The organism is Corynebacterium sp. HMSC08A12 (assembly GCF_001807485.1).
GTDB lineage: Bacteria > Actinomycetota > Actinomycetes > Mycobacteriales > Mycobacteriaceae > Corynebacterium > Corynebacterium evansiae.
Window position 1 is genome coordinate 1 of the sequence record NZ_KV789168.1, and the last position, 56,062, is coordinate 56,062.

Below are 56,062 nucleotides of genomic sequence, written 5' to 3' on the forward strand. Positions count from 1 at the left end.
GAGTAAGTCACCGCCGGCACTAAAACTAAAGATGAAGTGGGGTGTGGGTCGTTGTAACCTTTCAAAGGTTGCAGCAACCCACACCTCATTTTTTTATGCCTTAACGCACTGCGGCGGAAAAGTAGGCGTCAATAGCAAAAGACAACAACATTGCGCCTCCGCAGCAAGCGAAACTAAGATTGATAAGGTTCACGGGACGGGCCCTACAACCCGAAAAGACGAAGACGACGGAAGGTAAACCCCCAAGAATGGCTGAAAACTCAAGCAACAATCGCGGACGCGGTGGCCGGCCCCAGGGGGAGGGCAAATTCCGCAACAAGGGCGGCTTCAAGCCCAACCGCGGCGGCCGCCCCAACCGCAACTCAAACAAGAAGCGTGGTTCCAACTGGGAAACCCAGCGCGGCCCACACAGCGGCCCCCAGCGAGCCGGCTACCGCGAAGAACGCCTCAACAAGCGTCTCAACGAGCCGGAAGTTCCCAAGGACCTCGACCCGAAGGAGCTCGACCCTTCCGTACGCCAGGAACTCCGCAGCCTCTCCAAGGACAACGCAGACATGGTGGCAAAGCACCTGATCATGGCTGCCACGCTACTGGACGACGAACCGGAGAAGGCACTCGCCCACGCCCGCGCCGCCAAGGATCGCGCCGGTCGAGTCTCCGTCGCCCGTGAAACCTGCGGCATCGTTGCCTACCACGCAGGCGAGTGGAAGGAAGCTATCTCCGAGCTGCGCGCTGCCCGCCGCATGGCCGGTGGCCCCGGGTTGCTGCCTGTTCTCGCCGACGCGGAACGCGGCCTCGGCAAGCCGGAGAAGGCTCTGGAAGTAGCCAACGACCCGCAGGCCGACAAGCTAGACGCAGAATCCAAGGCGGAGCTGGCCATTGTCGTCGCCGGCGCCCACCAGGATCTCGGCCAGTCCGACGAAGCCTTGCTGGCCCTGGAAGCTCAGCTGGACAACGCTGAAGCCCCAGACGTAACCCGCATGCGCCTGTACTACGCCTACGCCGACGCTCTGGCCACCGCTAAGCGCAACGACGAGGCCATCGACTGGTTCACCCGTGCAGGCGAAATGGATACCGAAGAAGTCCTGGACGTCCCGGACCGCCTGGCCGAGCTAGGCGCGGACCCCAACGGTGCAGATCAGAACAAGGATAAGTAGCCCATGGCCCACCCGCTGCTGGATAACTACGACGCACTACTAGCCGACCTCGACGGCACCGTGTTCTCTGGCCACACCCCAATCCCGGGCGCGGCAGAAGGCCTGGCAGGCCGCAAGGTCATGTACGTCACCAACAACGCCTCGCGCGCCCCGCAGCAGGTCGCCGAGCACCTGAACTCCATGGGCTTCCCCGCGAAGGCGGAAGACGTGGTTACCTCCGCCATGGCCGCCTGCGACCTGGGCAAGCGATACATCGCCGAAGCCGGTATCGAGCAGCCGATTGCCTACGTAATCGGCCACGACTCCTTCAAGCAGCTGGTGGCTGACGCTGGCTTTCAGGTCACGGAGACCGCCGACGACCAACCGCACGTGGTCTTCCACGGCCACAGCCCGGACAACAACTGGGCACGCCTCTCCGAGGGCGCCCTGGCTATCCGTCGCGGAGCTCGCTACTTCGCCTCCAACCTGGATACGACCCTGCCCTCCGAGCGCGGGTTCCTGGTCGGCAACGGTTCGATGGTTGCGGCAGTGACCTCCGCCACGGGAGTCACCCCCGAATCCGCCGGCAAGCCCGGCCCCGCCATGTTCGAGGTCGCCGCTCGCCGCATTGGGTCCACGAAGCCCTTGGCCGTCGGCGATCGCCTGGATACCGACATCGCCGGTGGCAACGCCGCGGGGATGGACACGCTCTGCACCGTCACTGGGGTGTCTACCCACACCGATATTATTGACGCCCCTTCGTCCCACCGACCCACGTTCATTGCAGGTAACCTACGCGACCACCTGCCCGGCTGGTCCGCGAGCGTGGATGAGGGGACGACCCGCATCCGTGTGACCGCCGGCGAGCTGGGCGACGTGGAAGTCATGGCCGCCGAAGCACTGGCCGTGGCTGCGCCGCTGGCGTGGAAGCTGATCGATGACCCGGAGATTCCGCAGGTCACTAGCGCCGCGGACATCGACTTTGTAGGCGCAGACGCACAGGCCGTGGAGGCTCTGGGAGGTTGGAAGTAAGTGGGCGAGGGGCAACCGAAACCTTCGATGTTGTCGGGGGACAGTAGGCGTCAACAAGAAGAGCTGGCACAGGCCGTCGACGAGCTACTCGCGCGCGACGTCCACGGCGCCGAAGAAGCAGCGGTGTTGGAAGAAGCTCACCGGGTGGTAAACGAGGCACTCGGGGGCGAGCGCTGATGGCCAAGAGAGGGCCGAAGCTGCAGCGGCTGGACGCGGAACTGGTGGCGCGGAAGATCGCTCGCAGCCGCGAGCATGCTCAAGAGATGATCAAGGCCGGGCGCGTGACCGTCAACGGCATTCTGGCCAAGAAGCCGGCCAGCGGCGTGGACGGGAACGTATCCATAAAGGTCGCAGAGTCCGAAGACGACCGCTGGGCCAGCCGCGGCGCGCACAAGCTACTGGGGGCACTGGAGGCCTTCGAGCCGCAGGGCCTCAGCGTGGAAGGCAAGACCGTCCTGGATGCCGGCGCCTCCACCGGCGGGTTTACGGATGTGTGCCTGGACCGCGGCGCTGCGAAGGTGAAGGCAGTGGACGTGGGCTATGGCCAGCTGATCTGGCGGCTGCAGAACGACGACCGGGTGGACGTCATGGATCGCACGAACGTGCGCACCCTCACCCCCGAAGACCTCGGTGGCCAGGTGGATCTGATGGTCGGGGACTTAAGCTTCATTTCTATTCGCCTGGTGCTGCCTGCACTGGCCGCGTGCGTGAAGGAAGGCGGCGATCTGCTGCCGATGGTGAAGCCGCAGTTCGAGGTCGGCAAGGATCGTCTGGGCCACGGCGGGGTGGTCCGCAGCCCCGAATTGCGTGCGGAAGTGACCCGCGAAGTGGCCGTCGAGGCGATGAAGTATGGTTTGAATACGAAGGCCGTTGTCGCCTCCCCGCTGCCGGGGCCGAGCGGCAATGTTGAGTATTTTCTCTGGTTGGTCAAGGACAGTGCCGCGGTTTCACCTAGCATGGTTGAAGAGGCTGACCACACCGGCCTGGACGAGATGATTGCAACCGCCATTAAGGAGGGCCCGCAGTGACCACACCGGGGACGGACCACGCCGCGGATCAGGGCGCGGAATCTGGTGACAAGGGCACCAAGGCCGCTTCGGGGGCCGCTTCGGCTACTTCGGGCGCGAAGACCGAGCGTGAGGTTCTACTGGTTGCGCACACCGGTGTGCACGAGAACCTGGGCCTGGCGGCGGAGGCAGCGTCGCGCCTGCAGAAGGGCGGCATTAACGTTCGAGTGATGGCCACCGCCGATCCGGCTCCGGTTGCTCGCCACGAGATTCTGGGGCGCTTCAAGCGCTTCGGCCACACCAAGGAAGCCGCGACTGGCGTGGAGATGGTGATTGTCCTGGGCGGCGATGGCACCTTCCTGCGCGCAGCTGACATTGCGCACTCCGCGGACGTGCCGGTGCTGGGCATCAACATGGGCCACATCGGTTTCCTCGCGGAGTGGGAGCAGGAATCCCTGCAGGAGGCTGTGGATCGCGTGATTAACCGCGATTACCGCATCGAAGACCGCATGACCCTGTCGATCACCGCCCGCGACATGGACGGTCGTGTGCTGGGAACCGGCTGGGCACTGAACGAATGCTCTGTGGAGAACCTGAACCGCCAGGGTGTGCTGGATACGATCCTGGAGGTCGACGAGCGCCCTGTTTCTTCGTTCGGTTGTGACGGTGTTTTGGTATCGACGCCCACAGGCTCCACTGCCTATGCCTTCAGCGCAGGTGGCCCGGTTCTATGGCCGGAGTTGGATGCGATTCTGGTGGTAACCAGCAACGCGCACACGCTGTTTAGCCGCCCGCTGGTGGTCTCCCCGAACTCGATGGTGGCGGTGGAGACGAACCCGTCGACCTCGCCCGCGACGGTGGTGATGGACGGTTTCCGCCAGATCCACATGCCCCCGGGAGCGCGCGTGGAGATCCGCCGCGGCCCGCAGCCGGTGCGCTGGGTGCGCCTGGATTCCGCGCCGTTTACCGACCGCCTGGTACACAAGTTCCGCCTGCCCGTGACGGGCTGGAGGGGTCCGCGCCACTAGTAATGCTGCACGAACTACACATTCGCAACCTCGGTGTGATCGAGGAGGCGACGGCGGAGTTTTCCACGGGCTTGAGCGTTGTCACCGGCGAGACCGGTGCGGGTAAGACGATGGTCGTCAGCTCCCTGCGTTTGCTTTCCGGGCACCGCGCGGATGCCTCCCGCGTGCGCAATGGCGCAGACAGGGCCAGCGTGGAGGGGATTTTTTCTGCGGATTCCGCAGCAGTGGATGAGCTGGTTGAGCAGGTTGGCGGGTATGTCGACGACGGGGAGGTCATTGCTTCCCGCACGGTGAACGCCACGGGCCGTTCGCGTGCGCATCTGGCAGGTAAGACGGTGGCTGCTGGCGTGCTGGGGGAGTTCGCTGGGCACGTCATCACGATCCACGGTCAGAACGACCAGTTGCGGCTTTTGGATCCGGTGCGTCAGCTCGGTGCTTTGGATGACTACGCAGGGCTGGGGGAGAAGGTCGCCACCTACCAGGCACGTCGCGCAGAGTGGCTGCGTTTGGATAAGGATCTGCGCCGTCGCATGGAGGCGCGCCGCGACCTGGCCCTGGAGAGTGAAACCCTGCAACGCGCGGTGGAGGCGATCGACGAGATCGATCCGCAGCCGGGCGAGGACGTAGAGGTTAAGACGCAGATCAAGCGCCTGCAGGCCGCCGATGACATCCGCGCTGGTCTGCAGCGTGCACAGGCGGCCCTGGACGGCATGGATGGCCTGTCCGGGGACGACTTCGGGGATTCTGAGGGCGCTAGTGCCCTGGTCGGCCAGGCGACCAACGAGCTGACCAACCTGACCGATACCGAGGCGGAGGGCGGCAACCTTTCCGACTTGGCGGACCGGCTGGGCGAGGTGAGCGTGCTGCTGGCCGACATTTCCTCCGAGATCGGGCAGGCGCTGCTGGACGTTCCCGACCCCGACGAGCTGGATGGCCTGCTGCAGCGCCAGACCCAGTTGCGGGAGCTGCGGAAGTATGCCGTGGATGTGGATGGGGCGCTGGCGTGGCGCGACCAGGCGCACGAGCGTCTGGAATCGATGGACGTTTCCGATGAGGCGTTGCAGAAGCTGCAGGACGATGTCGCAGCTGCGCGGGATGCGGCGCGCGCGGTGGCTGAGGAGTTATCTTCGGCGCGCGTGAGGGCGTCCAAAAAATTTTCGAAGGCCGTTACTGAAGAGATCCGGGGCCTGCACATGTCGGCCGAGATCCGCGTCGACGTGCGGCAGCCTGGCGAGAAGGCGGGCGAGAAGGCCGACGAGCTGGGGCTGCACGGCATCGACGAGGTGGAGTTCCAGCTGGTGCAGGGCGGCAACGTGAATCCGCTGGCGGGCTCGGCTTCCGGCGGTGAGCTTTCGCGCGTGATGCTGGCGCTCGAGGTGGTGCTGGCCGCGGGCACCGAGGGCGGTCGGACGATGGTCTTCGACGAGGTCGACGCGGGTGTCGGCGGTAAAGCAGCCGTGGAGATCGGGCGCCGTCTGGCGAAGTTGGCGGTCGATAATCAGGTCATCGTCGTTACTCACCTGCCCCAGGTTGCCGCGTTTGGTGACGCCCACGTCTACGTGGCTAAGGCGACTTCCGCGGACTCGGTGACTTCCTCGGTGCGCACGCTCAGCGAGGATGAGCGGGTGGAGGAGCTGTCGCGCATGCTGGCAGGCTTGGAATCCGAGACGGGGCGGGCTCACGCCGAAGAGCTGATGGCGATGGCTACGGAAGCGAAAGCGGAGCTGTAGAAAATTTTTTGGCCAGTGGGCGCGGGAGTGTGATCGGCGCTACAGTAGTGCTGTGTTAAAAGGGGGAGCGCGCACCCGCGGCGATCTGCGTGCAGTGTGAGGGGGGCTAAAGCGGTGAAGCGTGTAGCGGCAAGTGTGTTTTTAATTTTTTTTGGATTCGCTTTGACTGCGTGCGGCAGCGAAGGTGACGAACCTACTCTGACCGGTGCTTTTGCTGAAACTGAGGAGTTATCGGCAGGCGACAGGCCTGTGGATAACTCGGGTTCGGGTGAGGCCGAAGGCGACGGCCGTATGCTAAAACCTGAGGGGCACAAGGGGATGTGGTTCGAGACCGAGCCGACGGATCCGTGGGAACACTACGTGTGGGCATCGCAGAAGTTCGTGGGGGATCCCATCGAACTTCCGAAGCTAGAGGGGAAGGGGAATAAACAAGGTTTTCATGGGCTTCCAGATATTTGTGATTCACGAGTTTCAGTGCGACTGAAGGAGATAGGCTTTGAACAAGAAATGTCTATTGATTCACCGCTGAATTACACATGTAACTTTTTTGAATTAGAGCCCGTTAATGGATCTTTCTCTGAAGCGTTATTCCAGGTTTCGCTTGATAGTGATCGACAAAGTAACGATTATCGGAAAGATGTGCACTATGACCCGCAACGTGAGGATGTAGTTCCTGTCGGTGACGGAGGGGGCAATTCTAGTGAGTGTGCTATTTCCAAAAATGTGGATGGCAGTAGGTTGGCGATCGAGAGCCTGTCTGGAGCGTCAGGTAGCAGTATTCAAGAAACGTGTTTGTACTCAGAGTATTTCTTTCAGATTTACGACAACATAGCTAGTATTTGATTATTTTTAGGGGTGGGGAATGTTAAGGTTCGATGTTTCTGGGCTAAGGGCCGTTCAGCAAAGCTTGCGGTCTTCATTGATTGCATTAAAAGGACTGAAGTCTGCTGGTCGAAGTTTGGGGAGTTACACCGGTGCACCGTCAGTTACTGGTGCTTTCTCGCAGCATCATTCGTTCTGGGTGGGGCAATCAGGATCCGCTGAGAATGTGCTCGATATTTTAAAATCGAATATTGAATGGCTTCAAGAAGTATTCACCAATCAAATGGAAGGCTTCGACCTGCAAGAGTATTTCAGCAAGCAGTCTTTCGATCAGATGAACTCCCAGGTTTCAGTCGCGGACAACAGGATGCGGAAATTTTTTATCCCAACCCGCGATTCCCGGTCGATCGACAACCTGATGTACAACACGCCAGTTACGGTCGCGGAGGCCACCATGCCGCTGGCTTCCCTCATATCGGCATTTCAGGGGGACGATTCCGCACCTCTCGCGGTCGCGGGTTCTTGGGAGAACGCAGCCAAGGCGCTCAAAGATTCCATGGATAACCTCAAGAGCGCATCCACTGGCCTGGCCAGCTCCTCCGAGGGCTACTCCTTCGACACGGCGCGCGAAGCGATCGACGATGTGCACAAAACCGGCCTTGTCGTCGCCTCCAACACCACCGCAATGGCCGGCTCCGTCCGCCAATTCCCGCTCGTCCGCAGCACCAACCTGCAAGCACTCGAAACCATCCAAGCTACAACCTCGCTGATCGCCGACCCTGCGGAACGCCTACTCGCCGAACAAGCTGCCGTCGCCAACTTCGTTTCCTCGCAACTGCAGCCATCCCTAGAGATGGTCCGCCCACCCGTCTCCAACCTCGGAGTTCCGATCGTTGGGCACTCTGGTGGAGGAACTCTGGACGCCACCACCGTCTCCACCGCCTCCGCTCAACCGACGGTCACGCACATCAACGGCCACACGAATGCTGTTGCGCCCGCAAGCGCCGCGGCGCACGGCGAGCAAGCTGCCAACGCAGCAACCAACGCCCCGAAACCCGCTGCAGCTCCCGCAGCCACTCACGCGGCTCCGGCACCAGGTGGCCTGCACGCTCCGGCTAACACACCTGCACCCGTCCAACCCGCAGCGGCCACAGCAGCACCACAAGCTCCCGGATTCGCGCCCGGAGGCATCACGTCACCGGCACAGGCACCGACGATCACGCCGCACCAAGCAGCCACAGCCGCTGCCACTCCGACCGTTCCCGGCCAGGGCGGTACTTCCATGCCCGGTACGGAGAACCTCATCAACGCACAGAATCGCTTCGGCGCCGGAAATGGCGCAGCCAGGCGCTCCGGCACGGTGAGCGAACTGGGCACCAGGGGGAATGACCCACAGCTTCGCAGCATCAGCGGAGGCGCCGGCGCCGGAACCGGCGCAAACTCCGTCACCGGCACCCCAAAGGCGGACTTGCGTAACGTCTCCACCACGGCACCCCGACCGAACCTCCCAGGCAGCCTGAAAGCAATCTCCACCCCTCTCAGCGCCCCTTACGGCGAGAACGCGCACGCGAACACTCCCAACTCCGGCAAGGGTGCAACCTCCGCAGTCCACGGCGCCACTGGCGCTAAGGGCGGGGTTGGAATGAAGAGCGGCGGGAACGTGGCGTCCACAGCAATGGGTAGAGGAACAAGCATCGGCCGGGCAGGCAAGGGGACGAAGAGTGGCCTGCGCGGGTCGGCGGTGACATTCGGCAAGCAGGATCGCTCGTACTTCCGCCGCATTTTCCTTAGCGGGGAGGATCCGCTGATCTCCGGGAAGAAGGCGCGCGACCGGAAGAGCCGGGGCAAGGACCGAGCCACTGCGCAACAAACGGTGAAGAAGGTGATTCGCTAGAGTAAAACAGCCGTTCACCGGCGCGCCTAACGCAACACTGGCCACATGAACACCACAATGGTGGGCATGATTTTCTCCCGCAGCGACCAGCCCGGAATCAACGGCGCCACCCGTGACCTCACCGGACCCAAGGGATTTACGAAGGCCAAGATCTCCGAGGGCGACATTGCCATTGTCGACGAACCCGACATCAGCCGTGCTAACTGCCAGAAGCTCATCGACGCGCGCGTAGCCGCCGTGGTGAACGCGCAACAGTTCACCACTGGACAGGTGCCGAACTTCGGCCCGCAGATGATGCTCGACGCAGACATCCTGCTGATCGAAAACGCCGGCGACGAGCTGCTCTCCAAGGTCAAGAACGGCAAGAAGGGCCGCGTTGACGAGGGCAAGGTCTACTACGGCGACCGCTCCATCGGCGGTGGCGAGATCCTGGACATGGATACCGCCGCAACCCGCTTCGAGGACGCCCGCGAGGCGCTCGGCGATCACATGGAAGCCCTGTCCGGCAACATGTCCGAGTTCGTCCGCTCCGAGGCCCCGCTGCTGGTCGATGGCCTCGGCATCCCGGATGTCGACGTGGACATGGACGACCGCAAGGTGCTGGTGGCCAGCCCCGATACGCACATCGAGCAGAAGCTGAAGGATCTGCGCTACTTCATGCGCGAGTACTCGCCGATCATCGTCGCCGTGGAGAACGCAGCAGACAGCCTGATGCAGGAGGGCTACCGCCCGAACGTGATCATCGGCGACCCGGAGAAGATCTCCAACGAGGCGCTGCGCTGCGGCGCCACCGTCGTGCTTCCCGCAGACCCGGACGGCCACGCTGTCGGCCTGGAGCGCATCCAGGACCTCGGCGTGGGCGCTATGACCTTCCCCGCCGCCACCCAGGATCCGACGGACCTGGCGCTGCTGCTGGCCAACTACCACGGAGCATCCATGGTGGTGAGCCTCGGCGAGGTGGAGGACCTGGACCGCGTGTTCCAGCGTGCCCAGTCGCCGGAAACCCCGTCGGCCCTGATGTCCCGCCTGCGCGTCGGCCCCCGCCTGGTCGACTCCACCGCCGTGGCGGAGCTCTACCGCGTCTCCCGCTCCGGCGGCGGCTGGATCTGGGCGCTGCTGGGCATCCTGGTCGCCCTGGCCGTCATCGTTGTGATCATCGGCTTCTCCGGCGATGGATCCTTCGTGGACAACCTCGTGGACACCTGGAACAACTTCGCGCTGAGCGTGCAGGATCTGTTCAAGAATTAACGCAGGAATAGCAGGGAGACAAGAGGCATAAGCATGAGCAAGAACTCGAAGGGCTCCGCCGGCAGAGTGATCGCCGGCCTGGGCTTCGGCGTGGCCGTCGGCACTGCACTGGGCTTTTTCGCCCTCGCCCCGAACGTGCCGGGCGGGCCTGTGGCAAAGGATTCTTCCGCCGAGCAGGAGCTAAAGAGCGAGCAAACCGCGCGCGAGAAGGCCGAGGGGCAGTCCACCGCCAGCGACAAGGTCTTGGGGTCGGTCGCGGGCCCGGCGGTGCGCAACCTGTTGCGTGGTTCGTCGGTAGACCTTTTTGTGCTTCCGGACGCCGACCAGGCCAACGTCGATAGCCTCCAGCGCCTGGTCAAAATGGCCGGTGGGGAAGTCCACGGTGTGGTCGAGGTGACGGAGAAGGCGCTGGACGCCAACAACGGAGACACCCTGAAATCCATCGCGGCGAACTCCCTGCCGGCCGGCGCGAAGCTCTCGGAGGACAAGCTGGACCCGGGTATGCACACCGGCCAGCTCCTGGGTGCAGCCCTCGGCGCAGGCGACAAGGAAGCCAGCGAATCGGACCGGGGCGTGGCCCTGGGCGCACTGGCGAACGAGGACTTCATCGCTTACCAGGGCGAGGCGCCGAAGACTGCCGACCTGGCTCTGGTCGTGGGTGGGGATACCGCCGACGACAAGGACCGCGGCAACTACGGCACGAAGTTCGTCGCCGACTTCGCCGCAGGCCTGGATTCTCGCATGAAGGGCGCCGTTCTGGCCGCCCAGGCGGGCAGCGCGGAAGACGACGGCGCTGTTGGCCAGGTTCGTGCCGACCGGGCAGCCAAGGAGGCCGTATCCACGGTGGATAACGTGGACACCGTCGCAGGCCGCATCGCCGCGATCCGCGCGCTGGGCCAGCAGAAGGACGGCAAGGCGGGGCACTACGGCGCTGCCGCGAACGCCTCGGATGCTACGCCGGAATAGGCTTGTGTTAGGCTGAAACCCCGTAGATAGCGAAGTTTAAGCGTCGTTGATTCGGGAGTTACCTTGGCCACTAATCGTGCAAAGAACAGCACTAAATTCATCTTCGTCACCGGCGGTGTGGCGTCCTCGCTGGGCAAGGGGCTCACAGCAGCAAGCCTAGGGCAGCTGCTGTCCTCCCGTGGCCTGCGCGTAACGATGCAGAAGCTGGATCCGTACCTCAACGTTGATCCGGGCACCATGAACCCCTTCGAGCACGGCGAAGTGTTCGTCACCGAGGATGGCGCGGAGACCGACCTGGACCTCGGCCACTACGAGCGTTTCCTGGATCGCAACCTCTCCGCCGCTGGCAACGTGACCACCGGCAAGGTGTACTCCAACGTCATCGCCAAGGAGCGCCGCGGCGAGTTCCTGGGCAAGACCGTCCAGGTGATTCCGCACATCACCGACGAGATCAAGGCCGCAGTGCTGGCCATGGGGCAGCCGGATAAGAACGGCCAGGCTCCGGACGTCGTCATCAGCGAGATCGGCGGCACCGTCGGTGACATCGAGTCCCAGCCCTTCCTGGAGGCCATCCGCCAGGTCCGCCACGAGGCAGGTCGCGAGAACATTGCCTTCATTCACGTTTCCCTGGTGCCTTACCTGGCACCGTCGGGCGAATTGAAGACGAAGCCGACCCAGCACTCCGTCGCGGAGTTGCGCAGCATCGGTATCGTCCCGGACGCGATCGTCCTGCGCGCCGACCGCGAGGTTCCGCAGGCCATGAAGTCCAAGATCGCCCTGATGTGCGACGTGGACGAGGACGGCGTGGTTTCTTGCCCGGACGCCCCCTCCATCTACGACATCCCGAAGGTGCTGCACTCTCAGCACCTGGATAACTACATCATCCGCCGCCTGAACCTGCCGTTCCGCGACGTGGACTGGACGACCTGGGGCAACCTGCTGGAGAGCGTCCACAATCCGCAGGGTGAGGTCACCATCGGCATCGTCGGCAAGTACATCGACCTGCCGGACGCGTACCTCTCCGTCGCGGAAGCCATCCGCGCCGGCGGTTTCGGCGCCAACGTGCGTGCCAACGTGAAGTGGATCGCCTCCGACGAATGCGAGACCGAGAAGGGCGCTGTAGAGGCTCTGAAGGACGTCGACGGTGTGGTCATCCCCGGTGGCTTCGGCAACCGCGGCATCGAGGGCAAGATCGGCGCCATCACCTACGCCCGCAAGAACAAGCTGCCGCTGCTGGGCATCTGCCTGGGCCTGCAGTGCATCGTGATCGAGGCCGCGCGCACCGCGGGCCTCACCGATGCTTCTTCTACCGAGTTTGACGCCAACGCCTCCACCCCTGTGATCTCCACCATGGAGGAGCAGAAGGCAGCTGTGTCGGGCGAGGCGGATCTGGGCGGAACCATGCGTCTGGGTGCCTACCCGGCGCGTCTGCCCGAAGGCTCTCTGGTCGCTGAGATGTATGGCGCCACCGACGTCTCGGAGCGCCACCGTCACCGCTACGAGGTGAACAACGCATACCGCGAGCAGATCACCGAGGGCTCTGGCCTGCAGTTCTCCGGTACCTCCCCGGACGGCACCCTGGTGGAGTTCGTGGAGTACCCGAAGGACGTGCACCCGTACTTCGTGGCCACCCAGGCTCACCCGGAGTACAAGTCCCGCCCGACCCGCTCCCACCCGCTGTTCCAGGGGCTGGTGGATGCTGCGCTGCAGCACCAGGCTGAGCGCTCCTAAACTTGGGAGTCATGAGCAACGACAGCACCCCGTACCGCGTTGTAGATAGCGAACTGCTGCTGGACGCGCCGATCATCGGCGTGCGGCGCGATACCATCACCACCGCCACCGGCGAGGCGAAACGCGAGATCGTGGAGCACTTCTCCGCAGTCGCGGTCGCCGCCGTGCGCGATAACCACGTGATGATGATCCGCCAGTATCGCCACGGCGTGGGCCGCCACCTGTGGGAGATCCCCGCCGGCCTACTGGATCTGGTGGGGGAGGATCCCTTGGAAGCCGCCCGCCGTGAGCTGGCCGAGGAAGCTGGTCTGCGCGCCCACAACTGGCACCTGCTGGGGGATGTCGTGACCTCCCCGGGCTTCAGCGAAGAAATGTGCCGCATCTACCTGGCCGAAGACTTGGACGATGACCTCAGCGGCTTCGACCTGCCGGAGGCCGAGTTCGAGGAGGCGGAGATTGAAACCCGCTGGGTGCCTATCCCCGAAGCCATTGAGTGGGTGCAGACGGGCAAGGTGGAAAACTCCATCGCCACTATCGCCCTGCTGCACCTGGCCGCCGGTACCCGCCGGGACGTTTCAGAGCCTTTCAACTATCACTCCGGCCTCGCCGATCGCCGCTCCGCCAGTGCGGAAGCCAAGCCCGGCACGGACATGAAGTTCATCCGTTGAGTGCAGAAGCCAACCGCAAGCTCGTCACCGCCTATATCCGGCACCTAAAGACCGAGCGCGATGTCTCCGTCCACACGCTGTCGAACTACCAGCGCGACCTCGACCGCTACCTGGAGTGGCTAGGCTCCAAGGCGCTGCAGGAAGTCACCGCCACAGACATCGAGGATCACCTGGTCTACCTCCGCAAGGATTTGAACCTCGCGGCGTCCTCCGCCGCCCGCGGGCTGGCGGCCATCCGCGGCTTGCACTCCTTCGCCCACGCCGACGGCCGCCTGCCCTTCGACGTTGCGGCGGATGTACCCACGCCCTCGCTGGGCGGTTCCATCCCGAAGGCCCTAAGCCTGGCACAGGTCGAGGCTTTGCTGAACGCGGTGCCGGCGGGCGACGGGGCGTCACTAATAAACATCCGCGACCGTGCGCTGCTCGAGATGCTCTACTCGACCGGCGCGCGCATCACCGAGCTACTAGACCTCGACGTCGACGACCTCGACCGGGAGCAGCGCGTGCTGCTGGTGCGTGGCAAGGGTGGCAAGGAGCGCATCGTGCCCCTCGGGCGCCCTGCGCTGGAGGCGGTGGAGCGCTACCTGGTGCGGGCGCGGCCGAGCCTGAACAAGAAGGGAAGCCCGGCGCTGTTCCTCAACAACCGCGGGGCGCGCCTGGGCCGCCAATCGGGCTTCAAGATCGTCTCGCAGGCCGCGGAGGCAGCGGGGCTGGAGCATGTCTCGCCGCACAGCCTGCGCCACAGTTTCGCCACGCACCTGTTGGAGGGCGGCGCGGATATTCGTGTGGTGCAAGAACTTCTCGGGCACGCTAGCGTGGCTACCACGCAGATTTACACCAAGGTCAGCCCTGAGCACTTGAGGGAAATTTGGGCCTCATCTCACCCCCGTACCTAGTGCGCCTGATAATCTCTAGGGTGTAATTAAAGGCTATTTATCACAATCAAGGGAAAGGGCTTGACGGGATCGCCGATGTCACGTTCACAGTCACACGCGGATGCGTTGTTTGATAAGCCCGATCAGCGCATCGGCCTGACCGGACGACCGATCAAGGAGCTGCCGGACCCCGAGCCGTTGGATCGCCACGGCCCGGCCTCCATCATCGCGATGTGCAACCAGAAGGGCGGGGTGGGTAAGACCACCTCGACTATCAACATCGGTGCCTCGCTGGCCGCGTTCGGCCGCAAGGTGCTCCTGGTGGACTTGGACCCGCAGGGTGCTCTGTCCGCCGGTCTGGGCATTAGCCACGACGAGTTGGACGTTACGGTCTACAACCTGTTGGTCGATTCTTCGGCCTCTATTCTGGACGCCATCCACTCCAGCCCCGTCGACGGTCTGGACGTCGTTCCGGCAAATATCGACCTGTCGGCTGCGGAGATCCAGCTGGTGAACGAGGTCGGCCGCGAGCAAGCCCTTGCCCGTGCGCTGCGGCCTGTGATGCGTGACTACGACTTCATCATCGTCGACTGCCAACCTTCGCTGGGGCTGCTGACGGTCAACGCGCTGAGCTGTGCGGATTCGGTGATCATTCCGGTGGAGTCCGAGTACTTCTCCTTGCGCGGCCTGGCACTGCTGATGGACACGGTGGACAAGGTCCGCGACCGCCTGAACTTCAAGCTCGAAGTGCTGGGCATCCTGGTGACGATGTTCGACCGCCGCACCCTGCACGCTCGCGAGGTGATGGAGCGGCTGGTGGAGGCGTTCGGGGACAAGGTCTTCGACTCCGTCATCACGCGCACCGTGCGCTTCCCGGAGACCTCCGTGGCCGGCGAGCCGATCAACACCTGGGCGCCGAGCTCGTCCGGCGCGGTGCAGTATTCGAACCTGGCGAAGGAAGTCATTGAGCGCGTCGCTCAGCAAATCTAGCCAGCCCGTGCAGGAGGCAGCGCAGCCAGAGCAGGCCGAGCAGCCGGAGATCACCGGCTTCCGGGTGGCGCTGGCTAACTTCGACGGCCCGTTCGACCTGCTGCTGCAGCTGATTCATTCCCACAAGCTGGACATCACCGAGGTCGCCCTGGCGCAGGTCACCGACGAGTTCATCGCCTACACCAAGAACTTAAGCTCCAGCGCCGAGGACCTGGACGAGGTCACGGAGTTCCTGGTGGTGGCCTCCACGCTGCTGGACCTCAAGGCAGCCCGGCTGGTGCCACGCGGTGAGGTGGATAGCGAGGAGGACCTCGCGCTACTGGAAACCCGCGACCTGCTGTTCGCCCGCCTGCTGCAGTACCGCGCCTTCAAGCAAGTGGCCGACCTGTTCGCCGACTGGCAGCGCGACGCCGCCCGTGCCTACCCGGCAACCCTGTCCCTGGAGGAGCACCACGCAAACCTGCTGCCGGAGGTGAAGATCGGCAAGACCGCCGACGAGTTCGCCGAGCTGGCTGCGGCCGTGTTCAGACCCAAGCCTGACCATGTGGAGACCGGACACATCCACCAGGTCGCGGTGTCTGTGCCTGAGCAGGCCGGGCGGATCCTCAACACCCTCAAGGTCGCCGGCGAGAACACCTGGGTGACCTTCGGCGCGCTCATCGCCGACGCGGAGCTGAACATGATCGTCGTCGGGCGCTTCCTGGCACTGTTGGAGCTGTACAAGGCCCGCGCCATCGGCATCGAACAGCCCGAGCCGCTGCAGGACATGTCGGTGGCCTGGACCGGGCTGGATGTCGACCCGGCGGTGGTGGCGGCCAGCAACTGGGAGTAGGCGTCACAAAGAAAGAACAGAAAGGCACACACCATGAGCGATCCAAACCCCAACCCCGCGCCGCTGCCGCAGGTGTCGGTGCTGCGCAGCCGCGTGGAATCGCTGCTGCTGGTAAGCGACGAGGCAGTGACGCCCACAGAGCTCGCCCGCGTGCTTTCCAACGAGGAGAACGCGGTGCCAGAGGCCGAGGTGGCGCGCACCCTCCACGAGATCGCGGCGGAGTACGAAGCCCGCGGAAACGGCTTTGAGCTGCGTGAACATGAGGGGGCCTTCCGGCTGTACACACGGCGCGCGAACTCGGACGTAGTGGAGGCGAAGCTGCTGGACGGCACGCAACAGCGCCTGAGCCGCGCGGCCCTGGAGACCCTGGCTGTGGTGGCCTATCGGCAGCCCGTCACCCGCAGCCAGGTGGCGGCAGTGCGCGGCGTGAACTGCGACGGTGTGATGCGCACGCTTTCCCTGCGCGGGCTAATCGCCGAGACGGGGGAGCAGGGTGGCGCGCACCTGTACTCCACTACCGAGCTTTTCCTGGAGCAGATCGGCATTGAATCGCTGGAGGAATTGCCGGATCTGGCGCCGTTGCTGCCGGAAGTGGACAGCATCGACAGCCTGGACAATATCGACAATTAAGCAGGTTGAGGGGTATAGTTCGGGCTGATAATTCAAGATTTTAGTTCGAAGGGCTAGAAACACCGTGGACACACCCGCTCGCCGAGACGGCACACCGGAGACCGCTCCGAAAGACATCTACCTATCCCAGGCCAAGCCCGCCAAGCGCCAGCACGTGACGGCGCAGGAGGCAGAGGCCGCCCTCAACAAACCAGATTCGGAGAAGGCCCAGGTGCGCCTGCAGAAGGTGCTGGCCTCTGCGGGTGTGGCAAGCCGCCGCATGAGCGAGAAGCTCATCGCCGCCGGTCGCGTGGAAGTAAACGGCGAAGTCGTGGTGAAGATGGGCACCCGCATCGACCCGAGCGTGGACATCGTCCGCGTGGACGGCGAGCGCGTGCAGGTCAACGAAGAGATGGTCTACTTTGCATTGAACAAGCCCCGCGGTGTGCACTCCACGATGAGCGACGACCTGGGCCGTCCGTGCGTTGGCGACCTGGTCGGTACGCGCCTGAAGGAAGGCCAGGGGCTGTTCCACGTCGGCCGCCTGGATGCCCAGACCGAAGGCCTGCTGCTGCTCACCAACGACGGCGAGCTGGCCAACCGCCTGATGCACCCCAAGTACGAGGTGAAGAAGACCTACATGGCCACCGTGCTGGGCGAGGCGAGCCGCAAGCTGATCCGCGAGCTGAAGGACGGCGTGGAGCTGGACGATGGCATTGCCCGCGCCGACAGCGTGCAGATCGTAGACGTGTGGCAGGGCAAGTCGCTGATCAAGGTGGAGCTGCACGAGGGCCGCAAGCACATCGTGCGCCGCATGCTGAAGGAGGCCGGCTTCCCGGTCCAGGCGCTGGTGCGCACCAAGATCCACACCGTGCAGCTGGGCGAGCAGAAGCCGGGCACGATCCGCGCGCTGAACCAGGCGGAATTGCAGAGCATGTACAAGAAGGTCGGGCTGTAGTTAGCCAGCAGCTAGAACAGCCGACATAAACACACAATTATTTAGGGGAACGACCTTTCTATGACGAACGCACCTTTCTACGAGCCCGGCTCCGCGCTGGATCAGCTCGCCAGCGCAAAGAACATTGAGGACGGCGGCCTGATCGTCGCCGTCGACGGCCCGAGCGGCACCGGCAAGTCCACCGTCTGCCGCCGCCTGGCTACCGCCGCGGACGCGAAATATCTGGATACCGGCGCCATGTACCGCGTCGCCACGTTGCATGTGCTGCGCCAGGGCATCGACCCTTCCGAGGAGTCCGCACGCGAGGCGATCATCGCCGCCACCGCTGACCTGCCGCTGGAGATCAACGAGGATCCCACCTCCACCGAGGTGCTGCTGGACGGCACCGACGTTTCCGGTGAGATCCGCGGCCCCGAGGTCACCGCGCACGTTTCCGCCGTCGCCGCCATCCCGGAGGTGCGCGAGAACCTGGTGGCCCTGCAGCGCTCTTTGGCCTTCGCCGCCGGTCGCTGCGTGGTCGAGGGCCGCGACATCGGAACTGTGGTTCTTGAGGACGCCCCAGTGAAGATCTTCATGACGGCCTCCGCCGAGGTGCGGGCTCAGCGCCGATACGATCAGGACCTGGAAGCTGGCCGAGACGCGGACTACGAGGCTGTACTCGCGGATGTGCAGCGCCGTGATGAGGCCGACTCCTCCCGTAAGACCTCTCCGCTCCGCCCGGCAGAGGATGCCGTGATTGTAGACACCGGCGAGATGGACATCGACGAGGTGCTGGAGAAGTTGGCGCAGCTGACCCTGGCAAGCGCTAAGCCGGACAGCCTGGATTCCCCGGCGGAGCTGATCTTCCGCACTGCCGATGGCGAGGTGCTGGGGGAGTCCGACTTCTCCGCCGTCGAGTTCTCCGAGTACGACGATGACGAGTTCGACGAGGGCAACGAGTCCGGCCCCGACGAATTCTTTATCACCGGCCCAGACGACTTCACCCTCGAGGGCGGCGGCGACATGCCGGAATCCGACAAGGACTGGGAAGCCCTGGAGGAAGCCTTCGGTGTGCTCGGCGACGAGGAGGCCGAGCAGGAGGCCTTGTGCACCGTTGCCATCGTCGGCCGCCCGAACGTGGGCAAGTCCACCCTGGTGAACCGCTTCATCGGCCGCCGCGAGGCTGTGGTGGAGGACTTCCCGGGCGTCACCCGCGACCGTATTTCCTACCTGGGCGAGTGGTCCGGCCGCCGCTTCTGGGTGCAGGATACGGGCGGCTGGGATCCGGATGCGAAGGGCATCCACGCGGCCATCGCCCGCCAGGCGGAGACTGCCATGGAGACCGCCGATGTGATCGTCTTCGTGGTCGACTCGAAGGTCGGCATCACCTCCACCGACGAGGTCATCGCCCGCAAGCTGCAGCGTAGTAAGGTGCCCGTGATCGTGGTGGCCAACAAGTGCGATGCCGACGCGCAGCTGGGCGACGTCGCCGAGTTCTGGGCGCTGGGTCTGGATAACCCGTACCCGGTGTCCGCCCAGCACGGCAAGGGCGCGGCGGACGTCATGGACGAGGTCCTGCGCGTATTCCCGGAGCACCCACGCGAGCTCTCCGTCGTTTCCGGCCCGCGCCGCGTGGCCCTGGTCGGTCGCCCGAACGTGGGCAAGTCCTCCCTGCTGAACAAGATCACGGGCGAGGAGCGCTCCGTGGTCAACAACGTTGCGGGCACCACCGTCGACCCGGTCGATTCTATCGTGGAGCTGGAGGAAAAGACCTGGAAGTTCGTGGATACTGCCGGCATCCGCAAGAAGACGAAGCACGCGCGCGGCCACGAGTTCTACGCCTCGCTGCGCACCCGCTCCGCGATCGACGCGGCGGAGGTCGTTGTTTTTCTTGTTGACGCCAGCGAGCCCATCGCCGAACAGGATCAACGAGTACTTCGCATGATCCTCGACTCGGGGCGTGCCCTGGTGGTGGCCTACAACAAGTGGGACCTGGTGGATGAGGACCGTCGCGACCTGCTGGAGCGGGAGATCGAGCTGCAGCTTTCCCACGTCCCATGGGCCCGCCGCGTGAACATTTCCGCAAAGACGGGCCGCGCGCTGCAGAAGCTGGAGCCCGCGATGATCGAGGCCTTGGAGAGCTGGGATCAGCGCATCTCCACCGGTCAGCTGAATACCTGGCTACGTGCGGTGATTGCGGAGACCCCGCCGCCGATGCGCGGCGGCCGCCTGCCACGCGTGCTGTTTGCCACCCAGGCCTCCACCAAGCCGCCGGTGATTGTGCTGTTCACCACCGGCTTCCTGGAGCACGGCTACCGCCGCTTCTTGGAGCGCAAGCTGCGTGAATCCTTCGGGTTCGAGGGCTCGCCGGTGCGCATCGCGGTGCGCGTGCGCGAGAAGAAGCGCAAGAAGTAGGCGCGAAAAGCAGGTTCTAGCGCAGCACCAGGATCCAAATGGCGATGTGGTGCAGCAGCGCCGCCAGGATCGTGGCGGCGTGGAAAACCTCGTGGAATCCGAACCAGCGCGGGGAGGGGTTCGGCCACTGCTTGGCGTAGATCACTGCGCCGAGGGAGTAGATGATCCCGCCCAGCAGCATCAGCAGGCTCACGGCCAGACCCAGCTGCTGGTAGTAGCCCACGGCGCCGATGGCGGCCAGCCAGCCGAGGGTGAGGTACGTGGTGGCATCCAGCCACCGCGGGTGATCAATCCACACTAGGTTCAGTACCACTGCCGCGGTGGCGGCCAGCCAGCTCACGGCCAAGATCCACAGCCCGCCGGTGTTAAACCAGCCCCAGCCGGTGAACCACTGCGCGCCGAAAGCGCCAACCGTTACCGGCCCGTAGGTGCCGGCGATGAAGACCGCGATCATGGCGTGGTCGGCGCGCCGCCAGCTATTCACCGCGCCCTCGGAGCGCCACGGCACGCGGTGGTACAGCGCGCTGACGGTGAGCATCCCGGCCAGGCACAGTGCGTACAGCGCCGTGGCCATGGTCATCCAGGACAGGTGAAACTTGGAGGCCGCAACGATGGTCAGTGCCGTGCCCATGCCGCCGAAATACCATGCGGCGGCGGTGTGCAACCGCCCCCGCATATACGGGCGTGGTCCACGGTCGAATACGGGTCGAGGGGACTTCTTCGTCAGCACTTGAGTTTTATGCACGAAAGAAAGTCTACGCGCATACGCGTTTAGAACAGCCCCGAAATAACCCCCTGCGCGTCAACATCGATGCGCTCGGCCGCGGGCTTCTTCGGCAGACCCGGCAGGGTCATCACGTCGCCAGTGAGTGCCACGACGAAACCGGCGCCGATGCGCGGCACCAGCTCGCGGACGTGCAGGGTGTGGCCGCTCGGCGCACCCAGGGCCTTGGGGTCGTCGCTGAAGGAGTACTGCGTCTTCGACACGCACACCGGCAGCTTGTCCCAGCCGTTGTCCTTCAGAAACGCCAGGTCCTTCACGGCCTGCGGGCCGAACTGCACGTCTGCCGCGCCGTAGATCTCCGTAGCAAGCGTGTTCAGAGTGGCTTCCACGCCATCGACTGGCTGATAGATCTGGTGACTGGAGCTGGGGGCGTCCTCACCAGAAACACCATCGACGACCTCCAACACGGCAGAGGCCAGATCGGCCGCGCCAGCACCGCCCTCGGCCCACACGTTGCACTCCACCACGCGCACACCGAACTGCTCGCCCCAATCGGCGACCTGAGCGCGCTCCGTGGCGGTATCAGAGCTAAACAGGTTCAGCGCCACCACGGGTTCCACGCCGAACTTGCGGATGTTGCTGACGTGGCGCTCCAGGTTGGCCAAACCGGCCTTCAGCACGGAATCGCCGTTGTGTTTCAGCGAGCGGATGGTGGCCACCACGACCGTTGCGGCGACGTCGAGGCTGCCTGCGCGGGACTTGATATCAAAGAACTTTTCCGCACCCAGGTCGCTGCCGAAACCGGCCTCGGTCAGCACAACCTCCGATAGATCCAGCGCCGTGGTGGTTGCGATCAGCGAGTTGCAGCCGTGTGCGATGTTGGCGAAAGGCCCGCCGTGCACCAGGGCAGGAGTACCACCCAGAGTTTGCACCAGGTTCGGGTTGATCGCGTCGCGCAGCAGGGCGGTGATAGCGCCCGCGCACTTTAGGTCGCCCGCGGTGACGGGCTGGCGGTCATAAGTCTGGCCCACCACGATGCGCCCGATGCGCTTCTTCAGGTCCTCCAGATCGGTGGCCAGGCACAGGATAGCCATGATCTCGCTGGCCGCCGTGATGTCGAACCCGCCCTCGCGCGGAGTGCCCTGGCCCGGCCCGCCGAGGCCCGTGACCACGTGGCGCAGCGAGCGGTCGTTGACGTCCAGGCAGCGCCGCCACGTCACGCGCCGCGGGTCGATGCCCAGGGCATTGCCGTGCTGTACATGGTTGTCGACAATGGCCGCCAGGGTATTGGTTGCGGCGGTAATAGCGTGCATGTCGCCGGTGAAGTGCAGGTTGATGTCCTCCATCGGCACAATTTGCGCATAACCGCCGCCGGCCGCACCTCCCTTGATGCCCATGACTGGCCCCTGGGAGGGTTCGCGGATCGCCACCATCGTCTGGCGCCCGGCCGCCCGCACCGCATCCGCAAGGCCGATCAGCACGGTGGACTTGCCCTCGCCCGCGGGGGTCGGGCTCATTGCGGTCACGAGCACGAGCTTGCCCTTCTTATTGACGCCCTCACGCTCCGCTCGCAGAGCGGGAACGTCGATCTTGGCCTTTGTGCGACCGTAGGGGATCAAAGCGGCCTCCGGGATGCCGGCGCGTTCCGCGATCGTGGTGATGGGCTCCAGGGTGTGGGCCTGAGCGATTTCGACGTCGCTGGGTTGGGGATTGCTGGTTGCAGAAGAGTTAGTCATATTCCCAGAATAAACGCCTACCCCTAATCGCCCCCGTAATAGCGGGTGTAAGGCTGGGGGCAACTAGACTTCAGGGGGTAAGAGGGTAACCCCCCGAATATTCGCAAAACGATTACTTCCAGTGAGGTAGTGAGGTATAGATGACCGACAACGCACACACCAAGAGCGCTCTGCACAGCGATTGGAACGAGCGGCTGGCCGTGGCGCAGGAGATGCTGCCTCTGATCAGCCGCCTGCACCGCGACAAGAACGTGGTGACTTCCATCTTCGGCCGGCTGCTTGTCAACGTCACCGATATTGACATCATCAAGTCCCACCGCTACGCCCGCCGTGTGGTGGAAAAGGAGCTGCCGCTGGAGCAGACCCTGCCCGTGCTGCGCGAGCTGGTGGAGATGAACCTGGGCACTGCCTCCATCGACATTGGATCCCTGGCCAGCCGCTACAACAAGGACTCTGAGGGGCTGCCCCTGCGCGAGTACCTGGAGCGCGAGCTGGCGGAGGTCATCGGCGGTCCGGAGCAGGTCGAGCCCCGCGACATCGTCCTCTATGGCTTCGGCCGCATCGGCCGCCTGCTGGCCCGCATCCTGGTTGCCCGCGAGGCCACCTATGGCGGTGCGCGCCTGCGTGCCGTCGTCGTCCGCTCCAAGGGTGAGGGCGACCTGATCAAGCGTGCTTCTCTGCTGCGCCGCGATTCCGTTCACGGAGCCTTCGACGGCACTATCACCACGGATGAGGAAAACAACACGATCTGGGCCAACGGCACCCCGATCCGCATTATCTACGCCAACAACCCGGCGGAGATCGACTACACCGAATACGGCATCAACGATGCAATCGTGGTGGACAACACTGGCGTGTGGCGCGACCGGGACGGCCTGTCTCAGCACCTGGAGGCCAAGGGTGTCTCCAAGGTTCTGCTGACCGCCCCGGGCAAGGGCGACATCAAGAACATCGTCTACGGCATCAACCACGGCGACATCACTGAGGATGATCGCATTCTTTCTGCGGCGTCCTGCACTACCAACGGCATCACCCCGGTGCTGAAGGTCATCAACGACCGCTACGGCGTGGAACACGGCCACGTGGAGACCGTGCACTCCTTCACCAACGACCAGAACCTGATCGATAACTTCCACAAGGGCGACCGCCGTGGCCGCGCCGCGGGCCTGAACATGGTGCTCACCGCCACGGGCGCGGCGAAGGCCGTGGCCAAGGCTTTGCCGGAGTTCGCGGGCAAGCTGACGGGCAATGCCATCCGCGTGCCCACCCCGGACGTCTCCATGGCGGTGCTGAACCTGACCCTGAACCAGGAAGTCGAGGCCGACGAGGTGAACAACTTCCTGCGCCGCGTGTCCCTGCACTCCACGCTGCGCCAGCAGATCGACTTCATTAAGTCCCCGGAGGTCGTCTCCACCGACTTCGTTGGTACTACCCACGCGGGCATCGTCGACGGCCTGGCAACCATTGCGAACGGCAACCACCTGGTGCTGTATGTCTGGTACGACAATGAGTTCGGCTACTCGAACCAGGTGATCCGCATTGTCGAGGAGATCGCCGGCGTGCGTCCGCGCGTGCTGCCGCAGCGTGCCGCAGCGCTGGACCTGTAGAAGACACCAGCACTAGCACCAGTGCTGGTGCTGGGTTATAGCAGCATCAGCAGGAGCATCTGGCAGCCGATGATCTTGCCGATCATCGCCGCCGGATAGACGGTGGCGTAGCCACGCATGGGCAGCTCCGTGTCCGCCTGATCGTTGAGGTAGCTGATCACCGCGGGGTTGGTAGAGACGCCCGCGGCCATGCCCATCGCCTCGTCCCACTTCAGGCGCAGCAGCCACAGCCCGGCCAGGCCGCAGACAACGGCAGAGGTCACGGTGATGATGAAGCCGAGGGCGATGTAGCTCAGGGATGTGATGTCCGTCAGTGCGTCGCGGAAACCCGTGCCCGCGATGGTGCCCACGCCAGCCAGGAAGATGGCCAGACCCAGGCTGCTGAGGGCCTTGTTGGCGTGATAAGGGATTTGCCACCCGATGGGGCCGGTGCGGGCAAGTGCTCCAAAGATGAGACCCATGACGATCGGGCCGCCACCGAAGCCCAGGTTGAGCGTGGTGCCGCCGGGCAGGGGAATGGGGATCGCACCGATGAGCAGACCGATGGCCAGGCCTAGGGTAAAGGGCAGCAGGTTCACGTCCGCCAGGGAGCGTTCGGAATCGCCCAGGAATTGGGAGACCTCGTCGATGCGGTGCTTCGGGGTGACTACTCGCACGCGGTCGGAATAGTGCAGCACGTCGTCTGGGCCGGGAACTAGGTCTTCGTCGCCGCGGCGGATGCGGGCGATGATGAAGCCGTGGCTGATTGGGTCGATGTCCTTGATGCTGCGCCCGGCGATGCTGGGGTTAGAAACAGTGATGCGGCGGTAGCCGATGTAGGAGCTATCCACGTCGATGTCGATCTGCTCGCCCAGCGCGGCCGTGGCCTTGTCCAGGGAGTCCGGTGTGCCGGTGATCACCACGATCATGCCGGGGTACACCTCTGCATCCGGGTAGGCCAGCTTGTGATCCTTTTCCTGGACGTCCTCGGTGGCGTGGTGGGGGCGGACCAAGCGGGTGACGATAATCTTTGAATCCGCGATGGCGCGCAGGTCGCGCACGCAGCCTTCGATGCCCTCGCGCAGGCGTACGCCGCGGTGCTCCAGTGGCGCGTGTAGCACGCCCTCGTCGATCGCGTCCTGGCGATGGTTCACCTTCAAGAGCTTGGTTCCAATGGCGGCCACGGCGATCGCGCCGAGCACGCCGCCGGGGTAGGCCAGGGAGTAGCCGACGACGGGATCGGCGGCCAGCTCTGGGTGGGTGCCTTCCAGCATGTCGACGACGGCCGCCATACCTGGTGTGGAAGTCAGTGCGGCCGCGAAGGAGCCGGTGGCCGTGGCGGCCTCCACGCCGAAGATCGGCACCAGCAGCCACGTCATGCCCATCAGGCCGACGAGCAGCACCACGACGAAGAGGATCATGCGCCAGCCGCGCTCGCGGAAGTCGGCGAAGAAGGCATGTCCAGCCGTCAGGCCGATGGCGTAGACGAAGATGGCCAGGCCGAATTGGAAGATGATCGGGGGTAGCTGGATGTCGGGATTCGCCGTGGAGAATCCAATGGCGACGAAGAGGATTGCCGCGGTGCCGAGCGACATGCCGCCGAGGCGTATCTTGCCGATGGCGAAACCGAGGGCGAGGATAATGACTAGGGCGATCAGCGGATTTTCAGCAAGGAATGCCAGCATGATCTTGATCCTATAAAGAAATCCCCGCCCACACGAGGTGAGCGGGGACCCAAGAGAAACCTCAGATTAGGACTTTCTGAGTGGCCGGACCTTACTTGCCGGAGATCAGGCCAGCCAGGCCAGCGAGTGCGCCGCCGATCAGGCTAACGAGACCCTGGAAGAAGTTTGCAATCAGTTCAATCATGGGAGTGATCCTTTCAGTGTGTAGTGGCGGGCGCTAGGGATTTTGTGAGTTTGTTAGCGCCTTCACACTAACAATCGTTTGTCATCTCTAAGCGTTACGCCCTAGATACAATTTTCTCGGAAAAATTGTGAAAGGCGTTCTTTTCGCAGGTGAGAGTCAGAGAAAAATTTTCCCTACGCTGGGGTACATGGCACGAAACACTCTCTCGGATCTTTTCTCCCGTACCAAGAATCTCGACGGCGCGGGCTACGGCGCCTACAAGAAGCTGAAGGGCGCCTATAGCGAACCGGGGCTAACGGTTTCCATCGACCGTGTGCAGGCCGATCCTTACGCCAGCCCCTCCAAGGTGCGGCTCATCCTGCCCATGCAGGCCGCGGGCATCCCGCAGTATCTCGTTGACGATGCCACCGGCAGGGTAGCGGTATCCGACTTCCTGGCCCGGCGGATCCAGGCCGATCCCAACCGCCCGCGCAACGTCCACATCGGCGACATCGGGCAGCAGGTCCTTGAACGTACTCACGTGCTGGTCACCCCTGATCGCGTGGAGGCCCGACTACTCGTCGGCCTCCCCGCCAAAGGCCGCCGGATTCTGGGCCGCCAGGCCGCACACCTGCTGGCCGATGACCTGCCTCACATCGCCGACGACTGCCTGCGGCACGATCGCTTCGAGCCTGCAGACGTTCAAGCTCTCGAGGATCACGTGGCACTTCTGCGCGACCAGGAAGCCCTTCGCGCCCAGCTGACACCCCGCAAACTCGTCGCCTTCGTCGGCAACGGCGCGATCCTCCCGCGCGCTGCGGGGGATAGCGACCGCCCACTTGCCGCCAACCAGGCCACGGCCTTCGAATCCCCGGAGTCGCTTTCCCAAACCTTCGAGCTCCCCAGCGGCCGCACGGTCACGGGGATGGGCATACCGGAGGGCCTCACCGTCATCGTCGGCGGCGGCTACCACGGCAAGTCAACGCTGCTGCGCGCCCTGGAGCGCGGCGTCTACCCGCACGTCGCCGGCGATGGCCGTGAGTGGGTGATCTCCCGCGCCGACGTCGCCAGCGTTCGCGCCGAGGATGGCCGCCCCATTACCGGCGACGACATTTCGCCGTTCATCACCAACCTGCCCACTGGCGCCGACACACGCCACTTCACCACCACGAACGCCTCGGGCTCCACATCCCAGGCCGCCAATGTCGTCGAAGCGCATGCTGCCGGCGCCTCCGCGCTGCTCATCGATGAGGACACCTCTGCCACCAACTTCATGATCCGCGACCGCCTCATGCAGCGCCTCGTCCCGAACGACAAGGAGCCCATCACCCCGTTTGTGCAGCGTGTTCGTTCTTTATATGACGCCACCTCGGTCTCCACCGTCCTTATCGCTGGTGGCTCGGGTGCCTATCTGCGGCTGGCCGATACCGTCATTGCGATGGATGCCTACCGTCCCAGCGAGGTGACCGCACGCGCTCATGACATCGCGCGGGAGGGGGAGGCCACGGTAAACAGAGAAGGCATGGAGGAAGCGGGGGAGTTCCGCCACATCACTGCTGAACGTGTCCTCGCGCGCGGGACTCTATCTTCCCGCAAGCCGCCGAAGCCGCGCGGACTATCCACCATCAGCGTGGACCGTTCCGACATTGACCTGAGTGCCGTCGGCCAGCTAGTTGCGCCGTCCCAGACGGCGGCGATCGCGGCGGCGCTGGAGTGGTTGTCCAAGAACGCCGATGGCCAGACCCCGCTGGTGGATCTGGTTGCTCGCCTGGAGCAGCAGATCACCGAGAAGGGCCTGGCCGTGCTGGCGCCGGGGCGTGATCATCCCGGACACCTGAGTCGCCCGCGCGGGGCGGAAATCCTGGCTGCGGCAAACCGCTACCGGGAGCTCAAGCTCGCCTAGAGGACTTGGAGCTTGTTCTCCTTGAGAACCTCCATGCCGCGGGTCGGATAGTCGGTGATCAGACCGTCGACCTTCGCGTCGATCACGGCCTGCATGTCGGGCTTCTCATTGACCGTCCACGGCAGAACCTGCAGGCCGGCCTCGTGGGCGGAGGCCACGTTCTCCGGTGTGGCCAGCTTGTATTCCGGGGAGAGGATCTCCGCGCCCAGCTGGGTCGCGGCCTTGTTTACGTCGCCGCCAACCTGGTCGTAGTCCACATCACCGGTCCACTTGGAGCCGGAGGCCCACGTCTTGGCGCTGTAGAGAAGTGCCAGAGAAATATCCGGCTGGGCCTTGCGCACCAGCGGCAGCGAGCGCCAGTCGAAGGACTGGATGGTGGTGCGGGATGTGGCCTTGTTGGCGCGCACGACCGGCAGGATCGCGTCGACGAACTCCTGCGGCTCGGCGGACTTCTCGGGTTCTTCTGCCTCGATCTTGGTTTCGATGTTGAAACGCATCTGCGGGTCCGCAGCGGCGATGTCGAACACATCTTGCAGTTGCAGCAGCTTGTTTTCTTCCTCGGCCTTCGCATCCGGGAAGTCCTTCAGCACCTTGTTGCAGTTCAGGGTCTGCAGCTGCTTCCAGTTCAGCTCATGGATGAGCTTGCCTACGTAGGGGAACTCTGGGTCGTTTTCGGTGGCGGGCTTGGTGTCGGTGCACTTCTCGGCCTGGATCACCGGGTCGTGCCAAACAACTGGAGTGCCATCCTCGGCTAAGACGATGTCCAGTTCCAGGGTGGATACGCCCATCTTCACGGACTCTTCGAATGCCTTGCGAGATTGCTCTGTGTATTCGCCGCGGCCACCACGGTGGGACTGCAGGTCGAAGCCCTGCGGTTCTTTTGGTTGAGGCTTGGAGGAACCAGCGATGGAGGAGCCGAAGCTGAAGGAGGATCCGGCGATGGAACCCTGCGCGGCAACTGCGGTGCCGGCGGAACCGAGGGAAACGATGGCGGCCACTGCTGCGGCAGCGGTCTTGCGCCAGGTGAGGGATGTCTTCATGTATTCCTAACTGCGAGTCGTGAGTGCTGCGGTGGAGTCGTGAAGTAACTCACATAAACCTAACAGCCGTTCAGCTACTCGGCAGCGCGAGCTAAATCCACCCATTCGTCTTCGCTAGGTGCGCCGCCTCGTAGCGATTCCCCGCGCCCGTCTTTGTCATGATGCTGGAGATGTGGTTACGCACAGTCCCAGGAGATAGATGCAACGCCTTGGCGATGGAAGGGGAGCTCTTGCCCTCGAAAAGCTGCTGGCACACCTCGGTTTCCCTCTCGCTAAGGGGATTATCGGGCGTCAATAGACTTTCCTGAGCGAGCGTCGGGTCGATAACGCGCAGCCCGGCATGGACCCGCCGGATCGCATCGGCGAGCTCCTCGGGAGGCGTGTCCTTAACGATGAACCCGTCTACGCCCACTTCCATCGCACGTTTGACGTACCCGGCCTTGTCGAATGTCGTCACGATCAGGCAGCGGCACCGATTATTGGCTAGCTCCTTCGCGGCATCGATGCCGTTTAGCCCCGGCATCTCGATGTCCAGCAGAGCCACGTCGATGGGCTGCTCCTGCGCCAGTGCCACGGCCTCGGTCCCGGTCGCGCACTCGGCAACGACTTCGATGTCCGGCTCCGCGTTGAGCAGCGCGATCAGTGCCCCGCGCACCAGCGATTGATCCTCGGCGAGTAGTACTCGAATGGTCATCGGGTGGCCTCCTTCGCCACTGCGCCGTCGTCGATCAGTTCGCCGTCGCCTTCCATGGCGATCAACACAGTACTCAGGCCCCGGTCGCGGCGCACGATCAGCTTCCCGCCGGCGTCCTCGACCCTCTCGCGCAGGCCTGCCAGGCCGCCGCTGCCCTGCGTGGCCTCACCGTTAAACCCGCAGCCGTCGTCGGTGACCTGCAGCTTGTCGGCGGTGACGCTCACCCAGCACGCGCTCGCTCCGGAATGCCGCACCACGTTCGTCGTTAGCTCGCGCAGGCCCCAGGAAAACACTGTGTCGTGCGCGCCCGGTGCCTTCAGGAGTTCGGGTAGATGCGCGGTGACGCCCTTAGTTTCCAAAGCCCGGCGCGCCGCCTGCAGCTCGCCGGCGAAGGTGGGTGTGCGCATTCGGGTAACCGTCGAGCGCACCTCCGCCAAGGCTAGGCGGGAGAGGTCGCTGATTTCCTTGAGCTCCCGTTTGGCCTGCTCGGGGTTGTTGTCCATTGCCCGCCTGGCGACCTCGGACTTCAGGTTGATCACCGTCAGCGAGTGACCCAGCAGGTCGTGCACGTCCGTGGCGATATCCTCCCGCTGCTGCGCCAGGTCCAGCTCGTGCCGCAGCTTGTGGCGGGATTCTTCATGCTGTGCATGGGCTCCCAGAAGTACCAATACAAGGGGGATTCCCAGCAAGATGAAGATCGTCCAGCTGAGGTCGTTCGGCGCCCAGATCCAGACCATGATTACCCCAACCGCCCCCGTGGCGAACACGATGGGGAGCGACTGCCTGAAGGCGAGCGTAAACCCAAGTGTTGTTGCCAGGTAAGGGGCGAAGGCGACCGCACCGACTTGATACGCAGGCACGCTGGCTAGTGCAATAGCTAATAAGGCACACCACCGAAGCAGCGCCCAATGTAGAGGGTTCCACCCGCGCGGATAGTAGGAAAGCGAGCCGAAAGTCCAGAAGTAGATCGTGCAAAAGGCCAGAACGCAGACGGCTATCCAGGCTTTGCTAGCGGTACTGAATCCCTCATTAGTGAAGGCCTGGAGCAGAGTCGGCCCTAGAAATACCAGCCATATCGAGGCTGCCAGTGCATCGTTCAGCCGGAACCCGTCGAAAGAGCGCATTAGCTGCGTTCCTTGTCGCGCTTGCCCATCAGCAGGCAGAAGCCTACGAAGATCGCCGTCCATACCGCGATGCTAACCCAGGCGTACCACATCGGGTCGTACATAAACCCATCATCAAGCAGTTGCGCGCCTTCGGCCAGCGGCCAGCGAACCAGCATCATCGCGCCGTACATCGGGGTGAAACGACCGATGTCCAACAGCGATCCGCTGAGTGGCATGAAGATGTTGCCCGCGAAGGCCAGGATCACGATGGAGGCAGTGGCGATGGCCACCGTGTTCTCTTTCGGAACCACCAACGTCCACGCCAGGCCGTAGAAACCGAATGGGATGGCACACAGCACGCACGCAACGAAGCTCAAAGCCCACTGGTCGGGCTGCATCTCGGCATTGGTCAGCCCGCCGACGATGAACACGGCCACGATCGGCAGCACCGCACGCACGGCGATGCTCAGGCCATTGGCGAAGGCCAGTTGCCACGGCCGGAGTGGAGTAAGGGCCAGCTGCCTGCCCCAACCGCTACGGTTATCTGTCATCGACATTCCTGCAGCGCCGACGGCTCCAACCACTCCGGCGTAGAAAGCCATGCCTAGCATGACGAATGCGGAGACGTTACCGCCGTTCATTTCCTGATCGCCGTATTCCTGCATTGCGCCGAAAAGCAGGTAGAAGAAGATTGGCAGACCGACGCTGAAGAACAAGGTGGTCATGTCCCGGCGCAGGCGTAGCAGCTCGTGGCCGGCGAATTTTAGGGTGGTGCTCATTGTTCTAGGCCTCCTGGTTGTCGTTCGTCAGCGCGAGGAAAGTGTCCTCTAGGCTGTGGCTAGTGATGTCGAGATCGCGGGCGTCAGTTTCCGTCAACAGGTACCGGGCAAGCGCGTCAGAGTCGTTGGTCGTCATCCGCAGGCGACGGCCGTTTACTTCGCTCTTTATGACGCCCCTAAGGCCCGACAGCTCGGGGAATCCGCCCGGGAATTCGGCGCTGACCACGCGGTTGGAGCTAAGGTTTCGCAGCTCGTCGGTGGTGCCATCGGCGATGATCTCGCCTTCGTGCATAAGCACAATGCGCTGGGCGAAGTTGTCCGCTTCCTCTAAGTAGTGGGTGGCAAAGATGATCGTGCGCCCCAGCTGGGCCTGGTGCTTCATGGAGACCCAGAAGCGGTGGCGTGCGCCGGCGTCCATACCAGCGGTCGGCTCATCGAGGATGAGGATGTCCGGGTTGCCGAGGATGGCCAGGGCGAAGCGGAGGCGCTGCTGCTCGCCGCCAGAGCACTTGCCTACGCGCCGCTTGTAGATGGGTTCCAGGTTTGCCTGCTCGATAACCTCGTCGAGCGGTAGGTGCTCCGGGAAGGCAGCGGCGATCATCTCCACCGTGTCCTTCACAGTCAACTCGTGGAGCAGGCCTCCGGTCTGCATCAGTGCGCTGATGTTCTGGTTGTACACCGCCTGCTTGGGGGTTTGGCCCATAACTTTCACTGTGCCGGCGGTCGGGGAAGTGAGCCCTAGGATCAGGTCCACGAGGGTGGTCTTGCCCGCGCCGTTGGTGCCGAGCAGTGCGACGATCTCGCCCGGGCGAACGCTGAGGCTAACGTCTTTCAGCGCATGCACCGGTTGGTTGGATCGTGGCTTGAAGGTCTTGCTGATTCCTCTTACTTCTATGGCCTGTGCCAGTTTTGTTGTACTCATGGTTTTTACGCTATTTCGCCGAAGTAGGGACCGCGCATACCGTTCATCACGAATTGCACCGTGACGTTTGTCATGGGCTGTCATAAGCTCTGCAAAATTTTTTTCCTTGCTTGGTCGTGGTAACCAAAAAGCAACGATTTGCGTTTTAAAGTAAACGAGATGAGTGTTATAGCTTCCACCAGTTCGCGCGGCACCTCCAAGAGGCTGCCGGGCGCTTTTGGTGCGTTCGTGGCTTTCGCTCTTCTCGCTGCGTATGCGGTGTACCGGCTTACTTTGCCAGAGGTTCGTGCTTACTGGTTCACGAACCTCTTTAAGTGGCCGACGGATTTCAAGGTCTATTACAACGCGGCGGTGGCACTGAACAGTGGCCAGGAGCTGTATTCTCAGCCTTTCGTCGGGGGCCTTCCATTTACGTATCCGCCCTTTTCTGGCGTGATTTTTAGGTTGCTGCCGCTTGCATCGTTTGAGGTTGCGGCAAGTATCTGGCTAGGCCTCACCGCGTTGGTGCTGTTTGCGGTGATCGTAGGGGTCTTCCGGGAGCGCGGTTATGCCTGGTCCCCGGGGCTAATCCTCGTTTCCCTGGCGGCGCTAGTCGCTTCCATCCACCTGGCCCCGATTTTCGGCACCTTCTTCTGGGGCCAGATCAACATCTTCCTCATGGGTCTAATTGCCCTGGATTTCCTGCGCAGGCGCACCGGCAACAAGGGCGGCGGCATCTTCAGCGGCCTGGCCGCCGGCATTAAACTCACCCCGGTCTTCTTCTCCCTGCCGCTGTTGCTGGGCAGGCGCTGGCGCGCCATGGTTTACATGACCCTCACGATCCTCGCGACCATCGTCATCGGCCTCCTTTTCGTCCCGGACGCCAAGTCTTTCTGGCAGACCAAAATCTTCGAAACGCAGCGCATCGGCGGCGAGGACAACCCGGGCGCGCAGTCCCTCGGCGCCGTCTTCCACCGCCTGGGTTACGACAGCACGGTACTGTGGCTCGCCTGCGTGGTCGTCATCTTGGCGCTGTACAGCATCGTGGTCCTGGGCTGCTATCGCTGCGGTAACTACTCGATGATCATGGCCCTCGGCGGGGTTGTTGCCTGCATCATCTCGCCGTTTAGCTGGTATCACCACTGGGTGTTCTTGGTGCCGCTCTTTGTCGTTTTTCTGGACGCCGGGTTCCAGCTCGTACGGGCGGTCTCAGACAAGGTGAAGGGCGCGCCGGGCTGGGTTCTCGAACAGCTGCTGAGCTTTGCCGTAGTGGCGGCCCTGACAGTTGTGTTCCTGCCTTTCGTCAGCAACGCAACGTCCCGCAGGTTCGGCTTCTTCGGCCAGGGCGTGGCTCACGATAACCCGCTGTGGCAGGGCGCCTTCACCTTCCTGGGCGTGGCCTTCGTCGTGGTGGCCGCAGCGTACTATACGGTCCGGTATTTCACGGACCGGCGCACTACTGGAACCGAGCGCGACGCTGCTGATTCTGTGTAAAGGTGCGCTCGGCGAGGGATTCACCGGCACCGTCTTGCAGGTGGACAACAACATTGATCCCAAGTTCTTCGAGTTCCTCGACATCCTCGCGGTACATGGCCACTGAACTGATGGTGCATTCCTCCGGGTTGATGTTGGAGGCAAAAATCTCCTTTACTGCGTCTACGTTGGCGTGCTGGGCGGGCATGGCAAGCATGATCATCTCGATTTGGTGACTGTCCTTTACTCGCTCCCAGAAGTCGATATCTGTGGCGTCGCCCTCCACAACGTTGTAACCGCGCTCCTGCAGGTGGCGCACTCGGGCGGGGTCGTGCTCCACGCCCAAGACCTTCGCACCGTAGACCTCGGTGAGTTCGTTGTAGCAAGACACCCCCAGGCGGCCCACGCCGAGAACCAGGGCGTGGGCATCGCCGAGGTCGATGGGGCGATCCTCCGGGTGGATCTTGTGCGGCGGGCGCGTCGGAAGGCGCTTGGCCAGGCGCGTTGCCCGCGAGACACTCTGCGGGTTGAGGATCGCCGAGATGACGAAGCTGAGGGATACCGCGAGGACGAGAGAAAGCAGCCAGCGCTGGTTGAGCCAACCGTCACTTACTCCGAGAGCAGCGATAATGAGTGCGAACTCCGAGTAGTTCGCCAACAATAGTGAAGCGAGAACGGAGGTGCGATTGCGCAGCCCGAGTCCCCACAAGATCGCCCAGTAGGCGATGCCTTGGACGGGCAGCAGAATGAGCAACAGGGCAGCGTCGGCGAGGTTCTGCAGGTCTGGTAGACCCAGGAAGCCGATGTTGACGAAGAAGCCAACCAGTAGCAGCTCCTTGAGGGTGAACAGGGAATGGCTGAGTTGTTCTGCGCCGGGGGAGCGGGAGAGAACAATGCCCATGATGAGGGCTCCGAGGCTGCCGGAGAGCCCCACCCACTCGAAGAGCGCGTAACCCGGCAGCAGGGCCATAACGATGCCGAACAGGGCACCGAGTTCACCGTGGCCGAGCTTGTACCAGCGGCGGGTGGTCAATGCCAGCAGCGGGACGATGGCGACCAGCAACAGAGAAGCCAGGCGTGGCGGTTCGCCCCGAAGGATGCTCATGAACGCGACGGCCAGAATGTCCTGCATGATCAGTACGCCGATGCAGATATTGCCGTAGAGGGCTTGCTCGTCGCCGCGGTCCTGCAGAATCTTGATGACGACGATGGTGCTGGAGAAGCTCAAGACCAGCGCGATGTTTACAGCCACGGAGAAATCGGTGGGGCCGAAGGCGCCAAGCGCGCCGAGGGCGGTGATGAAGCCCGCGCCAATCAGCGTCATCACAAGAACATGGGCACTAGCGGTTAGCCAGACTGCCTTATCCATCAACGCTCGAAGATCCAGGCGCAGGCCGATGGCGAAGAGCATGAGGGTCACACCGATATCGGCGAAAAGGTCCAGGGAATCAACGTGTTCCACGCCAGCCGCGTGGAGTGCGAAGCCGGCGGCGAGGAAGCCAATGAGGGGTGGGAGCCGCACGGCCCAAGCAAGGAGGCCGCATACGAAGACCACACCGAGGTAAATCAGCAAGAGTTCCATGGATTGTAGTCTGCCTCACAGGGGCTGGTAACTCGCCAATGGAGGCGATTTCTACCCCCCCAGTGGGGCAGATAGTATTGAAGGCACACGACCTGCGGCGGTTTTCAGGACAGGAGGTGCGCTGTGAAGCCGATTAGCTATACCGAGTATGAATCACTGCGGGAAACTGCCTACCTTTTGCGTTCTCCCGAGAACGCTTGCCGCCTCCTCGGTTCCATCGAGAACCTGGAGCGGGGGCGCGGCGCTCACCACGACCTCATTGAGGACTAATGATTCTCGTTTGAGATGAGTCTGCCTTGGGGGGGACTATTTGTGGTGGCAGACGGCGGATCGCCGCTACCACTACGGGAGCTGACTTAGAACGGGTAGTCCGTGGCGTCGGGCGTCAAGAAAAGAACGCCAACTACTGTGCCCTCTCGGCTGACGGCGATTCGAGACATCAGTTCGCCGGCTTCATGGTTGAGCGTCGAGACGACAACCGAGGTGCCTGTGCTTTTTGTGGAGAGCGCTTCTGACGCCGGTGCCGCGTTGCGGTCGCCCTTGATGGGAACGATCGTCTGGTCGGTGATCTCCTGGAGCTCGCCGAAGTCGGTCAGGATTGAAGTCCACACGTCCACGATGACGGACCAGGGGAGATCCTCACGGACGTGCGGATCGAGCATTTCAACGGTTTCTGCTTCTTCGCCCTTGGAAATGTGGCGAATGAGTGCGTCGGAAATCTCTGGGAGCTTGTCGGTTGATACTGGGGCCATGGTTTCTCCTGTAAAGGGGTTTCGTACCGCACCGAATCGTTTGAAGGCTGCCTGGCGGGAAACGTTGAGCGCTTGCCCAATGTCCGCCCATGAATGTCCCGCGTTCCTTGCTTGCGAGACGGCATCCTCCAATTCGTGTTCAGCGAGGCTGACTGCTTGCAGTGTGTGTCGGATATTTGTCAATGGATCCATGGTCGTAAGTCAACCATAGGTTGACAGGAGTGTCAACTAGTAGTTGACGCGGTGTGGGGGGGTGGAAAATGCCTTGTGTCTTGGGGGAGCGCCGTGGAGCAGGTACGCCATGCTCCGTTGAAGATCTGATAGCTAAAGGGAGCAGTCCAACAATGTTAGAGGAACTGAGGTTCTCGATACTTCGTTCGAACATGGCAGCACGGTGTCTATCGGGGGTGATGCACTAGAAGGCGAGACAGCACGTGCGTGTCTCGAGAACGATTTTGGACAGTGCGTTTACCGTAGGGGCACTGAGACTTTCGGCCCAAGGAGGCATGCCCGGATGAGTACAGCGGAACTCAACCAGTCCGCCGTTTGGAACACAGCAGACAAGTTTCTGCGCTCCATCGTCGAACCTGAAGATTACGGAGACTATATTCTGCCGATGACGGTGCTGCGCCGTCTCGAGTGCATTCTCGCGCCGACCAAAGACGAAGTTCTCGACCTGGTATGGGGTCTCCAGGAGGAGGGCTTCAGTGACGAGATGATCGATTGGGAGGTGCAGGCCCGTTTTGGCCTTTCCTTCTATAACTCTTCTCGCCTGGATCTGACGAGGATCGCCCAGCTCGACGACCACGTGTATGAGGCGCTGATGGATTATGTCGGTGCGTTTTCGGCCTCCGTCCGCGACGTGTGGGATGCCTTCGATTTCGCGGTGAAGATGAAGACCCTCGACAGCGCCTCGCGCTTGTGGCCGGTGGTTAAGCACTTCGCCACCATCGACATGAGCATGGAGGCGCTGCCCGATGCCCAGATGGGTGACCTCTTCGAGCACGTCATGTACAAGGCATTCGACACCAAGGGCAAAGCCGCGGGTGCGTTCTACACTCCGCGTGACGCGATCCGGCTCATGGTGGATATTCTTTTCGCTTCCGACGACGTCGGGCTGACCGCGGACGGCGCTTCGCGTACCGTGTACGAAACTTTCATAGCACGAGGGATACAAACGCGCGCGAACTGCGATTTAGCTGCCTGACTGGTTCAACTAGCGAGGAGGCTATTCACGTGCTGTTGTCATTGCCCTCTCATGGGGACGGCTTCGATCTTGCCCGCCAGAATAGCGAGCCAGACAAAACACAAAACGGAAAAGGCTCTCCAGGGGTAACCGCCCATGACAATCGCTCGAGAAATCTTGCGCTTTAAGGGCAGCCACCTAATCTCTGAGCGGTTATATTCTTGTAAACACAAGTACGGCAAACCGTTTTCATCACAAGGGAAGCTCTATCATGGCGAGTGCGCTCACAGGACCAATCGCGGCCTTCAACGAGAGCCTTACATCCATTTTCTTCCAATTCATCGAGGAAAGTGTCTGGAATGTGGGCTCCTGGTCGGGGCCGCTCATTGACGGATTTGTGGCCCCAAAGATCACCCCATGACAAGTCAATGCCACCTTCGGGGATCCCGAAGTAACCGGTTGCGGGAGCCTGTGGACGCGGACGCCGTCTTGGAGTGCGAGGACCTCCACGGCGACCTGCGCACCGCCCCCGGCCGCCGAGATCTCGCAGTATGACGTCGAGATGATGGAGGACACCGCCATCCGCGGTCACTAGACACCATGAACTACGAGTTCCACGATTTCGAGACGCTCGTCGAGATTCCGGGCGAGTGGCAGGTCCGCCTCATCCTCTCCGATGACCTCGATGCGGCTTACGTTCCCCTGTCACCGGAGATGACGGCGCGCATCGCTGAGGCTCTCGAAGAGGCACCGGAGTGGTTGGCGGTAGCACGGGAGCGGATCCGGGAGGAATTTCCGGACGGTGAGGTACCTGAGCTGACCAGCGTGTGCGTGCTGTCCGAACCCCTGGAACGCTGGCGCTTCGGGGTGTCCTTCTGGCTGGCGGAGGATCGTGAGCACGGTCGGGGCCTGCAGTTCGCCGCCACCGAGACCGAGGGTTACACCGTCGTGGAGTACGGGGGCGCCGAGGTGGCCTTCTACTGATCCCCGCACACCGCTTCGTGCTCGACTTGCCCGGGGTGTTCGAGCTGGATCGTCGAGTGCTCGATGCGCAGTTCCCGCGGCGCCTGCTGCGCCGCCCCGAGAATTCCGCACTCCTCTGCCGGCACACGCTCCTGATCGACGACGGGGTAGGTGTCAGCATCGTCAAGAAAAACCATGGGGGCCAGAATCCCACAAGAATCCCACAAGAGATATGACAGCCACGACAATGGTGGCCCTCATGGCACTAACGACGTGGACCTGACCAGCGCAAACACAAAACCCCAGCAGGCAGCCAGCCGACCCAGCGCAACCGGACGCCACCGACAACGCTGACGGCACCGATAACGCAAGCACCCCATCGGACGCTGGTGGAACCGATAACGCAGGCACCGCATCGGAGGCTGGGGGAGCGTTGGCCCGCACGGGGGCTGAGGTTGTGCCAGCCGCGTTGGCGGCCGTGACTGTTGTGGCGGGTATGGCGTTGTTGATGGTGATGCGCCGCCGACGTGCCTAAGGCGTCTTGAGGTGAGCCTCGTCGTTCCCTTTCTTGCGAGGGGAGGCGCTCGTGGATGTGGTTTTCATTTTCGCGAGGAAGCCGCGCAGCGTGATGAGTACGCCGTAGATGACGGAATACAGAACCAGGCGGTAGAGGAACGTGAGGAAGTCGTTGATGTCGCGGAGCTCGTTGCCCTCTGCATCCACGATGATGTTGTCGGGGGTGACGGCTGTTTCGCCTTGGGTGGGGTGCTCGATGATGACGCTAGCGGAGAGGTATTCGCCCTCGTTGAGGAACAGTGCCTCAAACGGCGCGTTGTAGATCGGGTTGCCAGGGACGTCCGCGATCGCGCTGACGATGGCCCCGACTATGAACAGGAGGGTACCGAACACGGTCCACCCCTTGCTTGGGAGGAGCAGTATGAGGAAGATCCCGAGGAGAATCCCTGATGCGACCCACGGCACTTCCGACATCACTACGACCAGGAGCATGAACAGTTGCATCCCTAGGGAGAACAGCCCGAAGATCAGGAGTAATCCGAGGACGACGAAGATAATTCGGATCTGAGGCGGGACCTTCTTGAGAAGCCTGCGAGCCATCGGAGTTTTCGAAGTATTCGGTGCTTCTGGTGAGGTTGTCACAGCGACGTCCTTTATCTTCGGTGCAGTTCCACCGCTTTCGCTGGTGGAACTGCAGGAACCTGACGCTAAGGTTAAGGAAGTATCTTTTGAAATCACGTTAGCCGCCCATGGTGAACTGGTCAGCAACCGTCGGTGAACGGCAGGTAAACCCGGGGGTGGTGTGTTGACACAGAGACGGAAGCGGGGGTTGTCGCGATGTATCGCGACAACCCCCGCTCGTGTGTTTAGCCTGTCTCAGGCCGGTGGTTTAGGCGAGCATGGAGCCCCACACCAGAACCGAAACAGCGAAGATGATTCCCAGCACGATGAGGATCAGGACCATGTAGCCCATCACGTCGCGCAGCTTGAGACCGGAGATGGCCAGGACCGGCAGAACCCAGAACGGCTGAACCATATTGGTCCACTGGTCACCAATCTGCACTGCAACCGCGGTCGCAGCGTGATCCGCGCCAAGCGCGGCCGCAGCCTCTGCCATGACCGGCCCCTGGACTGCGAACTGGCCGCCACCAGACGGCATCAAGATGTTCAAAATACCGCCAGAAATGAACGACCAAAACGGCAGAGTTTCCGCGCTAGCGAAGCTACCGAACGCGTCAGCGAACGCAACGGCCAACCCAGACGCGCTCAAAATACCCATGATGCCCGCATAGAACGGGTACTGGATGATGATGCCGGCAACAACCTTGACACCATCGTTGACTGCCGCGAGGAAGGCGGAAGGCCGCATGAACAACAGAATTCCGAGGAACAGGAACATGAAGTTCACCGTGTCCAGGTTTAGCGTGCCGCCCTTGACGAAGTAGCGGACCGCGAACAGCATCGCGATCAACCCGAAACCGATCCCCACAACGCGGGAGTTGTTCAGACGGCTAGCAATGGTTGGGGTGCTTTCCTGCACAGGCTTTACGGAAACCGCAGGGAAATCTTCCCGGTTGATCTCACGCACCTTCGCCGGATCCTTAGGGTGCAACAACATGTTGAAAATCGGCAAAATGATGAACACCGCAAGGTTCGTCAGCAACAGGTACGGAGAGAACAGAGTATCCGTCAGCGGAATTAGGCCGACCTTCTCTTCCATAAAGTTGCCAGGCGTCGCGAGCAACAAAGGAACCGAACCAGAAAGCCCGATGCCGTAGACCGCGAATCCGGAATAGCCGGCCGCAATCGCAAGAGGATAGTGCAGGCCCTTAACGTTCATCGCGAGCTTCTGCGCAACAATGCCGCCCATCACCAGGCCGAAGCCCCAGTTCAACCACGAACCAATGCCGCCCACCAGCGTCGCTGCAACAATAGCGGCACGTGGCGAAGAGATTTGCAGACGGATCACGTGGTCATAGACGATGATTGGGAAGGTTTAACCATTGCTTCAGAAGAGCGAAGCGGTCAGCAGTTGGGCAAACATGCAGCCAATCCGGGACGTGACTTGCAGAACGCACCGGCCATGGCCTTGAATGTGTAGTATCTCTACAAAGATGGTCAATTTGTGCCCTTGGCACAATACATTGATAGCAGTGATGCACAAGCGGAACTACTCGGCTCACGGAAGTGGCAGGCCGAGTTAGCACAAGAAATTCCAGCAACATCGAAACTTTATCATTATGTGTGCGATCACCTCGGTACCCCACAACTGTTGATGAACCTAGGTCAGGAAGTAGTGCGGGGGTCCAAAGCTAAGGCATGGGGTGAAACCCGTGTCATGAGCCGGTCTGCCGCTGACGAGCAGGTGAAGAATAATCATCGTTTTCAAAGTCAGTACTAAAATAGAAAAGTGAGATTTTTATGTCAACTATGGACGAACAAATGATTCAGCTTATTACTAATTCAGATGATAAGCGGGCTTTAGATGCATTTATAAAGAAAAATGGTATTGATGCAGTAGATAGAGATGGCAGAACTTTTTTCTCATTAGCTGTTGCTAAAAATAATCTTAGCCTGGTGTCATATTTAATCGAGCAGAACTATGATCTGTCTGCCGTCGACAATCAAGGTATGACCGCTTTGCACATAGCGGCTATTCATGATTACTGCGATATGGCTGAGTTGCTACTTGATAACGGTGCTGAGATTGATCCAGTGGATGCTTGGGGTAATACACCGCTTTGGCGTGCAGCGATGAACTCTCCAGATGAGAATAGTTCAACGGCAAAACTTTTGCTTGCAAGAGGTGCGGATAAAAGCAAGGAAAATGATTCAGGTGTTGCGCCAATTGACTTATTGCATAATTGAAATACAGAGTCTAAGCCCCCATTTATAGGAACACCTTTTATTGGATGATATGGGTTTTAAGTAGCTTTAAACCATTGTCAAATGGCGTGCCCGGTCAGCGCACCAAGCATGTGGCGGTCGAGTCCCACGCTTCAACGAAGGCATCAAAGCGATCTCCCGTTGGGCTGCCTTCGCCCGGGAGCACCTCTGCGCTGCCGCACTGGGTCATCATGATGATCGCGTTGGTGACGGTGGGGAAGCTGATGCGTTCTGGGGCCATATGGTCACGGTAGATGGGATACCGGAAAAGGCCCCATTGGTGCAGAGATGCAGGGATAAGGAGAGGGGCGAACCTACCATGAACAGCGGGCAGATTACAGCTTCTTTGCGGGCCCACTGCGAGTGCGCGACTTTGATCATGGGCATTGTGTCCGTGGTTGGCTCACTTCTGAATTGGAACTCGATGTGTGACCCCACCGGCAAGACGGATTTCCATTCCTGTAGCGTCTTCGTTCGTCGTCAAGAAATCTTTGAAGGATTCTGTGCGGCACCGATCACGTCGTTAGTTATTCATCGCGCATGTGCTGAACTTCATTAGGTTTAATGTCCCTTATGGCCTTGATTAGGTCCTGTTAAATCAGAGAGTCGAATAAATTATTGTTTAACCTCTTGAAAATCAATTTTTAAACCGTTTTGTTCTACCTGTTGTTTAAACAGCTCTGTAAATGCTACGATATATTGTCGGGATGTGTTTTTAGCACAATGAACAGTATTGCGAATCTCCTTCATAAATACTGGCGTTTCTACAAAAGGCTCATCTTCATCCCCTAGCCACTCATCATATTCTGATTCCTCTTCGTTTAAAATGCTTTGAATGTTGGTTATTTTCCCAATATAACAATTGATGATTTCACCACCTATTGTTAGCTCTGCTTCAGAAAACTGCATTTCGTCTTCGAGTAGAAGCCTCATTTTTTCATAAAAATCAGCAGAAAAAACCAACAGACTATCTATGCTGTCATATTTATCGGTAAGTTTAATATTCTTGGTACTGAAACCTTCCTGTCCTCTAAATTTAGGTTTCGTAGTTAGTTCGCCTTCGTCATATAAGAAATAAGATTGTATCTCCGATCTATCCCTATTCATCAGCTCTATGTAAGACTCTGAATTAAGCAGTTTACTGTAAATAGAATATAACTTCATTCTTGACTCCTTGCTCATTCAAATAGTGATGCACAACTGTGCTTGCCAGTATTACATCCTTTTCTAAGGTTCGCAGATCCACACGCGTACCCAGCCAGTACAGCTCCCACTCGCTGATCGTGAAGACGATGGCTGCGTGACGTTGGGCGCGGAATGCGGCCATCCACTCGACGCTGTCCCCGGCGGCGAGATTTTCGAGGAGGAAGCTGGTCAGCCGGTACGTCAGGCGGGCGTGGACTGTCACCAGATCGGAGTAGTGGATGGCGGCGGATCCTGTCTTTGCGTCACGTACCTACACGCTCTGTTCATTGCTAATAGCAAGTCGCAACCGGCACTACCTTTTGGCGCTCGCCCCACCTTTTAGCGCCTCACTCTCAGCCTTGCCGGTCGGGGTTCACATCGCCGGACTCCACCTCCCGATCGCACCAGATCGCGGATCCACACCGTCCGAGCAGACCACTCAATGACCAGCGCCACGGCACGTATTCCCTATCGGCGAGCTAGTTTCGCCCCATCTGCGTCATCCGCGCACCACAAGCCCCTGCATCCAACTTGATACGGTCTACGACCCGACTGCGGGCACCGGCGGCATGCTGCTCGTTGCCGCACGTGCCCTCAAGGAGCTCAACCCGGATATCGAGGTGGTGCTTGCAGGCCAAGAACTGATGTCCACCGGTTATGCCATCGGTAAGGCCGACCTGCTCATCCAGGGCGGGGAGCCGGACGCCATTCGCCATGGCGATACCTTGCTCACTGACCTCTACGAGGGTGAGCAGTTCGAGTACATTCTCTCCAACCCGCCGTTCGGCATGGACTGGGAGGTTCAGCAGAAGTCGGTGAAGGAGCAGGCCAAAGTGCCAGGCTCCCGGTTCAGCCACGGCCTGCCGAGTAAGAATGATGGGCAGATGCTTTTCCTCGCACATGTTGCGTCAAAGCTCATGCCCGCGGGTCCGAATGGCTCTGGCGGTCGTGGCGCGGTGGTCTCGAATGGTTCGCCGCTATTCACCGGTGCTCCAGAATCGGGCCCAGACAAGATCCGCGCGTGGTTGCTGGAAAACGACCTAGTGGACGCGATCATCCAGTTACCGACCAATATGTTCTATGGCACCGGAATTTCCACCTATGTTTGGTTCCTGGATACGAACAAGGAGGAGCACCGCAAGGGCTTCGTTCAGATGATCGATGCTTCCGAGTGCTGGTCGGTACCGGATAAGGGTCTGGGGGAGAAGCGCCGGGAGATGAAGGAGCCAGACCGCAAGCGCGTACTCGAAGAGTACGCCGGGTTTAAGGACACTGAGATCTCGAAAGTGCTCACGCCTGCGGACCTGGGCTTCCGGGACGTGGAGATCACCAAGCAGAAGCGCCTGCGCGTTGAGGTCACGCCGGAGGCCGTGGCACAGGTGATGGAGCACAAGTCTGCCGTGTCTGAGCACGCGGACGTGCTCGCCGACGTGGCAGAAGTGAAGTTCAACGACTTGCCGGAGGCACTGAAGGCTGCGGCCAAGAATCGTGGCGTGAAGATGCTCGCCGGCTTGATCGACGTGGTGCTTGACGCCGTGGGTGTCCCGGATGAGAACGCCGATCCCAGCGTGGACCGCAAGGGCAACCCGATCCTTGACCCGGCGTTTTCCATGACGGAGCGGATTCCGCTGACCGAGGACGTCGACGATCACATGGCCCGCGAGGTTCTCCCATTCGCACCGGACGTCACCTGGGATGAGGAGGCCGCCAAGGTGGGTTATGAGATCCCGTTCAAGCGCGTGTTCTATCGTCCAGCTCCGGTGCGCTCACTGGAGGAAATCGACGCCGACGTGGCCACGGTAATGGGCCGTCTGGCTGAGAAGTTCGCGGAGGTGCGGGAGTAATGGAGGAACAAACCCGAAACGTGCCCTTCTGGAGTCTTTTCAGTCGTGTGGCCCGTACCGGTTTCCCGGATGAGGAACTGTTATCCGTCTACCGTGATTACGGCGTGGTTAAGAGGGAAGGGCGTGATGACAACAACAACCGCCTCGGAGCAGAAATCAGTAGATATCAGCTGGTCAAACCGGGGGACCTTGTTTTCAACAAGATGAAGGCATGGCAAGGGTCTCTCGGAGTTTCGGAATTCCGGGGCATTGTGTCTCCGGCATACTTCGTCTATGCACCGCGCCACGAGGCGAATTCTCGATACCTGAACTATGTTCTGCGCTCCGGGCCTTATATCGATCTGTACGCTGCGAACTCGAAGGGGATTCGTCCAGCGCAGTGGGATCTTCAACCGGAGCGCCTGGATCAAGTACGTGTACCGCTTCCGCGACTGCAGAACCAGCGCGCAATTGCGGATTACCTCGACCACGAAACTGCCGAAATTGACGCCATGAGCGCCGACCTGGACGAGATGGAGTCGCTGCTAACAGAGCGCCGGTCCGCGGTTCTGACCAGCACTATCTCTCGGCTTTCCGTGAAGTGGCCGACGCCTAAACTCGGAACACTCGTGCAGATGATTTCAGGTAGTGGTTTTCCCCATAGGCTCCAAGGGCAGGAGGGGAAGGAGCTGCCGTTCTACAAAGTTGGATCGCTTTCCATGACTGGTAGTGACGGAACGATCGTTGATGATCGGAACTCGATTAGTCGGGAAGACGCCGCTACTCTCCGGGCACACGTGATCCCGGATGGAAGTGTTTTGCTCGCTAAGATTGGCGCGGCTCTGCTTCTAGGCCGCTTTGTTCGAAACGCAAAGCCCTGTTGTATCGATAACAACATGTTGGCGCTAATTCCTACTCCCGAGATCGAGGCAAAATTTCTAGAACATGCTCTTTCGATGGTGGACATTAATGTGCTGGAGCGCTCCGGACCTGTCCCCACTCTTGATCTGGGCGGTTTGCGCCAGCATCGAGTACCCCTGCCACCGCTCGAGGAACAGCATCGAATCGTCGACGAGATCGCCCGCGAAACCTCCGAGATCGACGCTATGCTCGCCGACATCACCGAATTGCGCGACCTGCTCGCCGAGCGCCGTGCCGTCGTCATTGCAGCGGCCGTGACCGGCCAAATCGACATCCCCGCCGCCGAGGAGACCATCCATGACTAACACGGAAATCACCCGCGAAAAAGCGCACGAGAGCGCCATATGCAAGGCACTCGCCGAGCGCGGCTGGACCTACGAGGAAGGCAAGAACGATCAAGGCTGGGATCGGCGTCTCGCGCTCTACCCGGCTGACGTGCTGCAGTGGCTCTCCACCCAATACCCGGAGGAATACGCCAAGGCCGTGCCCGCGGATGCCCCGGAGGCCACCCGCGAGGTCGCACAGCGCAAACTCCTCGAGCGCGTCGCCGAGCAGCTTGAGTCCAGAACCCGGAAGGATCCGCAGTCAGGGAGAACACTCGGCGGGCTGCTGGGCACCCTGCGGGAGGGCTTCAAATACGCCCAGGTCGGCGCCCGCTCCGCCAGCTTCGGCCCCATGGTGGCCTTCCCGCCGGCGAACCCCTTGCTGGAGAAGGTTGCCGAGCGCGCTCAAGACAACATCCTGCGTGTCATCCGCCAGGTGCACTTTGACCCGAAAACCAACGAGACGATCGATCTCGTGCTCACCGTCAATGGCATCCCAGTCGTGACGATGGAGCTGAAGACGGACAGCACCCAGTCCGTGGCCCACGCTCGCAAGCAGTACCGGGAGGACCGCGTGCCGAGCCCAGCTCGCCGCCTGCTGCAGCCGGGCCGCGCGCTCGTCCACTTCGCCGTCTCCAATGCAGAGGTCTACATGACTACTGCGCTTAAAGGCTCGGATACCTTCTTCCTTCCCTTCAACCGCGGCGTCGACGGTGGCGCCGGAAACCCTCCCATCCCCGGCAAATCCGAAACTTCCTACTTGTGGGAGGAAGTGCTGGAACGCGACATGTTCCTCCGCATCCTGCGCGACTTCGCAGTGTGGGAACCCGATGCAAAGCCAAAGCGCGGCACCCCGGGAGGCAAACTCATCTTCCCGCGCTACCACCAGCTCCGCGCGGTAGAGCGCGTCACCCGGGACGTCACCCGACGCGGTGCCGGCGGGCGCTACCTCATCGAGCACTCAGCGGGTTCCGGCAAGACCAAGACCATTGCGTGGCTGGCTCACCGCCTCATCCGGCACGTCGACAAAGACGGACAGAAGACTTTCGACTCCGTCATCGTCGTTACCGACCGCACGGCTCTGGACACTAACGTCCGCCAGGACATGCAGATGATGGACGCCTCCATGGGACTGGTGGTCTCCGTCAGCGAGAACGCCGGGGCGAAATCCCCGCAGCTGCGCCAGGCGATCGAGGAGGGTGACCACATCATCACCTGCACCCTCCAAACCTTCCCGCACGTGCTCAAGCTCCTTGAAAACGAGCAAGACCTCGCGGGCCGGCGCTGGTGCGTCATCGCTGACGAGGCGCACTCCTCCCAGACCGGTTCCAGTGCCTCAGCGCTGCGCGAGCTACTCACGGATGTCGAACTCGACGAAGGGGAGGAGTACACCGCCGACGACCTGCTGGAACTGCGGCAGGAAGCCATCGCCGTCGCCGAAAACATGACCTTCGTGGCACTCACCGCGACGCCCAAGGGAAAGACCCTGCGACTGTTCGGCACCGAAACCCCGGACGGCCAATTCGTCGCTTTCGACACCTACCCAATGGGGCAAGCCATCGAGGAGGGCTTCATTCTCGACGTGCTCGGCAATTACTCGACCTACCAAATGTGGGCCGAAGTCCGCGACGAGCTGGGAAGAACCGAGGAAGTCGACGAGTCTGCAGCAGTCACCGACATGGTGCGCTTCGTCCGCCTGCACCCAACCTCCATCGCGCAGAAAGTGGAGGTCGTCATCGAACATTTCCGCCGCAACGTCGCCCACCACCTGGGCGGCCAGGCTCGCGCGATGGTCGTGACCTCCTCCCGAAAGGCTGCAGTCCGCTGGTCGGAGGAAATGAACCGCTACATCCAGTCCAATGGCTACGACTTCCGCTCCCTAGTGGCCTTCTCAGACGCAGTGCGCGTTGACGAGAACTCCGAACCTGTCACGGAAGTCCAGCTCAACGGTGTCTCCGACGTCGAGCGCGCCTTCAAAGACGACGAGCAGGACTACCGCGTCATTATCGTCGCGAACAAGTTCCAGACCGGCTTTAACGAGCCCCGGCTGTGCGCGATGTACGTCGATAAGCAGCTCTCCGGCGTCACCACCGTGCAGACGCTCTCACGGCTCAACCGCATCCACGAGAACAAGCCCACCCCGATGGTGGTGGACTTCGTCAACGATCCGGAAATGATCATTAAGGACTTTAAGCGCTACTACGAGGGTGCAGCGATCGACACGGACATCGACCCGAACGCGCTGCACACCCTCGGTGAAGAGCTCGACACCTCCGGGTTCTACACGCCCGAGGAGATGGAGCAGGTCGCGCAGATCTACATGGACGGCACCGACTCGGAAGCGCTCCGCGGTGCGGCCGCGCCGATCATCCGGCGGTGGCAGGTTCGACGGGACTCTGGCAAAGATGGGCACGCCGATGCACACAATTTCAAGTCCAACGCGGAAAAGTACCGCCACGCCTACGAATTCCTCTCCCAGATCGTCGCCTACGCAGACGCGGAGGTTTCCAAGCGTGCGATGCTCGCCGCCGTGCTGGAGCGCAACCTTCACCTTTCGGAGTACGACGACGAGGATGAAGACTTCATCACCGGACTCTCACTGGCCGGTGTTGCGATCACCCAAAACGAGATCGAGGTCGATCGGTCATTGACCGACGGGGGAGGGGAAGCCTTGAAGGTGCCAACTTTCGACGTCACCGTCGGCGGGGATGCCACCCCGTTACGCGCTGCATTCGACGAGGCAGTCGAAAAGGTCAACGACATCTTCTCAATGGCGGGGGTGGATGTGACCTCCGGTGAAACCGCGCAGATGATCGTCGCTGCGTGGGGAACGCTCTCCGCTCAGCCTGAAGCGTTGAAGCTAGGACGAACCAATAACAAGGAGCAGCTGAAGCGCTCCAAGAGATTCCAAGGCGAGGCGACGAAGGCAATTTTCTCGGGAATCGCTGAGCGTCAGCAACGCGACGCGCTACTCTCCAGCGACCGAGACGTGTTGCACGGCGTGATTGGAGTCCTGGCAGAGCTGATGGCTGCTGCCAAGGAGATGGGGAAGTTGGACGAATAGTCCTTAGTGCCGAAATTTGTCGGACTGACAGGATTTGAACCTGCGACCCCTACACCCCCAGTGTAGTGCGCTACCAAGCTGCGCCACAGTCCGCCGAAGCCCTGCAAAAAGGGCAACGGCGATAGGTTACCCCACTCCCATCGCCGTTAGGAAATCCCCAGCTTAGACCGGCTGCACAATCTCGTCGGAAACGATGATGCCGTCCGAATCGCAGTAGATGTACTCGCCGGGGATAAAGTCCACGCCGCCGAAGCTCACCGTCACGTCACGCTCGCCCTCGCCGGTCTTCGTCGACTTGCGCGGGTTGGTGCCCAGCGCCTTGCAGCCGAACTCCATCTGGCCAATCACCTTGGAATCGCGGATCGGCCCGTTAATCACCACGCCGGCCCAGCCGTGGTCCTTGCCCAGCCCCGCAATAATGTCGCCCACCAGCGCAGTGTGCATCGACGCATCACCGTCGATCACCAGCACGCCACCTGGGTTGTCCTCCTGCAGCACGCTCTTCAGCAGTGCATTGTCCTGGAAGCACTTCACCGTGGTGATCTTCCCGCAGAACTCCACCACGCCACCCAGGTCGCGGAACTGCGTGTCACAGCTGCGCACGTCGCTGCCAATGATGTCCACCAGGTCGGCGGTCGGAATAAAAGTCAGTTTCTCTTCAGCCATGCCACCTACTTTAGGCGCAAGCCCTCCCACGCCGCGATCATTTCGCCCACACGATGCCCAGATCCCCTCTGCAGAAGCAGGTGATCCATCCCCTCCAGGCTCACCCAGTCCGCGCGAGGCAGGGCCGCCCGCATCGCATGCGCCTCCGCCACGGGAACTACCAGGTCATCGGGGGAGTGCAGCACCAGAGACGTGGCGTCACCAGAAGAAACGGCGGCCACAGTATCGGCCGAATCGGCCGCGGCGAGCTCATCCAGCAGCGCCTGCCCCAAAGAAAGCTCCCGCTGGCGCTCAAACATCTGCATGATCTCCGGCGCACGCTTCGCGGTTTCCTGCAGTTCAAAAGGCGTGCCGACGGTCACGATGCTTTCCACCGAGGCAACGTCTGCCGCAGCCCGCTGCACCGCTGTACCTCCCAGCGAATGGCCCACCAGTAGCTCCGCCCCACCGAACCATTTCGCCGCCGCCTGCACGTCGGAAACATTCGTCCCCAGCGTGGTCTCCTCAAACTTGCCACCCGAATCGCCCAGTCCAGCGAAATCGAAACGCAAGCTCGCATAGCCCGCCCGCGCCAGAGCCTTGGAAATGCGCGTCACCCCAATCGCCCCGCGCGTACACGTGAAGCAGTGCGCGACGACCGCCCGCCGGGGCGCATCTTCCAATTTCAAATCCCGCGGCAAGTCCACCGTTCCCGCCAATTGCCAGCCATTTTCTGTGGGAATGGTCACGTGAACGGAGCGTATCGTGCGGGTCATGGATCGCCTCTCGCCTTCAGTCGATTAACGTGGTCTACATATTCTTACACCTCAAACTCGAAGGGCACATTCATGGCATTTGACTGGTTCTGGAAGGCGATGGGATCTTCCCCGAAGAAGAATCAGAAGAAAAGCCGGGCCGTGGTCGCTCAGGCCGACTCGTCGCGCTACTCGGGGCTAAGCGATGCGGAGCTTCGTGACGCCGCCTCGGACGTCGTCACCGAACAATCCACTAGCGAGGATGGCCACCACTTCGGTGGGCAGGTAGACGACGCTCCCGCGCTGCTGGCAATCCTGCGCGAAGCGGCAAGCCGCACCCTGAACATGGAGCCCTTCGACGTACAGATGCAGGGCACCTACCGCCTGTTGCACGGCGATGTGGTGGAGATGGCCACCGGTGAGGGCAAGACCCTAGCCGGCGCGATGGCCGCCGTCGGCTTCGCTTTGCAGAGCAAGCGCGTTCACGTCATCACGGTCAACAGCTACCTGGCTGGGCGCGATAACGACTGGATGGGTCCGATGTTCGACTTCTTCGGGCTGACCCACGGCGCGATCCACGAGGACCTCACCGCGGACCAGCGCCGCGACATTTACTCCCGCGACGTCATTTTCGGCGCCATCAACGAGCTCGGCTTCGACGTCCTGCGCGACCAGCTGATCACCCGCCGGGCCGACCAGGTGCGCACCCCTGCGGACGTGGCCGTGATCGATGAGGCCGATTCGGTGATGGTCGACGAAGCCCTGGTGCCGCTGGTGCTCGCCGGTTCTGAGCCCGGCCCGGCGCCCGCCGGCCGCATTACCGACCTGGTCAAGCGCATGGAGGAAGACAAGCACTTCCACGTCTCCGAGGACCACCGAAACGTCTTCCTCACCGACGAGGGCGCGGCGTTCGTAGAGAAGCAGCTGGGCGTGGAGTCCCTCTACGAGGACGAGGGCGAGCTACTAGTGCAGGTGAACGTAGCCCTGCACGCCGAGCACCTGCTGATCCGCGACGTTCACTACATCGTGCGCGACGGCAAGGTGGCTCTTATTGACGGTTCCCGCGGCCGTGTGGCCGAGCTGCAACGTTGGCCCGACGGCCTGCAGGCCGCAGTGGAAGCCAAGGAGGGGCTGGACGTCACCGACGGCGGCCGCATCCTCGACCAGATCACCATCCAGGCGCTGGTCGGCATGTACCCCGAGGTTTGCGGCATGACCGGTACGGCCCTGGCAGCCGGCGATCAGCTGCGACAGTTCTACAACCTGCAGGTCTCCGTCATCGAGCCGAACGTGCCGAACATCCGCTTCGACGAAGCCGACCGGGTGTACGTCTCCGCCGCCGAGCGCAACGACGCGGTGGTCAAGCACATCGTCGAGGTGCAAAAGACCGGCCAGCCGCAGCTGGTGGGCACCCAGGACGTCGCGGAATCCGAGGAACTGGCAGAGGCCCTGCTCTCCGCGGGCGTGGAATGCTCCGTGCTGAACGCGAAGAACCACGAGGCCGAGGCGGCCGTCGTCGCCGAGGCCGGCCGCCCGGGCCGCGTGACCGTCTCCACGCAGATGGCCGGCCGCGGTACGGACATCAAGCTAGGCGGCACCGACGAGGCCGAGCACGACGAGGTCGTGGAGACCGGTGGCCTGCACGTCGTTGGCGTGGGCCGCTTCCGCTCCCAGCGCCTGGATAACCAGCTGCGCGGCCGCGCGGGCCGTCAGGGCGACCCAGGCAGCTCCCTGTTCTTCGTTTCCCTGGAAGACGACGTGGTCGCCGTGGGCGGCGCAGGGGAGGAGCTGCAGGCCCAGCCAGAGGAGGACGGCCTGCTGCCGCAGAAGAAGGTCCAGCAGTTCGTGGACCACTGCCAGCGCGTGACCGAGGGCCAGATGCTGGACATCCACGCCACCACCTGGAAGTACAACAAGATGATCAAGGACCAGCGCGACATCGTCAACGACCGCCGCGACACCCTGCTGGATACCACCGCGGCCTGGGACGACTTGAGCTACCACAACGTCGACCGCGCCGCAGAGCTAAAGAAGCAGGGGATCAGCGAGGAAGTGCTGGAGCAGGCCGCCCGCGAGATCATGTTGTTCCACCTGGATAACGAGTGGTCGGAGCACCTGGCCTACCTGGATGACGTGCGCGAATCCATCCACTTGCGCGCCATTGCCCGCGAATCGCCGATCGATGAGTTCCACCGCATGTCCATCGCCGCCTTCGGCGAGCTGGCAGAGCGTGCCGTCAACAAGGCTCGCGAGACGTTTGACGAGGTAGAGATCACTTCCGAGGGTGCCCAGCTGGGCGAGATGGGCCTACACAAGCCCAGCGCTACGTGGACTTACATGGTGAACGACAACCCGCTATCCTCCTCCGGGGGATCTGTGATGGGGTCTATCGTTCAGATGTTCCGCTAGCTGCTTTAGGGTATTGTTAGACGTATTGTTATAGCCGAACCGATTAGTTCGAATGAGAGGACTTGAAAGCCATGAGCGATAACACCGGAGTGCCTGAGGCATCTGTCGAGACCACGTCAGTCTTTCGCGCAGACCTTCTAAAGGAGATGGAGTCTGGTTCGCAGCACGATGCCTCTCCCGCCGGTGTGGAGGGCCTTCCTGAAGGCTCTGCGCTGCTGGTTGTGAAGCGCGGCCCGAACGCTGGCTCCCGCTTCCTGCTGGACCAAGACACGACCGCCGCTGGCCGCCACCCGGACAGCGACATCTTCCTGGATGACGTCACCGTTTCCCGCCGCCACGCTGAGTTCCGCCGCAATGGCGACCAGTACGAGGTTGTGGATGTCGGGTCCCTGAACGGCACCTACGTGAACCGCGAGCCGAAGAACTCCTCCGTTCTGTCCAATGGCGACGAGATCCAGATCGGCAAGTTCCGCCTGGTGTTCCTGAACGGTTCGAAGGAAGCCTAAGGAAAAGTGAGCGCACAGAGAAGCCACGCTAGCGCTCCTGCACCTGCCTCCTCACCAGCCGGAAGGGTTCTTCCCACTTCGTCCATTGGCGATGTGCTGAAGCAGCTGAAGCCGGACTTCCCGGACGTCACCGTCTCGAAGATCCGCTTCCTGGAATCCGAAGGTCTGGTTAGCCCGCGCCGTTCGCAGAGCGGTTACCGGCGCTTTTCCCCGGAGGATATTTCCAGGCTGCGCTACATTTTGACCCTCCAGCGGGATAACTACCTGCCGCTGAAGGTTATCCGCGAACGTCTGGAGGCCATGGATTCCGGCAAGGTCACCCCCGTGACCGCCGCCCGCAAGTCCGCCCCCGGTGCGATCTCCCCGGAGCAGATGCGGGCCACGCAGTCCCGCCGCCTGACCCGCGCGGACGTTACGGCGCGCGCCAACGTGCAGGATTCTTTCACCGGATCCCTGATCCGCATGGGGCTGATCTCCGCCGACTCGGCCGGTTTCTTCTCGGTCGATGACGTAGAGATCGTGCAGATCGCGCAGAACCTGACCGACCACGGCCTGGATAACCGCCACCTGAAGGCGCTGTTGACCATCGCGAACCGCCAGTTCGACATGGTTTCCCGCATCGCCGACCCGCTGGCTCACGGCCGCGACGAGAACGCCCAGCAGCGCTCCGCCGAGACCGCCCGCGAGATGTCCGCGCTGATCATTTCGCTCAACACCGCGCTGGTGAAGGGCAACCTTGGCTAAAGGCACCGAAGTCGTCTTCCTCGGCCGCGCTGTCGGTAGCTCTCTCGGTTGCGGCGCGCCCGTGCCCGACTGTCTTATTTTTATGACGCCCCAGCGCACCCACATCCTGCCGATCTGGGTGGAGCCAACGTTGGATCTGGGCGGGCGCCCCACGGATGCCGAGGTGCTGGCGAACATCCTGAAGCACGACGAGGCGCGCGACCCGTGGTTTGCCCGCATCGTCACCAACTCTCGCGGCCAGATGACCGCCGGTTTGGTGCTGGAGGAAGGGGAGTCCGAGCGTTTCATCGACATTCGCCCCTCCATCCTGGAGCCCTTGTGGCACGCGGGCGTGATCTTCGACGTGCGCGTTGAACCCGGGGTGGAAAGCTCGCTGATCCGCGTAAACCCCGCCTGGGTCGACGAACTCGAGGCGAAGCTCAAGCAGGTGGACGAAGACGGCGACCAGGTGGACTTCCTGCTGGATTGGAACCCGGAGGACATGGGCTTCACCGCCAGCGACAACGCGGATTCCGACTTCCAACAAATGTGGGAGGGCCTGGGACTGTCGAGCGATCTCGACGACTGGCTCAAGGAATGACACGCCTGTTGTTACACGTGTGATTTTTGTGACTCGTGTTAAAGTAATGTTCGGCTAGCGGTTGACTGTGCCGCAAACCGGTCTAATCTTTAGAAGAGAATTGAAATTACACCAGGAGTGTTTCATGCAGGATGCCCTTTTCGACGTCCATGGCCCCGACGACGAGGTCGGCTACCGCGTGCCGATCGCCTGCCAAGTCGCCGGCATTACCTACCGTCAGCTGGACTACTGGGCCCGCACCAAGCTGGTTCAGCCCAGCATCCGTAATGCCGCCGGCTCCGGATCCCAGCGCCTGTACTCCTTCCGCGACATCCTGGTGCTGAAGATCGTGAAAGGCCTGCTGGATACCGGCATTTCCCTGCAGAACATCCGCAAGGCCGTGGAAAAGCTGGAGAACCTGGGCGTCGACGACCTCGCCGGCATCACCCTCGTCTCCGACGGCCACACCGTCTACGAGTGCCGCTCCTCCGAGGAAGTCATCGACCTCCTCAACGGCGGCCAGGGCGTATTCGGCATTGCCGTTCCGGGCCTGATGAAGGAACTGACCGGCACCATCACCGCCTTCCCCTCCGAGAAGGTCGTGCAGGACGCTGCCATCGACGAGCTGGCCGAGCGCCGCCGTCGCCGTATGGCCTAAAGCTGCCTCAGAAAAGCTCCCCGCGCCCGCTGGTTCAGCTCCGGCAGGGGACCATCCTGCAGCTGCGGGGCCAACACTCCACCATTCTCTTCTGCGACCTCCACCTTGGAGACCGCCAGCGCCTCATCGGCCATCTGCCGATCCGCTGGCTTCCACAGCTCCGCGCCCGGCTGGCCACCCTCACCCCACGCCTTGTAAGCCTTAATCGCTTCCGCGTCCGGCTTACGCACAACCTCCGCCTTTAGGCAGTGGTCCAGCTCCACCTCGTTCGCATCGTTGAACTCCTGCACCGCATCCTTCAACTCCGCCTCATTCGCAGCCCACACCTGCACCACGAATTCCCCCTGCGGGCATTCCGGCGCGGCCAAGTCGTCCTGGTTATTCCGCGCCAGCGCCACCCACCCGGCCACTAGGAGCGCCACCACGATCACGGCCGCGAGCGCTGCCCAGACCCATCCGGCAACCCGATAGTTCTGCTTTCCGCTTGCGTGACGTGCCACGATTCTTCTTCCTCCCAGTAGTTTTCTACCCAGTGTAGGCCAGTAGCCGCTTGCGCAGCCCCTGTCCGCGCTCCATCAGCCCCTTTTGCCGGGCCACGTACTCCGCCCGTCCCGCCGGGGTCTCGATCCGCACCGGCTCGAAACCCCATTCGCACAGGTCATAGGGCGAAGCCTCCATGTCCAGCCGGCGCACGTCGCAGGCCAGCTCGAAGCAGTCCAGCCACAGCTCGCCGGGGATCAGCGGCCCCAGCTTCGTAGCCCACTTGTATAGATCCATGGTGGCGTGCAGGCAGCCCGGCTGCTCCATCTGGGGCTGCGAGTCGCGTGTTGGGGTGTGGGCGTTGCGGGGCGCGGCGGCGTCCGTAAAAAAGCGAT

General features: G+C 62.0%; 55 protein-coding genes and 1 tRNA gene (1 of these 56 cut by a window edge). 35 read left to right on the top strand and 21 right to left on the bottom strand.

Translation table 11 applies throughout. The annotated features are described in order from the left end of the window. From HMPREF3166_RS10235 to der, 19 genes are all read left to right on the top strand, one after another. Nucleotides 1-238 (top strand): hypothetical protein (locus tag HMPREF3166_RS10235; protein ID WP_210383906.1); only part of this gene is annotated, 238 nt, incomplete at its 5' end. A 10-nt stretch (nt 239-248) separates the two neighbouring features. After that, complete coding sequence (locus HMPREF3166_RS01915) at nt 249-1,157, top strand: tetratricopeptide repeat protein (protein ID WP_035004106.1); 909 nt, start codon at nt 249-251, stop codon at nt 1,155-1,157. Nucleotides 1,158-1,160: 3 nt separating this feature from the next. Further along, on the top strand, nt 1,161-2,168 hold the full coding sequence (locus HMPREF3166_RS01920; protein WP_035004104.1) for an HAD-IIA family hydrolase: 1,008 nt from the start codon (nt 1,161-1,163) through the stop codon (nt 2,166-2,168). Further along, a complete protein-coding gene (locus tag HMPREF3166_RS10155) occupies nt 2,169-2,345 on the top strand; it encodes a hypothetical protein (RefSeq protein ID WP_005294519.1) in 177 nt (58 codons plus the stop codon). Next, nucleotides 2,345-3,196: a TlyA family RNA methyltransferase gene (locus HMPREF3166_RS01925; RefSeq protein ID WP_035004101.1), complete on the top strand. Its 852-nt coding sequence runs from the start codon at nt 2,345-2,347 to the stop codon at nt 3,194-3,196. The genes HMPREF3166_RS10155 and HMPREF3166_RS01925 overlap by 1 nt, the downstream gene beginning before the upstream one ends. Further along, a complete protein-coding gene (locus HMPREF3166_RS01930) occupies nt 3,193-4,203 on the top strand; it encodes an NAD kinase (RefSeq protein ID WP_035004099.1) in 1,011 nt (336 codons plus the stop codon). The genes HMPREF3166_RS01925 and HMPREF3166_RS01930 overlap by 4 nt, the downstream gene beginning before the upstream one ends. A 2-nt stretch (nt 4,204-4,205) precedes the next feature. Continuing rightward, entirely contained in the window at nt 4,206-5,933 is a 1,728-nt protein-coding gene (gene recN, locus HMPREF3166_RS01935; protein ID WP_070487412.1) for a DNA repair protein RecN, read from the top strand. A 114-nt stretch (nt 5,934-6,047) separates the two neighbouring features. Continuing rightward, nucleotides 6,048-6,776, top strand: coding sequence for a hypothetical protein (locus HMPREF3166_RS10080; RefSeq protein ID WP_141741111.1), 729 nt, complete (start codon nt 6,048-6,050; stop codon nt 6,774-6,776). Nucleotides 6,777-7,038: 262 nt separating this feature from the next. After that, a complete protein-coding gene (locus HMPREF3166_RS01940; RefSeq protein WP_070487413.1) occupies nt 7,039-8,649 on the top strand; it encodes a hypothetical protein in 1,611 nt (536 codons plus the stop codon). Nucleotides 8,650-8,694: 45 nt separating this feature from the next. Then, a complete protein-coding gene (steA, locus tag HMPREF3166_RS01945; protein WP_083293795.1) occupies nt 8,695-9,897 on the top strand; it encodes a putative cytokinetic ring protein SteA in 1,203 nt (400 codons plus the stop codon). A gap of 33 nt (nt 9,898-9,930) precedes the next feature. Beyond that, complete coding sequence (locus HMPREF3166_RS01950; protein ID WP_070487414.1) at nt 9,931-10,863, top strand: copper transporter; 933 nt, start codon at nt 9,931-9,933, stop codon at nt 10,861-10,863. 63 nt (nt 10,864-10,926) lie between these two features. Next, nucleotides 10,927-12,594: a CTP synthase gene (locus HMPREF3166_RS01955; protein ID WP_070487415.1), complete on the top strand. Its 1,668-nt coding sequence runs from the start codon at nt 10,927-10,929 to the stop codon at nt 12,592-12,594. Between the two features lie 11 nt (nt 12,595-12,605). Further along, nucleotides 12,606-13,262 (top strand): NUDIX domain-containing protein, encoded by a 657-nt coding sequence (locus HMPREF3166_RS01960; RefSeq protein ID WP_070487416.1) that lies wholly within the window; start codon nt 12,606-12,608, stop codon nt 13,260-13,262. After that, nucleotides 13,259-14,158 (top strand): site-specific tyrosine recombinase XerD, encoded by a 900-nt coding sequence (locus tag HMPREF3166_RS01965; RefSeq protein ID WP_049050054.1) that lies wholly within the window; start codon nt 13,259-13,261, stop codon nt 14,156-14,158. The genes HMPREF3166_RS01960 and HMPREF3166_RS01965 overlap by 4 nt, the downstream gene beginning before the upstream one ends. A 75-nt stretch (nt 14,159-14,233) precedes the next feature. Continuing rightward, nucleotides 14,234-15,127 carry a ParA family protein gene (locus tag HMPREF3166_RS01970; RefSeq protein ID WP_005294544.1) on the top strand — a complete coding sequence of 298 codons (894 nt, stop codon included), beginning with the start codon at nt 14,234-14,236 and terminating at the stop codon, nt 15,125-15,127. A gap of 7 nt (nt 15,128-15,134) precedes the next feature. Beyond that, nucleotides 15,135-15,959: a segregation and condensation protein A gene (locus HMPREF3166_RS01975; RefSeq protein ID WP_070487417.1), complete on the top strand. Its 825-nt coding sequence runs from the start codon at nt 15,135-15,137 to the stop codon at nt 15,957-15,959. A 33-nt stretch (nt 15,960-15,992) separates the two neighbouring features. Next, complete coding sequence (gene scpB, locus HMPREF3166_RS01980) at nt 15,993-16,589, top strand: SMC-Scp complex subunit ScpB (RefSeq protein ID WP_070487418.1); 597 nt, start codon at nt 15,993-15,995, stop codon at nt 16,587-16,589. 64 nt (nt 16,590-16,653) lie between these two features. Continuing rightward, a complete protein-coding gene (locus tag HMPREF3166_RS01985) occupies nt 16,654-17,526 on the top strand; it encodes a pseudouridine synthase (protein WP_035004079.1) in 873 nt (290 codons plus the stop codon). Nucleotides 17,527-17,586: 60 nt separating this feature from the next. Next, on the top strand, nt 17,587-19,920 hold the full coding sequence (der, locus tag HMPREF3166_RS01990) for a bifunctional cytidylate kinase/GTPase Der (protein WP_070487419.1): 2,334 nt from the start codon (nt 17,587-17,589) through the stop codon (nt 19,918-19,920). Between the two features lie 16 nt (nt 19,921-19,936). Here the strand turns inward: der and HMPREF3166_RS01995 are convergent, their stop codons facing one another. Then, the gene (locus tag HMPREF3166_RS01995) at nt 19,937-20,596 is read right to left on the bottom strand and encodes a PAQR family membrane homeostasis protein TrhA (RefSeq protein WP_070487420.1); all 660 of its coding nucleotides are present in this window, start codon (nt 20,594-20,596) and stop codon (nt 19,937-19,939) included. Nucleotides 20,597-20,691: 95 nt separating this feature from the next. Next, on the bottom strand, nt 20,692-22,380 hold the full coding sequence (locus tag HMPREF3166_RS02000; RefSeq protein ID WP_070487421.1) for a formate--tetrahydrofolate ligase: 1,689 nt from the start codon (nt 22,378-22,380) through the stop codon (nt 20,692-20,694). A 140-nt stretch (nt 22,381-22,520) separates the two neighbouring features. Here HMPREF3166_RS02000 and HMPREF3166_RS02005 point away from each other — a divergent pair, with 140 nt between their 5' ends. Further along, the gene (locus tag HMPREF3166_RS02005; protein ID WP_070487422.1) at nt 22,521-23,987 is read left to right on the top strand and encodes a glyceraldehyde-3-phosphate dehydrogenase; all 1,467 of its coding nucleotides are present in this window, start codon (nt 22,521-22,523) and stop codon (nt 23,985-23,987) included. Nucleotides 23,988-24,022: 35 nt separating this feature from the next. Here HMPREF3166_RS02005 and HMPREF3166_RS02010 read toward each other — a convergent pair whose 3' ends face one another. Next, nucleotides 24,023-25,651: an aspartate:alanine exchanger family transporter gene (locus HMPREF3166_RS02010; RefSeq protein WP_070487423.1), complete on the bottom strand. Its 1,629-nt coding sequence runs from the start codon at nt 25,649-25,651 to the stop codon at nt 24,023-24,025. Between the two features lie 371 nt (nt 25,652-26,022). Between HMPREF3166_RS02010 and HMPREF3166_RS02015 the strand changes: the two genes are divergently transcribed. Further along, complete coding sequence (locus HMPREF3166_RS02015; protein WP_070487424.1) at nt 26,023-27,717, top strand: ABC-ATPase domain-containing protein; 1,695 nt, start codon at nt 26,023-26,025, stop codon at nt 27,715-27,717. Here HMPREF3166_RS02015 and HMPREF3166_RS02020 read toward each other — a convergent pair. From HMPREF3166_RS02020 to HMPREF3166_RS02040, 5 genes are all read right to left on the bottom strand, one after another. Continuing rightward, nucleotides 27,714-28,757, bottom strand: a complete 1,044-nt coding sequence (locus HMPREF3166_RS02020) for a glycerophosphodiester phosphodiesterase family protein (protein WP_034987477.1) — start codon at nt 28,755-28,757, stop codon at nt 27,714-27,716. The two genes, HMPREF3166_RS02015 and HMPREF3166_RS02020, sit on opposite strands and share 4 nt — an antisense overlap. Nucleotides 28,758-28,848: 91 nt before the next feature. Then, nucleotides 28,849-29,451: a response regulator transcription factor gene (locus HMPREF3166_RS02025; protein WP_070487425.1), complete on the bottom strand. Its 603-nt coding sequence runs from the start codon at nt 29,449-29,451 to the stop codon at nt 28,849-28,851. After that, the gene (locus HMPREF3166_RS02030) at nt 29,448-30,311 is read right to left on the bottom strand and encodes a sensor histidine kinase (protein ID WP_246816905.1); all 864 of its coding nucleotides are present in this window, start codon (nt 30,309-30,311) and stop codon (nt 29,448-29,450) included. Before HMPREF3166_RS02030 ends, HMPREF3166_RS02025 begins: the two co-directional genes overlap by 4 nt. 263 nt (nt 30,312-30,574) lie before the next feature. Continuing rightward, nucleotides 30,575-31,336 carry an ABC transporter permease gene (locus tag HMPREF3166_RS02035; RefSeq protein WP_070487427.1) on the bottom strand — a complete coding sequence of 254 codons (762 nt, stop codon included), beginning with the start codon at nt 31,334-31,336 and terminating at the stop codon, nt 30,575-30,577. 4 nt (nt 31,337-31,340) lie between these two features. Further along, complete coding sequence (locus tag HMPREF3166_RS02040) at nt 31,341-32,258, bottom strand: ABC transporter ATP-binding protein (RefSeq protein ID WP_070487428.1); 918 nt, start codon at nt 32,256-32,258, stop codon at nt 31,341-31,343. Between the two features lie 159 nt (nt 32,259-32,417). Between HMPREF3166_RS02040 and HMPREF3166_RS02045 the strand changes: the two genes are divergently transcribed. Then, a complete protein-coding gene (locus HMPREF3166_RS02045; protein WP_070487429.1) occupies nt 32,418-33,731 on the top strand; it encodes a glycosyltransferase family 87 protein in 1,314 nt (437 codons plus the stop codon). On the opposite strand, the gene HMPREF3166_RS02050 is transcribed toward HMPREF3166_RS02045, so the two are convergent. Continuing rightward, nucleotides 33,694-35,292, bottom strand: a complete 1,599-nt coding sequence (locus tag HMPREF3166_RS02050; protein ID WP_070487430.1) for a cation:proton antiporter family protein — start codon at nt 35,290-35,292, stop codon at nt 33,694-33,696. The genes HMPREF3166_RS02045 and HMPREF3166_RS02050 overlap by 38 nt on opposite strands. Before the next feature lie 123 nt (nt 35,293-35,415). On the opposite strand from HMPREF3166_RS02050, the gene HMPREF3166_RS02055 reads away from it, so the two are divergent. Further along, nucleotides 35,416-35,562 (top strand): type II toxin-antitoxin system Phd/YefM family antitoxin, encoded by a 147-nt coding sequence (locus tag HMPREF3166_RS02055; RefSeq protein WP_049050039.1) that lies wholly within the window; start codon nt 35,416-35,418, stop codon nt 35,560-35,562. 86 nt (nt 35,563-35,648) lie between these two features. Here the strand turns inward: HMPREF3166_RS02055 and HMPREF3166_RS02060 are convergent, their stop codons facing one another. Continuing rightward, entirely contained in the window at nt 35,649-36,044 is a 396-nt protein-coding gene (locus HMPREF3166_RS02060) for a hypothetical protein (protein ID WP_070487431.1), read from the bottom strand. Between the two features lie 514 nt (nt 36,045-36,558). Here HMPREF3166_RS02060 and HMPREF3166_RS02065 point away from each other — a divergent pair. Both HMPREF3166_RS02065 and HMPREF3166_RS02075 read left to right on the top strand, forming a co-directional pair. Then, a complete protein-coding gene (locus HMPREF3166_RS02065) occupies nt 36,559-37,251 on the top strand; it encodes a type I restriction-modification system subunit M N-terminal domain-containing protein (protein WP_070487432.1) in 693 nt (230 codons plus the stop codon). Nucleotides 37,252-37,830: 579 nt separating this feature from the next. Continuing rightward, nucleotides 37,831-38,214 carry a hypothetical protein gene (locus tag HMPREF3166_RS02075; protein ID WP_016663416.1) on the top strand — a complete coding sequence of 128 codons (384 nt, stop codon included), beginning with the start codon at nt 37,831-37,833 and terminating at the stop codon, nt 38,212-38,214. On the opposite strand, the gene HMPREF3166_RS02080 is transcribed toward HMPREF3166_RS02075, so the two are convergent. The 3 genes from HMPREF3166_RS02080 to HMPREF3166_RS02090 form a co-directional block, all read right to left on the bottom strand. Continuing rightward, complete coding sequence (locus HMPREF3166_RS02080; RefSeq protein ID WP_049050027.1) at nt 38,208-38,390, bottom strand: hypothetical protein; 183 nt, start codon at nt 38,388-38,390, stop codon at nt 38,208-38,210. The two genes, HMPREF3166_RS02075 and HMPREF3166_RS02080, sit on opposite strands and share 7 nt — an antisense overlap. 334 nt (nt 38,391-38,724) lie before the next feature. Further along, the gene (locus HMPREF3166_RS02085; protein ID WP_141741112.1) at nt 38,725-39,201 is read right to left on the bottom strand and encodes a hypothetical protein; all 477 of its coding nucleotides are present in this window, start codon (nt 39,199-39,201) and stop codon (nt 38,725-38,727) included. 397 nt (nt 39,202-39,598) lie between these two features. Further along, nucleotides 39,599-40,678, bottom strand: coding sequence for a TIGR00366 family protein (locus HMPREF3166_RS02090; RefSeq protein WP_070487436.1), 1,080 nt, complete (start codon nt 40,676-40,678; stop codon nt 39,599-39,601). Nucleotides 40,679-40,840: 162 nt separating this feature from the next. On the opposite strand from HMPREF3166_RS02090, the gene HMPREF3166_RS10085 reads away from it, so the two are divergent. Together HMPREF3166_RS10085 and HMPREF3166_RS09900 are read left to right on the top strand one after the other, a co-directional pair. Beyond that, nucleotides 40,841-41,110: an RHS domain-containing protein gene (locus tag HMPREF3166_RS10085; protein ID WP_141741113.1), complete on the top strand. Its 270-nt coding sequence runs from the start codon at nt 40,841-40,843 to the stop codon at nt 41,108-41,110. 20 nt (nt 41,111-41,130) lie between these two features. Next, entirely contained in the window at nt 41,131-41,577 is a 447-nt protein-coding gene (locus HMPREF3166_RS09900) for an ankyrin repeat domain-containing protein (protein WP_080971947.1), read from the top strand. A gap of 94 nt (nt 41,578-41,671) precedes the next feature. On the opposite strand, the gene HMPREF3166_RS10160 is transcribed toward HMPREF3166_RS09900, so the two are convergent. The 3 genes from HMPREF3166_RS10160 to HMPREF3166_RS10285 form a co-directional block, all read right to left on the bottom strand. Further along, nucleotides 41,672-41,836 carry a hypothetical protein gene (locus HMPREF3166_RS10160; protein WP_153245987.1) on the bottom strand — a complete coding sequence of 55 codons (165 nt, stop codon included), beginning with the start codon at nt 41,834-41,836 and terminating at the stop codon, nt 41,672-41,674. A gap of 374 nt (nt 41,837-42,210) precedes the next feature. Continuing rightward, the gene (locus HMPREF3166_RS09910) at nt 42,211-42,759 is read right to left on the bottom strand and encodes a hypothetical protein (protein WP_083200675.1); all 549 of its coding nucleotides are present in this window, start codon (nt 42,757-42,759) and stop codon (nt 42,211-42,213) included. Further along, entirely contained in the window at nt 42,734-43,003 is a 270-nt protein-coding gene (locus tag HMPREF3166_RS10285; RefSeq protein WP_068539488.1) for a hypothetical protein, read from the bottom strand. Before HMPREF3166_RS10285 ends, HMPREF3166_RS09910 begins: the two co-directional genes overlap by 26 nt. A 301-nt stretch (nt 43,004-43,304) precedes the next feature. On the opposite strand from HMPREF3166_RS10285, the gene HMPREF3166_RS02100 reads away from it, so the two are divergent. From HMPREF3166_RS02100 to HMPREF3166_RS02110, 3 genes are read left to right on the top strand one after another with little or no spacing between them, the layout of a single operon-like run. Continuing rightward, nucleotides 43,305-44,624, top strand: coding sequence for an HsdM family class I SAM-dependent methyltransferase (locus HMPREF3166_RS02100; RefSeq protein WP_256365736.1), 1,320 nt, complete (start codon nt 43,305-43,307; stop codon nt 44,622-44,624). Beyond that, the gene (locus HMPREF3166_RS02105; protein WP_051890832.1) at nt 44,624-45,829 is read left to right on the top strand and encodes a restriction endonuclease subunit S; all 1,206 of its coding nucleotides are present in this window, start codon (nt 44,624-44,626) and stop codon (nt 45,827-45,829) included. Before HMPREF3166_RS02100 ends, HMPREF3166_RS02105 begins: the two co-directional genes overlap by 1 nt. Beyond that, the gene (locus tag HMPREF3166_RS02110; RefSeq protein ID WP_070487437.1) at nt 45,822-48,911 is read left to right on the top strand and encodes a type I restriction endonuclease subunit R; all 3,090 of its coding nucleotides are present in this window, start codon (nt 45,822-45,824) and stop codon (nt 48,909-48,911) included. Before HMPREF3166_RS02105 ends, HMPREF3166_RS02110 begins: the two co-directional genes overlap by 8 nt. Nucleotides 48,912-48,930: 19 nt before the next feature. Here the strand turns inward: HMPREF3166_RS02110 and HMPREF3166_RS02115 are convergent. The 3 genes from HMPREF3166_RS02115 to HMPREF3166_RS02125 form a co-directional block, all read right to left on the bottom strand. Next, nucleotides 48,931-49,004: transfer RNA gene (locus HMPREF3166_RS02115), tRNA-Pro, on the bottom strand. A 69-nt stretch (nt 49,005-49,073) separates the two neighbouring features. Next, complete coding sequence (rraA, locus tag HMPREF3166_RS02120; RefSeq protein WP_011273490.1) at nt 49,074-49,577, bottom strand: ribonuclease E activity regulator RraA; 504 nt, start codon at nt 49,575-49,577, stop codon at nt 49,074-49,076. A gap of 5 nt (nt 49,578-49,582) precedes the next feature. Beyond that, nucleotides 49,583-50,332, bottom strand: coding sequence for an alpha/beta hydrolase family protein (locus HMPREF3166_RS02125; protein WP_070487438.1), 750 nt, complete (start codon nt 50,330-50,332; stop codon nt 49,583-49,585). 72 nt (nt 50,333-50,404) lie between these two features. Here HMPREF3166_RS02125 and secA2 point away from each other — a divergent pair, with 72 nt between their 5' ends. From secA2 to HMPREF3166_RS02150, 5 genes are all read left to right on the top strand, one after another. Further along, complete coding sequence (gene secA2 / locus HMPREF3166_RS02130) at nt 50,405-52,720, top strand: accessory Sec system translocase SecA2 (RefSeq protein WP_070487439.1); 2,316 nt, start codon at nt 50,405-50,407, stop codon at nt 52,718-52,720. A 71-nt stretch (nt 52,721-52,791) separates the two neighbouring features. Continuing rightward, nucleotides 52,792-53,226, top strand: a complete 435-nt coding sequence (odhI, locus tag HMPREF3166_RS02135; protein ID WP_034987504.1) for an oxoglutarate dehydrogenase inhibitor Odhl — start codon at nt 52,792-52,794, stop codon at nt 53,224-53,226. A 6-nt stretch (nt 53,227-53,232) separates the two neighbouring features. Continuing rightward, nucleotides 53,233-53,970: a transcriptional regulator FtsR gene (locus tag HMPREF3166_RS02140; protein ID WP_035004027.1), complete on the top strand. Its 738-nt coding sequence runs from the start codon at nt 53,233-53,235 to the stop codon at nt 53,968-53,970. After that, entirely contained in the window at nt 53,963-54,550 is a 588-nt protein-coding gene (locus HMPREF3166_RS02145; protein WP_070487440.1) for a hypothetical protein, read from the top strand. Before HMPREF3166_RS02140 ends, HMPREF3166_RS02145 begins: the two co-directional genes overlap by 8 nt. Nucleotides 54,551-54,674: 124 nt before the next feature. Then, nucleotides 54,675-55,187: a MerR family transcriptional regulator gene (locus tag HMPREF3166_RS02150; protein ID WP_005294601.1), complete on the top strand. Its 513-nt coding sequence runs from the start codon at nt 54,675-54,677 to the stop codon at nt 55,185-55,187. On the opposite strand, the gene HMPREF3166_RS02155 is transcribed toward HMPREF3166_RS02150, so the two are convergent. Both HMPREF3166_RS02155 and HMPREF3166_RS02160 read right to left on the bottom strand, forming a co-directional pair. Continuing rightward, nucleotides 55,184-55,687, bottom strand: a complete 504-nt coding sequence (locus HMPREF3166_RS02155; protein ID WP_035004023.1) for a hypothetical protein — start codon at nt 55,685-55,687, stop codon at nt 55,184-55,186. The genes HMPREF3166_RS02150 and HMPREF3166_RS02155 overlap by 4 nt on opposite strands. 25 nt (nt 55,688-55,712) lie before the next feature. After that, nucleotides 55,713-56,062: the 3' portion of a 3-methyladenine DNA glycosylase gene (locus tag HMPREF3166_RS02160; RefSeq protein ID WP_070487441.1), read on the bottom strand. It continues 490 nt past the right edge of the window; the window shows 350 of its 840 coding nt (coding positions 491-840); its start codon lies beyond the right edge, outside the window; it ends in the stop codon at nt 55,713-55,715.

What these genes read in the sequence shown, in the direction of transcription:
- HMPREF3166_RS01915 (WP_035004106.1), top strand. Translation starts at nt 249, where the DNA reads ATGGCTGAAAACTCAAGCAACAATCGCGGACGCGGTGGCCGGCCCCAG.
- HMPREF3166_RS01920 (WP_035004104.1), top strand. Translation starts at nt 1,161, where the DNA reads ATGGCCCACCCGCTGCTGGATAACTACGACGCACTACTAGCCGACCTC.
- HMPREF3166_RS01925 (WP_035004101.1), top strand. Translation starts at nt 2,345, where the DNA reads ATGGCCAAGAGAGGGCCGAAGCTGCAGCGGCTGGACGCGGAACTGGTG.
- recN (WP_070487412.1), top strand. Translation starts at nt 4,206, where the DNA reads ATGCTGCACGAACTACACATTCGCAACCTCGGTGTGATCGAGGAGGCG.
- HMPREF3166_RS01940 (WP_070487413.1), top strand. Translation starts at nt 7,039, where the DNA reads ATGGAAGGCTTCGACCTGCAAGAGTATTTCAGCAAGCAGTCTTTCGAT.
- steA (WP_083293795.1), top strand. Translation starts at nt 8,695, where the DNA reads ATGAACACCACAATGGTGGGCATGATTTTCTCCCGCAGCGACCAGCCC.
- HMPREF3166_RS01950 (WP_070487414.1), top strand. Translation starts at nt 9,931, where the DNA reads ATGAGCAAGAACTCGAAGGGCTCCGCCGGCAGAGTGATCGCCGGCCTG.
- HMPREF3166_RS01960 (WP_070487416.1), top strand. Translation starts at nt 12,606, where the DNA reads ATGAGCAACGACAGCACCCCGTACCGCGTTGTAGATAGCGAACTGCTG.
- HMPREF3166_RS01970 (WP_005294544.1), top strand. Translation starts at nt 14,234, where the DNA reads ATGTCACGTTCACAGTCACACGCGGATGCGTTGTTTGATAAGCCCGAT.
- scpB (WP_070487418.1), top strand. Translation starts at nt 15,993, where the DNA reads ATGAGCGATCCAAACCCCAACCCCGCGCCGCTGCCGCAGGTGTCGGTG.
- der (WP_070487419.1), top strand. Translation starts at nt 17,587, where the DNA reads ATGACGAACGCACCTTTCTACGAGCCCGGCTCCGCGCTGGATCAGCTC.
- HMPREF3166_RS01995 (WP_070487420.1), bottom strand. Translation starts at nt 20,596, where the DNA reads ATGCGGGGGCGGTTGCACACCGCCGCCGCATGGTATTTCGGCGGCATG.
- HMPREF3166_RS02000 (WP_070487421.1), bottom strand. Translation starts at nt 22,380, where the DNA reads ATGACTAACTCTTCTGCAACCAGCAATCCCCAACCCAGCGACGTCGAA.
- HMPREF3166_RS02005 (WP_070487422.1), top strand. Translation starts at nt 22,521, where the DNA reads ATGACCGACAACGCACACACCAAGAGCGCTCTGCACAGCGATTGGAAC.
- HMPREF3166_RS02010 (WP_070487423.1), bottom strand. Translation starts at nt 25,651, where the DNA reads ATGCTGGCATTCCTTGCTGAAAATCCGCTGATCGCCCTAGTCATTATC.
- HMPREF3166_RS02015 (WP_070487424.1), top strand. Translation starts at nt 26,023, where the DNA reads ATGGCACGAAACACTCTCTCGGATCTTTTCTCCCGTACCAAGAATCTC.
- HMPREF3166_RS02020 (WP_034987477.1), bottom strand. Translation starts at nt 28,757, where the DNA reads ATGAAGACATCCCTCACCTGGCGCAAGACCGCTGCCGCAGCAGTGGCC.
- HMPREF3166_RS02025 (WP_070487425.1), bottom strand. Translation starts at nt 29,451, where the DNA reads ATGACCATTCGAGTACTACTCGCCGAGGATCAATCGCTGGTGCGCGGG.
- HMPREF3166_RS02035 (WP_070487427.1), bottom strand. Translation starts at nt 31,336, where the DNA reads ATGAGCACCACCCTAAAATTCGCCGGCCACGAGCTGCTACGCCTGCGC.
- HMPREF3166_RS02040 (WP_070487428.1), bottom strand. Translation starts at nt 32,258, where the DNA reads ATGAGTACAACAAAACTGGCACAGGCCATAGAAGTAAGAGGAATCAGC.
- HMPREF3166_RS02045 (WP_070487429.1), top strand. Translation starts at nt 32,418, where the DNA reads ATGAGTGTTATAGCTTCCACCAGTTCGCGCGGCACCTCCAAGAGGCTG.
- HMPREF3166_RS02050 (WP_070487430.1), bottom strand. Translation starts at nt 35,292, where the DNA reads ATGGAACTCTTGCTGATTTACCTCGGTGTGGTCTTCGTATGCGGCCTC.
- HMPREF3166_RS02060 (WP_070487431.1), bottom strand. Translation starts at nt 36,044, where the DNA reads ATGGCCCCAGTATCAACCGACAAGCTCCCAGAGATTTCCGACGCACTC.
- HMPREF3166_RS02065 (WP_070487432.1), top strand. Translation starts at nt 36,559, where the DNA reads ATGAGTACAGCGGAACTCAACCAGTCCGCCGTTTGGAACACAGCAGAC.
- HMPREF3166_RS02075 (WP_016663416.1), top strand. Translation starts at nt 37,831, where the DNA reads ATGAACTACGAGTTCCACGATTTCGAGACGCTCGTCGAGATTCCGGGC.
- HMPREF3166_RS02080 (WP_049050027.1), bottom strand. Translation starts at nt 38,390, where the DNA reads ATGGTTTTTCTTGACGATGCTGACACCTACCCCGTCGTCGATCAGGAG.
- HMPREF3166_RS02085 (WP_141741112.1), bottom strand. Translation starts at nt 39,201, where the DNA reads ATGCTCCTGGTCGTAGTGATGTCGGAAGTGCCGTGGGTCGCATCAGGG.
- HMPREF3166_RS09900 (WP_080971947.1), top strand. Translation starts at nt 41,131, where the DNA reads ATGTCAACTATGGACGAACAAATGATTCAGCTTATTACTAATTCAGAT.
- HMPREF3166_RS10160 (WP_153245987.1), bottom strand. Translation starts at nt 41,836, where the DNA reads ATGGCCCCAGAACGCATCAGCTTCCCCACCGTCACCAACGCGATCATC.
- HMPREF3166_RS09910 (WP_083200675.1), bottom strand. Translation starts at nt 42,759, where the DNA reads ATGAAGTTATATTCTATTTACAGTAAACTGCTTAATTCAGAGTCTTAC.
- HMPREF3166_RS02105 (WP_051890832.1), top strand. Translation starts at nt 44,624, where the DNA reads ATGGAGGAACAAACCCGAAACGTGCCCTTCTGGAGTCTTTTCAGTCGT.
- HMPREF3166_RS02110 (WP_070487437.1), top strand. Translation starts at nt 45,822, where the DNA reads ATGACTAACACGGAAATCACCCGCGAAAAAGCGCACGAGAGCGCCATA.
- rraA (WP_011273490.1), bottom strand. Translation starts at nt 49,577, where the DNA reads ATGGCTGAAGAGAAACTGACTTTTATTCCGACCGCCGACCTGGTGGAC.
- HMPREF3166_RS02125 (WP_070487438.1), bottom strand. Translation starts at nt 50,332, where the DNA reads ATGACCCGCACGATACGCTCCGTTCACGTGACCATTCCCACAGAAAAT.
- secA2 (WP_070487439.1), top strand. Translation starts at nt 50,405, where the DNA reads ATGGCATTTGACTGGTTCTGGAAGGCGATGGGATCTTCCCCGAAGAAG.
- odhI (WP_034987504.1), top strand. Translation starts at nt 52,792, where the DNA reads ATGAGCGATAACACCGGAGTGCCTGAGGCATCTGTCGAGACCACGTCA.
- HMPREF3166_RS02150 (WP_005294601.1), top strand. Translation starts at nt 54,675, where the DNA reads ATGCAGGATGCCCTTTTCGACGTCCATGGCCCCGACGACGAGGTCGGC.